45 protein-coding genes are annotated in these 55,489 nt (G+C 73.5%); 27 read left to right on the top strand and 18 right to left on the bottom strand.

Annotated elements, in window-relative coordinates; all coding sequences use genetic code 11:
• The first annotated feature begins 1,041 nt into the window (after window positions 1–1,041).
• The 4 genes from ACFV2S_RS10445 to ACFV2S_RS10430 all read left to right on the top strand — a co-directional run bounded on the left by ACFV2S_RS10445 (window position 1,042) and on the right by ACFV2S_RS10430 (window position 5,956).
• Window positions 1,042–1,842 carry a class I SAM-dependent methyltransferase gene (locus ACFV2S_RS10445; protein ID WP_385556114.1) on the top strand — a complete coding sequence of 267 codons (801 nt, stop codon included), beginning with the start codon at window positions 1,042–1,044 and terminating at the stop codon, window positions 1,840–1,842.
• A 109-nt stretch (window positions 1,843–1,951) separates the two neighbouring features.
• Window positions 1,952–2,545, top strand: coding sequence for a TetR/AcrR family transcriptional regulator (locus ACFV2S_RS10440; RefSeq protein ID WP_385556112.1), 594 nt, complete (start codon window positions 1,952–1,954; stop codon window positions 2,543–2,545).
• Window positions 2,542–4,320, top strand: a complete 1,779-nt coding sequence (locus ACFV2S_RS10435) for an alpha/beta fold hydrolase (protein WP_385556110.1) — start codon at window positions 2,542–2,544, stop codon at window positions 4,318–4,320. Before ACFV2S_RS10440 ends, ACFV2S_RS10435 begins: the two co-directional genes overlap by 4 nt.
• Before the next feature lie 157 nt (window positions 4,321–4,477).
• Window positions 4,478–5,956 (top strand): glutamate--cysteine ligase, encoded by a 1,479-nt coding sequence (locus ACFV2S_RS10430; protein WP_385556109.1) that lies wholly within the window; start codon window positions 4,478–4,480, stop codon window positions 5,954–5,956.
• 82 nt (window positions 5,957–6,038) lie between these two features.
• On the opposite strand, the gene ACFV2S_RS10425 is transcribed toward ACFV2S_RS10430, so the two are convergent.
• A complete protein-coding gene (locus ACFV2S_RS10425) occupies window positions 6,039–7,382 on the bottom strand; it encodes an ROK family protein (protein WP_385556107.1) in 1,344 nt (447 codons plus the stop codon).
• Between the two features lie 134 nt (window positions 7,383–7,516).
• On the opposite strand from ACFV2S_RS10425, the gene ACFV2S_RS10420 reads away from it, so the two are divergent.
• The 5 genes from ACFV2S_RS10420 (at window position 7,517) to ACFV2S_RS10400 (ending at window position 13,248) form a co-directional block, all read left to right on the top strand.
• Window positions 7,517–8,821, top strand: coding sequence for an ABC transporter substrate-binding protein (locus ACFV2S_RS10420; RefSeq protein WP_385556105.1), 1,305 nt, complete (start codon window positions 7,517–7,519; stop codon window positions 8,819–8,821).
• 11 nt (window positions 8,822–8,832) lie between these two features.
• Window positions 8,833–9,825, top strand: a complete 993-nt coding sequence (locus ACFV2S_RS10415) for a carbohydrate ABC transporter permease (protein ID WP_383800965.1) — start codon at window positions 8,833–8,835, stop codon at window positions 9,823–9,825.
• 34 nt (window positions 9,826–9,859) lie between these two features.
• Window positions 9,860–10,699: a carbohydrate ABC transporter permease gene (locus ACFV2S_RS10410; RefSeq protein WP_385556265.1), complete on the top strand. Its 840-nt coding sequence runs from the start codon at window positions 9,860–9,862 to the stop codon at window positions 10,697–10,699.
• Window positions 10,700–10,734: 35 nt separating this feature from the next.
• Complete coding sequence (locus tag ACFV2S_RS10405; protein WP_385556102.1) at window positions 10,735–12,126, top strand: GH1 family beta-glucosidase; 1,392 nt, start codon at window positions 10,735–10,737, stop codon at window positions 12,124–12,126.
• A gap of 90 nt (window positions 12,127–12,216) precedes the next feature.
• A complete protein-coding gene (locus ACFV2S_RS10400; RefSeq protein ID WP_385556100.1) occupies window positions 12,217–13,248 on the top strand; it encodes a phosphotransferase family protein in 1,032 nt (343 codons plus the stop codon).
• 19 nt (window positions 13,249–13,267) lie between these two features.
• Here the strand turns inward: ACFV2S_RS10400 and ACFV2S_RS10395 are convergent, their stop codons facing one another.
• Window positions 13,268–14,287 (bottom strand): LacI family DNA-binding transcriptional regulator, encoded by a 1,020-nt coding sequence (locus tag ACFV2S_RS10395; protein ID WP_385556098.1) that lies wholly within the window; start codon window positions 14,285–14,287, stop codon window positions 13,268–13,270.
• 192 nt (window positions 14,288–14,479) lie between these two features.
• Between ACFV2S_RS10395 and ACFV2S_RS10390 the strand changes: the two genes are divergently transcribed.
• From ACFV2S_RS10390 to ACFV2S_RS10375, 4 genes are all read left to right on the top strand, one after another.
• The gene (locus ACFV2S_RS10390; protein WP_385556096.1) at window positions 14,480–16,669 is read left to right on the top strand and encodes a discoidin domain-containing protein; all 2,190 of its coding nucleotides are present in this window, start codon (window positions 14,480–14,482) and stop codon (window positions 16,667–16,669) included.
• A 139-nt stretch (window positions 16,670–16,808) separates the two neighbouring features.
• Window positions 16,809–18,989: a discoidin domain-containing protein gene (locus ACFV2S_RS10385; RefSeq protein ID WP_385556094.1), complete on the top strand. Its 2,181-nt coding sequence runs from the start codon at window positions 16,809–16,811 to the stop codon at window positions 18,987–18,989.
• Window positions 18,990–19,019: 30 nt separating this feature from the next.
• Window positions 19,020–20,117: a DUF1996 domain-containing protein gene (locus tag ACFV2S_RS10380; protein WP_385556092.1), complete on the top strand. Its 1,098-nt coding sequence runs from the start codon at window positions 19,020–19,022 to the stop codon at window positions 20,115–20,117.
• A gap of 90 nt (window positions 20,118–20,207) precedes the next feature.
• Entirely contained in the window at window positions 20,208–21,608 is a 1,401-nt protein-coding gene (locus ACFV2S_RS10375; protein ID WP_385556090.1) for a GH1 family beta-glucosidase, read from the top strand.
• A 7-nt stretch (window positions 21,609–21,615) separates the two neighbouring features.
• Here ACFV2S_RS10375 and ACFV2S_RS10370 read toward each other — a convergent pair whose 3' ends face one another.
• From ACFV2S_RS10370 to ACFV2S_RS10360, 3 genes are all read right to left on the bottom strand, one after another.
• Entirely contained in the window at window positions 21,616–22,263 is a 648-nt protein-coding gene (locus ACFV2S_RS10370; protein ID WP_385556088.1) for an alpha-ketoglutarate-dependent dioxygenase AlkB, read from the bottom strand.
• Between the two features lie 68 nt (window positions 22,264–22,331).
• On the bottom strand, window positions 22,332–22,706 hold the full coding sequence (locus ACFV2S_RS10365; RefSeq protein ID WP_385556086.1) for a hypothetical protein: 375 nt from the start codon (window positions 22,704–22,706) through the stop codon (window positions 22,332–22,334).
• Window positions 22,707–22,886: 180 nt separating this feature from the next.
• Entirely contained in the window at window positions 22,887–23,510 is a 624-nt protein-coding gene (locus ACFV2S_RS10360) for a VanZ family protein (protein ID WP_385556084.1), read from the bottom strand.
• Window positions 23,511–23,691: 181 nt separating this feature from the next.
• Here ACFV2S_RS10360 and ACFV2S_RS10355 point away from each other — a divergent pair, with 181 nt between their 5' ends.
• Window positions 23,692–24,372, top strand: a complete 681-nt coding sequence (locus tag ACFV2S_RS10355; protein ID WP_385556082.1) for a DUF4230 domain-containing protein — start codon at window positions 23,692–23,694, stop codon at window positions 24,370–24,372.
• Window positions 24,373–24,473: 101 nt separating this feature from the next.
• On the opposite strand, the gene ACFV2S_RS10350 is transcribed toward ACFV2S_RS10355, so the two are convergent.
• Window positions 24,474–25,310 (bottom strand): RNA polymerase sigma factor SigF, encoded by an 837-nt coding sequence (locus ACFV2S_RS10350; protein ID WP_385556263.1) that lies wholly within the window; start codon window positions 25,308–25,310, stop codon window positions 24,474–24,476.
• Between the two features lie 281 nt (window positions 25,311–25,591).
• Between ACFV2S_RS10350 and ACFV2S_RS10345 the strand changes: the two genes are divergently transcribed.
• Window positions 25,592–26,014 (top strand): ATP-binding protein, encoded by a 423-nt coding sequence (locus ACFV2S_RS10345; RefSeq protein WP_385556080.1) that lies wholly within the window; start codon window positions 25,592–25,594, stop codon window positions 26,012–26,014.
• A 78-nt stretch (window positions 26,015–26,092) separates the two neighbouring features.
• Here ACFV2S_RS10345 and ACFV2S_RS10340 read toward each other — a convergent pair whose 3' ends face one another.
• The 4 genes from ACFV2S_RS10340 to ACFV2S_RS10325 form a co-directional block, all read right to left on the bottom strand.
• Window positions 26,093–26,518, bottom strand: coding sequence for an STAS domain-containing protein (locus ACFV2S_RS10340; protein WP_385556078.1), 426 nt, complete (start codon window positions 26,516–26,518; stop codon window positions 26,093–26,095).
• Window positions 26,515–27,663: a B12-binding domain-containing protein gene (locus ACFV2S_RS10335; protein ID WP_385556076.1), complete on the bottom strand. Its 1,149-nt coding sequence runs from the start codon at window positions 27,661–27,663 to the stop codon at window positions 26,515–26,517. The genes ACFV2S_RS10340 and ACFV2S_RS10335 overlap by 4 nt, the downstream gene beginning before the upstream one ends.
• On the bottom strand, window positions 27,660–29,384 hold the full coding sequence (locus ACFV2S_RS10330) for a SpoIIE family protein phosphatase (RefSeq protein ID WP_385556074.1): 1,725 nt from the start codon (window positions 29,382–29,384) through the stop codon (window positions 27,660–27,662). The genes ACFV2S_RS10335 and ACFV2S_RS10330 overlap by 4 nt, the downstream gene beginning before the upstream one ends.
• Window positions 29,385–29,788: 404 nt before the next feature.
• Window positions 29,789–30,253: an ATP-binding protein gene (locus tag ACFV2S_RS10325; RefSeq protein WP_385556072.1), complete on the bottom strand. Its 465-nt coding sequence runs from the start codon at window positions 30,251–30,253 to the stop codon at window positions 29,789–29,791.
• Window positions 30,254–30,456: 203 nt separating this feature from the next.
• On the opposite strand from ACFV2S_RS10325, the gene ACFV2S_RS10320 reads away from it, so the two are divergent.
• Together ACFV2S_RS10320 and ACFV2S_RS10315 are read left to right on the top strand one after the other, a co-directional pair.
• Entirely contained in the window at window positions 30,457–30,684 is a 228-nt protein-coding gene (locus ACFV2S_RS10320; protein WP_385556071.1) for a DUF5133 domain-containing protein, read from the top strand.
• Window positions 30,685–30,880: 196 nt separating this feature from the next.
• Window positions 30,881–31,165 (top strand): cupin domain-containing protein, encoded by a 285-nt coding sequence (locus ACFV2S_RS10315; protein ID WP_385556069.1) that lies wholly within the window; start codon window positions 30,881–30,883, stop codon window positions 31,163–31,165.
• A gap of 197 nt (window positions 31,166–31,362) precedes the next feature.
• Here the strand turns inward: ACFV2S_RS10315 and ACFV2S_RS10310 are convergent, their stop codons facing one another.
• From ACFV2S_RS10310 to ACFV2S_RS10300, 3 genes are all read right to left on the bottom strand, one after another.
• Window positions 31,363–31,737, bottom strand: coding sequence for a PRC-barrel domain containing protein (locus tag ACFV2S_RS10310; RefSeq protein WP_385556067.1), 375 nt, complete (start codon window positions 31,735–31,737; stop codon window positions 31,363–31,365).
• Window positions 31,738–31,808: 71 nt separating this feature from the next.
• Window positions 31,809–32,033 carry a DUF6458 family protein gene (locus ACFV2S_RS10305; RefSeq protein ID WP_385556065.1) on the bottom strand — a complete coding sequence of 75 codons (225 nt, stop codon included), beginning with the start codon at window positions 32,031–32,033 and terminating at the stop codon, window positions 31,809–31,811.
• A gap of 100 nt (window positions 32,034–32,133) precedes the next feature.
• Window positions 32,134–32,613 (bottom strand): hypothetical protein, encoded by a 480-nt coding sequence (locus tag ACFV2S_RS10300; protein ID WP_385556063.1) that lies wholly within the window; start codon window positions 32,611–32,613, stop codon window positions 32,134–32,136.
• Between the two features lie 546 nt (window positions 32,614–33,159).
• On the opposite strand from ACFV2S_RS10300, the gene ACFV2S_RS10295 reads away from it, so the two are divergent.
• Window positions 33,160–34,386, top strand: a complete 1,227-nt coding sequence (locus ACFV2S_RS10295; RefSeq protein WP_385556061.1) for a PP2C family protein-serine/threonine phosphatase — start codon at window positions 33,160–33,162, stop codon at window positions 34,384–34,386.
• Between the two features lie 126 nt (window positions 34,387–34,512).
• On the top strand, window positions 34,513–35,562 hold the full coding sequence (locus ACFV2S_RS10290) for a mechanosensitive ion channel family protein (protein WP_385556059.1): 1,050 nt from the start codon (window positions 34,513–34,515) through the stop codon (window positions 35,560–35,562).
• A gap of 11 nt (window positions 35,563–35,573) precedes the next feature.
• Here the strand turns inward: ACFV2S_RS10290 and ACFV2S_RS10285 are convergent, their stop codons facing one another.
• Entirely contained in the window at window positions 35,574–36,245 is a 672-nt protein-coding gene (locus ACFV2S_RS10285; RefSeq protein WP_385556057.1) for a DUF2238 domain-containing protein, read from the bottom strand.
• A gap of 164 nt (window positions 36,246–36,409) precedes the next feature.
• Entirely contained in the window at window positions 36,410–36,844 is a 435-nt protein-coding gene (locus tag ACFV2S_RS10280; RefSeq protein WP_385556055.1) for a MarR family winged helix-turn-helix transcriptional regulator, read from the bottom strand.
• 117 nt (window positions 36,845–36,961) lie between these two features.
• Here ACFV2S_RS10280 and ACFV2S_RS10275 point away from each other — a divergent pair, with 117 nt between their 5' ends.
• The 3 genes from ACFV2S_RS10275 to ACFV2S_RS10265 all read left to right on the top strand — a co-directional run bounded on the left by ACFV2S_RS10275 (window position 36,962) and on the right by ACFV2S_RS10265 (window position 39,202).
• Window positions 36,962–38,089, top strand: a complete 1,128-nt coding sequence (locus ACFV2S_RS10275) for an NADH:flavin oxidoreductase (RefSeq protein WP_385556053.1) — start codon at window positions 36,962–36,964, stop codon at window positions 38,087–38,089.
• Window positions 38,090–38,191: 102 nt separating this feature from the next.
• Window positions 38,192–38,614 (top strand): DUF4440 domain-containing protein, encoded by a 423-nt coding sequence (locus tag ACFV2S_RS10270; protein WP_385556051.1) that lies wholly within the window; start codon window positions 38,192–38,194, stop codon window positions 38,612–38,614.
• Between the two features lie 222 nt (window positions 38,615–38,836).
• Window positions 38,837–39,202 (top strand): STAS domain-containing protein, encoded by a 366-nt coding sequence (locus ACFV2S_RS10265; RefSeq protein ID WP_385556049.1) that lies wholly within the window; start codon window positions 38,837–38,839, stop codon window positions 39,200–39,202.
• 283 nt (window positions 39,203–39,485) lie between these two features.
• On the opposite strand, the gene ACFV2S_RS10260 is transcribed toward ACFV2S_RS10265, so the two are convergent.
• From ACFV2S_RS10260 to ACFV2S_RS10250, 3 genes are all read right to left on the bottom strand, one after another.
• Entirely contained in the window at window positions 39,486–39,833 is a 348-nt protein-coding gene (locus ACFV2S_RS10260; protein ID WP_385556047.1) for an EF-hand domain-containing protein, read from the bottom strand.
• A gap of 571 nt (window positions 39,834–40,404) precedes the next feature.
• Window positions 40,405–41,619 carry an alpha/beta hydrolase family protein gene (locus ACFV2S_RS10255; RefSeq protein ID WP_385556045.1) on the bottom strand — a complete coding sequence of 405 codons (1,215 nt, stop codon included), beginning with the start codon at window positions 41,617–41,619 and terminating at the stop codon, window positions 40,405–40,407.
• 152 nt (window positions 41,620–41,771) lie between these two features.
• Entirely contained in the window at window positions 41,772–42,317 is a 546-nt protein-coding gene (locus ACFV2S_RS10250; RefSeq protein WP_385556043.1) for an HIT family protein, read from the bottom strand.
• A 147-nt stretch (window positions 42,318–42,464) separates the two neighbouring features.
• On the opposite strand from ACFV2S_RS10250, the gene ACFV2S_RS10245 reads away from it, so the two are divergent.
• The 5 genes from ACFV2S_RS10245 (at window position 42,465) to ACFV2S_RS10225 (ending at window position 55,370) form a co-directional block, all read left to right on the top strand.
• Complete coding sequence (locus ACFV2S_RS10245; RefSeq protein ID WP_385556041.1) at window positions 42,465–43,349, top strand: DUF4132 domain-containing protein; 885 nt, start codon at window positions 42,465–42,467, stop codon at window positions 43,347–43,349.
• A 23-nt stretch (window positions 43,350–43,372) separates the two neighbouring features.
• On the top strand, window positions 43,373–48,262 hold the full coding sequence (locus ACFV2S_RS10240) for a DNA-binding protein (RefSeq protein ID WP_385556261.1): 4,890 nt from the start codon (window positions 43,373–43,375) through the stop codon (window positions 48,260–48,262).
• 348 nt (window positions 48,263–48,610) lie between these two features.
• The gene (locus ACFV2S_RS10235) at window positions 48,611–49,765 is read left to right on the top strand and encodes an AAA family ATPase (RefSeq protein WP_385556039.1); all 1,155 of its coding nucleotides are present in this window, start codon (window positions 48,611–48,613) and stop codon (window positions 49,763–49,765) included.
• A complete protein-coding gene (locus tag ACFV2S_RS10230) occupies window positions 49,762–53,460 on the top strand; it encodes a DUF5682 family protein (protein WP_385556037.1) in 3,699 nt (1,232 codons plus the stop codon). The genes ACFV2S_RS10235 and ACFV2S_RS10230 overlap by 4 nt, the downstream gene beginning before the upstream one ends.
• A complete protein-coding gene (locus ACFV2S_RS10225; protein WP_385556035.1) occupies window positions 53,457–55,370 on the top strand; it encodes a hypothetical protein in 1,914 nt (637 codons plus the stop codon). The genes ACFV2S_RS10230 and ACFV2S_RS10225 overlap by 4 nt, the downstream gene beginning before the upstream one ends.
• Window positions 55,371–55,489: the final 119 nt, after the last annotated feature.

Below are 55,489 nucleotides of genomic sequence, written 5' to 3'. Positions count from 1 at the left end.
ATTTGCAAATCACTGGGTGCGGCGTCCTGGCGCCCGCATGGTCGCGGTGTCACTTTCTCGGGCGGCGGGGGGGGGTGGGCCCCGCGGCCCCGCGCCCCCCCCTAGCGGGCCGCGGGGCACGGGAGGGGAGCCCGGAACGCTCCGTAGCTCACCGCCCCGGCAGCTCCGCGTACAGCCGGGGTGGGAGGTGTCCCGGCCAGCCCCGACCGGCGGGTTTACCCCCACCGACCTCGCGCGCTACGGCCCTGCCGCCCGTCACCGGTCGTTCCCGCCGGCCGCGTCAGCCCTTCCTGAAGCACCGTCCGCCCACGTCCCTCCCGTGCTGACCGGATGGCACTGCCCTCTGGCACCCACCCGCCACTCGAAGGAGTGGATCGACAGCCTCACGGTTGACGCTCGCGCGGCTCTGGAGGGACGCGGTCGGCGATGACCGTCGGCTCGCGCCCGTACCCGGCTGCGCCGCCGGTTCGACGGTCACCTCGACGGCTCGTCTCCGAAGGTGAACCGCCAGGACCTCCATCTCGACGAGAGTGCCGACGAGCCCGGTCCGGGCCAGTTGCGTCGCCTGCTCTCGCGCTTCGCTCAGGGACAGGTCGCGTGCGCCACGCAGCGCCTGCAGCACGGGAACCAGGCTCGGGGCGTCTTCGGAGAGGCCCAGTCGCGACGGCCCGTGCGCTCGCAGCAGGGCCTGTCGAATGTTCTCCGGCGTGACCGGCCCGCTGTCCTCCTCGCACCAGGCGTCAGGGCAGTCCGCGCATCGGCCTTCGGTTCCCCAGCTGAGCGTGCCGTTCCAGGAGAACTGGCCGACGTCACAGATCGTCGTGCCTCCGCATGCACCGCACCGGCCTGTCACCTGCGCTCCTTGCGTGATCAGCGGGGCTCCTCCGTGTCGTTGGGGGTCGTTGGTGCTCGTCGATGCTCGTCGAGGGGATCCTGCCCGAGAAGCCGGCGTGCGTCGATCAGGTTGCGGACGAGGTGAAGCCTCGACACGCGCGGCGCGTCGAGGCGCAGGCCTCCCGTCGCGGGGCTAGCGTCCCGGGGATGACGGGAGTCGATGCCGACCGGTGGTGGTCCGAGTCCATGCCCGCCGTGTACGAGCGGTACCTCGTGCCGGCGGTCTTCCGGCCCTTCGCCGATGATCTGAGCGCCCGTGTGGTGGCGCTTCGCCCCCGCCGTGTCCTGGAACTCGCCGCCGGGACGGGTGTCCTGACGTCAGGTCTGCTCTCCGCCGCGCCGGCCGCCGAGGTGACGGCCACCGACCTGAACGAGGCGATGGTCGCCTTCGGAGCGGCCCGGGCTCCGGGCGCGGTGTGGCGGCGGGCCGACGCGCAGCGGCTGCCGTTCCCGGACGGTGTCTTCGACCTGGTGGTCTGCCAGTTCGGCGTGATGTTCTTCCCCGACCGGGTCGCGGCCTACGCCGAGGTCCGGCGGGTGCTGGCCCCGGGCGGGCGGTTCCTGTTCAACACCTGGGGCCCCCTCGCCACGCACGCTTTCGCCGCCGCGCTCCAGGCCGGGCTGGAGCGGGCCCTTCCCGGCGACCCCCCGGGGTTCCTGAGGACGATCCCGCACGGTTACGCCGATCCCGCCGCCGTGGCCGCCGACCTGGCGTCCGCCGGGTTCGCCGTCGAGGAGGAGCGGGAGGTCACGCTGGTGGGCCGGGCGCCGTCGGCCGCCGAGGTCGCCCTCGGGTTTCTCGCCGGGACGCCGGTGCGCGCGGCGGTCGAGCGGCACGGGGACGTCGCGGCCGTCCAGGACGCCGTCGCCGGGACGATGACCGCCCGGCTGGGTCCGGGGCCCGTCAGCGGCCCGATGACGGCGTACGTCTTCCTCGGCTCGGTCTGAGCAGCGGCTCGGTCTGAGCGGCGGCGCCGCCGTCGGCGCCTCTCCCGTCGCGAACAGCACGCGACTGAAAGGCACTTGTAAAATATGTAGACCGGTCTATTCTTTCCTCATGGCAGACACCAAGGGAGCCAGGACCAGCCTGCGGCTGGCGGAATCGATGCTGGAGCTGATCCAGCGTCACGGATACAGCGGTACAGGGCTCAACACGGTGGTGGAGCACTCGGGCGCCCCCAAGGGCTCCCTCTACTTCCACTTCCCCCAGGGGAAGGAAGCCCTCGGGGAGAAGGCCGTCCAGCTCGCCGCCGCGCGGTTCGGCGCACTCGTCGCCGACTCGGCGCAGAAGTCGGCGGCGCCGGCCGCCGTGGTGGGCCGTGTGATCGACGAGCTCGCCGGGATGCTCGAGGACAGCGACTTCCAGCTGGGATGCCCGGTCTCGGTGGTGACGCTGGAGATGGGAGTGCGGAGCGACCGGCTCCGGGACGCCTGCGCCCAGGCCTTCGAGTCGTGGATCTCGCCGGTGAGCGACCTGCTCGTCGCCCACGGCCGCCCCCGGGACGTCGCACGCGCCCTCGCGACCGCCGTGGTCAGCATGGTGGAGGGAGCGGTGATCGTGTCGCGTGCCCAGCGATCCACCGCACCGCTGCACTGCGCCGCCCAGGCGATCACCGTGCTCCTCGGGCCGGGAGCGGAGGCCCCGGCATGAGCCCGGAGGGCAGGCACGCGCTGGTGCTGGGCGCGAGCGGTTTCATCGGCCGCCATGTGGTTCTCGCGCTCGGCCGGGCCGGTGTGCGGGTGAGCGCGGCCTCCCGGAGCCGTGAGTCCGCCCTGCGGCTGACCCGCTGGCTGGCGGCGCGCGGGCACGACCGGGTCCCGGCCGACGTCCGGGTCGATTTCTCGACGGCGTCACTGGTCGAGGGCGCGTACGACGACGTCACCGAGATCTACAACTGCGCCGGTGCCTACCGGTTCGGGATGTCCGTGGACGAGGCGCGTCGCGCCAACGTGGACAGCGTCCGTACGGTCGTCGCGTTCGCCGCGCGGATGCCGAACCTCCGCCGCCTGGTCCAGGTGTCCGGGTACCGGGTGGGCGGGCAGGACGCCACGGCGTGGAGCGAGGAGCGCCGACGTGAGACGTACCGGGCACTCGGCCCGTACGAGGCTTCCAGGGCCGAGGCGGACGCCGTCTTCCAGGAGCTCGCGGCGCGGCTGAACGTGCCCTGGTCCATCGTCAACCCGTCGAGCGTCATCGGGGACGGTGCCACCGGGGAGTCCGACCAGTACCTGGGGCTCGCCGCCACCCTCGGGGATCTCTGGCACGGATCCCTGGCTGCGCTGCCGGGCACGGGCCGGACCTTCGTCCCCGTGGTCGCCGTCGACCACCTCGCACGGTTCATGACGCTGCTGCCGACGGACGCGTCCACGCGGGCCACCTCCTACTGGGTGCTGGACGACGACACCCCCGCGCTGCCGGACCTGCTCAAGCTCGTGGCGGACCACTACGGGGTCGCGGCACCCCGGACACGGGTGCCGGTGCCCCTGCTCAAGTGGCTTCCCCGCCGGCTCACGAAGGCCGATCCGGAGACGCTGACGTTCCTGTCGGCGGACCGCTATCCGACCGGCTCCGCCCGTGACGTCGCCGTCCGGCACCGGCTGCCCGTGCCGGACACCGCCACGACGATCTTGCGGTGGGCCGACCACCTCGCGGCCCACCGCTTCGGCGACGCCCCCGCGGGTGACAGGAGGTTCACCGCGCCGGGCGGGATCCGGACGTTCGAACTGGGCCGGGAGGACGCGGCCACGGTGGTGCTGCCCGGTCTGCCGGTCAACGCCGACACCTGGGCGCCGGTCGTCGCGGCGCTCGGGAACGCCCGCGCTGTCGACCTGCCGGGCCTGGGCATGAGCAGCGGCAGCCGGGACGACTGGCCCGCCTGGCTGACCGCGCTGGTCACCGAGACCGGCGCCCGCCATCTGGTGGGCCACTCCCTCGGCGCCGCCGCGGCCGTGGAGGCCGCGGCCGCCCACCCGGACCGGGTGGACGGGCTCACGCTCGTGGCGCCGTTCTTCCTGCAGGGCTCCCCGCCCCGTACCGCCGCGTGGACCCCCCTGACCCGCGGGCTCCTGCGCCGTACGACTCCCGCGGCGCTCTCCGTACGGCTGACCGGCACGCCGGAGCACGCGTCCGCGCTCCGAGCCGCGGTCACGGACCTGCGCCGCGGCACCACCTCGGGCACCGCCGCCCGGCTCCTGGCGGCCACCCGAAGCGCGCGGTGGCGCACGGACCTCCAGGCCGGGCTGAAGCGGTACCCGGGGCGCGTCCACGTCGTCACGGGCTCCGAGGATCCGCTGACCCCCGAGGCGCGTTCCCTGCTGGAAGGCCTTCCGCACGCGACCGTGACCGTGATCGCCGGCGCGGGGCACCACCCCCAGCTGACGCACCCGGAGGAGGTCGCCCGGGCCATCCGTGAGCGGACTCCCTGACCTGGGCGTCCCCGGAGGAGTTCTCCGCGCGCCGTCCCTCGTCCCCCGCGGCGACTCCCGCCGCCGCGGGGGCCCGCGTCCCGTTCGGTGGTCGGGTCGAGGCCGAAGTGGGACTCTGAAGGGGAAGGTCCGTGCCGACGAGTCTCGGGAGGGCCGAATGGGACGCGACGTCCCGGCGCTGGAGTTCACCCGTGACGACCGTCGCCGGTTCCGGAACAAGCTGCACAGCTGTCTCGACGTGTTCGCCCAGATGCTGCGGGAGTCACGGTTCGACTTCGAGCGGCCGCAGGTCGGTCTGGAGATCGAGCTGAACCTCGTGGACGAGGCCGCGGAGCCCGCCATGCGCAGCGTGGACGTCCTCGAGGCGCTCGCGGATCCGTCGTGGTCGACCGAGCTCGGGCGGTTCAATCTGGAGATCAACATCGACCCCCGGCAGCTCACCGCGGGGGGTCCCGGATCCTGGGAGCAGGAGATCAGGGACGCGCTCAACCACGCCGAGGAGAAGGCCGCGGCGATCGGGGCGCACCTCGTCATGATCGGGATCCTGCCGACGCTGGAGCTGAAGGACGTGGGTCCTGCGTCGCTCTCCGAGAATCCGCGCTACCGCCTGCTGAACGAGCAGATCTTCGCGGCACGCGGCGAGGACCTGCTGATCTCCGTGGACGGGGTGGAGCGGTTGCGCACCTACGCGGACACGATCACGCCGGAGGCCGCGTGCACCAGCACGCAGTTCCACCTGCAGGTGGCACCGGACGAGTTCGCGGACTACTGGAACGCGGCGCAGGCTGTCGCCGGGGTGCAGGTGGCCCTGGCGGCGAACTCCCCGTTCCTCTTCGCCAAGGAGCTGTGGCGCGAGACGCGCATTCCCCTGTTCGAGCAGACCACCGACACGCGGCCGGAAGAGATCAAGGTGCAGGGGGTCCGGCCCCGGGTGTGGTTCGGCGAGAGGTGGATCACCAGCGTCTTCGACCTCTTCGAGGAGAACGCCCAGTACTTCCCGGCGTTGCTGCCGCTCTGCGACGACGAGGATCCCCAGGAGACCCTCGACCACGGAGGGATCCCCGGTCTCTCCGAACTCACCCTGCACAACGGGACGGTCTACCGGTGGAACCGGCCCGTCTACGCCGTCGTCGACGGGGTGCCGCACCTGCGGATCGAGAACCGCGTGCTGCCCGCGGGTCCCACGGTGGCCGACGTGCTGTCGAACGGCGCGTTCTACTACGGGCTGGTCCGCGCCCTGGTCGAGGAGGACCGGCCCGTCTGGTCGCGGATGTCGTTCTCGGCCGCCGAGGACAATCTGTACGCCGCGGCCCGGCACGGGATCGACGCCCAGCTGTACTGGCCGGGGATGGGTGAAGTGCCCGTGACCGAACTGGTGCTGCGGCGCCTGCTGCCGCTCGCGGACCGCGGTCTCCAGCGGACGGGCATGGACACGGCCTGGCGGGAGCCGCTGCTCGGGATCATCGAACAGCGGTGCGTCAGCGGCCGGAACGGCGCGGTGTGGCAGTCGGAGACGTTCCACCACATCCACGACATCGGCCATGTGGACCGGCATCAGGCGCTGCGGCGGATGACGCAGCAGTACCTCGACTACATGCACATGAACGCTCCGGCGCACACCTGGCCGGTCGACTGAGGGCCCCGCGCCCGCGAAGCCCGTCCCCAGGAGCCCCGCTCCCCCGCTCCGCCGAAGCGCACTCCCGCGCGGCCCGCCCCGCTCAGGGAGAGACCCGGTCCTGGAGGGCGGACTGCCAGGCGGGCGCGGGCGTGGCGGGTGCGGTCTCGGGGCGTCGGCCGCCCTGGGCGAAGAAGTCGACCAGCGGCAGCAGGGCGGCTCCGACGGTGACCGCCTCGGGTCCCAGGGTGCCGAGACCGATGGCGGTGCGACTGACCGGGTACCGGAGCGCGTACTCCCGCGCGTACGCGGACACCGTCGCCAGGAAGCGGGTGCCCAGCTGGAGGCCCGCCCAGCCGCCGACGAGGATGCGCTCGGGCTGGAAGAGGTTGATGAGATCGGCGAAGCCCGCGCCCAGGTACTCGGCGGTCTCCTCCAGCACCGCGAGCGCCGTGACGTCCGCCTGCGCACCCGGGTCGGCGGGATACGCGGCGGCCAGCATCGCCGTCAGGGCCGTCTCCTCGTCCGCGCCCGCCGGCGGCTCCCCGCCCGCCTCGCGCCACCGGTCCAGGAGCGCCTCGGCGCCCGCGTACGCCTCCAGGCAGCCCTGGGCGCCGCAGCGGCAGCGGCGGCCCCGGACCCGTACCGTCAGATGGCCCCACTCGACGGCCCGGCCGGGCCCCATCGGGTCGGTGACCACGCAGGCGCCGACACCGGAGCCGAACAGGACGACCACCGCGCTGCGCGCGCCCCGGCCGGCGCCGAACCACATCTCCGCCTGGCCCAGGGTCTTGGCGCCGTTGTCGATCCAGTAGGGGACGTCCTCGGGCAGGTCGACGGCGGCGCGGAGGAGGCGCTCGAAGGGGACGGCGTCCCAGCCGACGGTCTGGCCGTGGACGACGGCGCCGTCCCCGGCGTCGCGGGCGACGATGCCGGGGACGCCGATCCCGACCCCGATGAGCCGCCCGGCGGGCACGGCCGCGGTGCGCAGCACCTCGGCGATGCCTTCGCGGAGGTGGGCGACGACGAGGTCCACGTCGTACCGGGCCGTACGGGGTCCCGAGCTCGCCAACGCCCGCTCGGTGCGGGCGAGTTCGGTGAGGGTGAGGTCGAAGAGCTCGATCCTGACCCGGGTCTCCCCGATGTCGACGCCGATCATGAAGCCGCTGGCGGGGCTGATCCGGACGAGGGTGCGGGGCCGTCCGCCGGCCGAGTCGACGCTGCCGGCCTCCTCCACGAGGCCCTCCGCGACGAGTTCGGCGACCACGTTGCTGACGGAGCCGGAGCTGAGACCGGTCGCCGGGCCGAGCATGAGCCGGCTCATCGGTCCGTCGAAGTACAGCCTGCGCAGAACGGCGGTGCGGTTCTCGCGCCGCAGGTCACGCACCGTACGGCCAGTTCTCGCGTGCACTTTGGTCCCCGTCTCTGGAGTCGTTCCTTGCAACATACCCGCAGTCCAAGCCTTGACGCGACCTTCTCATGGGGTTTAACTCACATCCTAAATTAAGCCGATGTTACGGCGAGGCCTCCAGCAGCTCACCGCATCGGCAACCCCCTCGTCCCCGAAAGGGCCCAGGAGCCATGCGCAGAATCAGAGCCGCTGTCACCGGTGCCGTCACGCTCTCCCTCGCCTTCACCGCCACCGCCTGCGGGGGCGGTGAAGGGAGCGAGGCGTCGCCGAAGACCCTCACCTACTGGGCCTCCAACCAGGGCTCCAGCATCGAGGTCGACAAGAAGGTCCTGCAGCCCGAGCTCGACCAGTTCGAGAAGGAGACCGGGATCAAGGTCAAGCTGGAGGTGGTGCCCTGGTCCGACCTGCTCAACCGGATCCTCACCGCCACCACGTCCGGCCAGGGCCCCGACATCCTCAACATCGGCAACACCTGGAGCGCCTCGCTGCAGTCCACCGGCGCCCTGCTGCCCTGGGACGCGAAGAACTTCGAGGCCATCGGCGGCAAGGACCGCTTCGTCGACTCCGCGCTCGGCTCCACCGGCGTCTCCGGCAAGGAGCCGGCCGCCGTCCCGCTGTACTCCATGGCGTACGCGCTGTACTACAACAAGCAGCTGTTCAAGGACGCCGGCATAACGAAGCCGCCGACCACCTGGGACGAGGTGGCCGCGGCGGGCAAGAAGCTCGGCAAGAACGGCAAGTCGGGCATCGGCGTCGAGGGCTCCAACCTGTCCAACAACATCCACCAGGTGTTCGTGCTCGGCAAGCAGCACGGTGCCGACTTCTTCACCGCCGACGGGAAGCCGGACTTCACCTCCGACGGGGCCGTCGCCGCCGTGAAGCAGTACGTCGACCTGATGGCGGCGCAGAAGATCGTCGCCCCCGGCAACGCCGAGTACGCCCAGAACCAGTCCCTCAGCGACTTCGCCAAGGGCAAGACCGGCATGGTCCTGTGGCAGACGCCGCAGCAGACCTTCGCCTCCCAGGGCATGGCCCCGGACGACTGGGGCGTGGCTCCCGCCCCGGTCCCCTCGGGCACGCCGGGCCAGGGCGCACAGACCAACTCGATGGTCGCCGGCATCAACATGGCCGTCTTCAAGAACACCAAGAACCTCGACGGCGCGCTGAAGTTCGTGAAGTTCATGACCAGCGACGAGGAGCAGATCCTCCTCAACAAGGCCTACGGCTCGGTCCCGCCGGTGAAAAGCGCCCAGAAGGACCCCGTCTTCGCCGACCCGTCGCTCACCGTCATCCGGGAGACCCTCGCCTCCAGCGCGGCGGCCCTGCCGCAGGTCCCCGAGGAGTCGCAGTTCGAGACCGTCGTCGGCACCGCGGTCAAGGAGCTGTTCGCCGACGCCGCCGCGGGCCGCCCGGTCACCACGGAGTCCGTGAAGGCCAAGCTCGAAAAGGCCCAGCAGCAGATGCCCAAGAAGTAGGCCGCCCCACCATGACCGAGACCGCCGTCACTCCCCCGAGTGAGCGGGCGGTGCGCAAGGCCACACCCGGAGAGGCGCGCGCACCACGCCGCTCCGGGCGTCGCCGCATCGCACTGCCGTACCTTCTGCTCCTGCCCGCCCTGCTCCTCGAACTGCTCGTCCACCTCGTCCCGATGCTCATGGGCATCACCATGAGCTTCAGGGAGCTCACCCAGTTCTACATCCGGAACTGGTCGGAGGCGCCCTGGTCGGGCCTGGACAACTTCAGCGTCGCGATCGACTTCGACGCCCCCGTCGGCCAGGCCCTCCTCAAGTCCTTCGTGACGACGTGCGTCTTCACCCTCGCGTCCGTGGGGCTGTGCTGGTTCCTGGGCACGGCCGCCGCGATCTTCCTCCAGGAGAACTTCCGGGGCCGCGGCTTCCTCCGCACGCTGTTCCTCGTCCCGTACGCCCTGCCCGTCTACGCGGCCGTCATCACCTGGTCCTTCATGTTCCAGCGCGACAACGGCCTCATCAACCACGTCCTCCACGACCAGCTCGGCATCGGCGACAGCCCCGCCTTCTGGCTCATCGGGGACAACAGCTTCTGGGCCCTGCTCGTCGTCTCCGTCTGGAAGGGCTGGCCCTTCGCCTTCCTCACCGTCATGGCCGGACTGCAGAACATCCCCCGGGACATGTACGAGGCGGCGGCCCTCGACGGGGCCGGCGTGTGGAAGCAGATCCGGCACATCACCCTGCCGTCGCTGCGCTCCGTCAACCAGGTCCTCGTGCTCGTCCTCTTCCTCTGGACCTTCAACGACTTCAACACGCCGTTCGTGCTCTTCGGCAAGGCGGCGCCCGAAGCGGCGGACCTGATCTCGCTCCACATCTACCAGTCGTCCTTCCAGACGTGGAACTTCGGCACCGGCTCGGCCATGTCCGTCCTGCTGCTGCTGTTCCTCCTCGTCGTCACGGGCGTCTACCTCCTGGTCACCAGCCGCGGAAGGAAGACCGCCGATGTCTGAGCACGCATCCCGGCGCACGGCACCGCGCTCCCCCATGGCGGCGCCCCGCTCCTTCCTCTGGACGCGGCGGATCTTCCTCACCCTGCTCACCGCCTTCGTGGTGCTGCCGGTGTACGTCATGGTCTCCAGCTCCCTCAAACCCCTCGAGGACGTGTCGGGGAAGTTCGAGTGGATCCCGTCCGGGCTCACGCTCCGCCCGTACTTCGACATCTGGGAGACCGTCCCGCTCGCCGACTACTTCGTGAACTCGATCGTCGTCGCGGGCGCGGCCACGGTCCTCTCCGTGGCCGTCGCGATCTTCGCCGCGTACGCCGTCAGCCGCTACACCTTCCGCGGCAAGCGCGTCTTCACCGTGACGGTGCTGTCCACGCAGATGTTCCCCGGCATCCTCTTCCTGCTACCGCTCTTCCTCATCTACGTCAACATCGGCAACGCCACCGGCATCGCCCTCTTCGGCTCGCGCGAAGGTCTGATCCTCACCTATCTGACCTTCTCCCTGCCGTTCTCCATCTGGATGCTGACCGGCTACTTCGACTCGATCCCGCGTGAACTCGACGAGGCGGCCAAGGTCGACGGCTGCGGTCCGATCAGCGCGCTGGTGCGCGTCATCGTCCCGGCCGCGTCCCCCGGCATCGTCGCCGTCGCCGTCTACGCCTTCATGACCGCCTGGGGCGAGGTCCTCTTCGCCTCCGTCATGACCAACGACACCACCCGCACCCTCGCCGTCGGTCTCCAGGGGTACGCCACCCAGAACGACGTGTACTGGAACCAGGTGATGGCCGCCTCCCTCGTGGTCAGCGTCCCCGTCGTCGCCGGCTTCCTGCTCCTCCAGCGCTACCTCGTCGCCGGCCTCACCGCAGGTGCGGTCAAGTGACGCCCCTCTCCACACCCATCACGAAGAGGTTCCCCGTGTCCGAATCCACCGACTCCCGCACCACGCTCGACCTGGAGGCCTTCCCGCCGGACTTCGCCTGGGGCACGGCGACCTCCGCCTACCAGATCGAGGGCGCCGTGGCCGAGGACGGCCGCGCCCCCTCCATCTGGGACACGTTCTCCCGCATCCCCGGCGCGATCGACAACGGCGACCACGGCGACACCGCCTGCGACCACTACCACCGCTGGCCCGAGGACATCGCCCTCATGAAGGGGCTCGGCACCGACGCCTACCGGCTCTCCGTCGCCTGGCCCCGCGTCGTCCCCGGCGGCGACGGCCCCGTCAACGCCGCGGGGCTCGACTTCTACGACCGGCTCGTCGACGGCCTCCTCGACGCCGGGATCACCCCGTCCGTCACGCTCTACCACTGGGACCTGCCCCAGGCCCTCCAGGACCGGGTGAAGGACAGCCACGGCGGCTGGACCGAGCGGGCCACCGCCGAGCACCTCGCCGCGTACGCCTCCGTCGTCGCGGAGCGCCTCGGCGACCGGGTCACCCAGTGGGCGACGCTCAACGAACCGCTCTGCTCGGGCTGGATCGGCCACCTGGAAGGACGCATGGCCCCGGGCCTGAGCGACCTCACGGCCGCCGTCCGCGCCTCGTACCACCTGCTCCTCGGCCATGGGCTCGCGACCCAGGCCATCCGTGCCGCCGCCCCCGGCGCCCAGGTCGGCCTGGTCACCAACCACTCCACCGTCACACCCGCCTCCAGCCGGCCCGAGGACGTCGCCGCCGCGGCCCGCGCGGACGGCCACACCAACCGCTGGTGGCTCGACCCGGTGTACGGCCGAGGCTTCCCCGCCGACATGCGCGAGCTGTACGGCGTCGAACTCCCCGAGCGGGCGGGCGACCTGGAGCTCATCGCCGCCCCGCTCGACTGGCACGGCCTCAACTACTACTTCCCGGTGACCGTGGCCGACGACCCCGCGGGCCCCGTCCCGTACGCCCGCGAGGTCCGTCTCCCCGACGTGCCCCGCACCGGCATGGACTGGCAGATCGACGCCGGCGGCCTGGAGGCCTTCCTGCTGCGGCTCACCGACGACTACGGCGTCCGGAAGCTGTACGTCACGGAGAACGGCTCCGCCTTCCCCGACACCACCGGCCCCGACGGCGAGGTCCACGACCCGGAGCGCACCCGCTACCTGGAGGAGCACCTCGCCGCCTGCGCCCGCGCCGTGCGCAAGGGCGCCCCGCTCGCCGGGTACTACGCCTGGTCCCTGCTCGACAACTTCGAATGGGCCTACGGCTACGACAAGCGGTTCGGCCTCGTCCACGTCGACTACGCCACCCAGCGCAGGACCGTGAAGACGAGCGGACGCCGGTACGCGGACATCGTGCGCGCCCACCGGGAGGCGACCGGCGGCTGACCGCACGCCGTCGCGCTCCTCCGGAAGGCCGCCCCGACACCACCGGGGCGGCCTTCCGGCGCCCCCTCCCCTTCTCGTACAGGAGCCTCCATGTCCGCCGGCGCCGTCCCGTCCCCTCTCCCAGGAGCCTCCCCCGCCGACGAGGTCGTCGCCGGGCGGCTGCGCCAGGCGCTCGGCCCGGCGACGATCGTCCGGGACACCGCCCTCACCGGAGGCCTGTACAACTCCGTCCGGCTGCTCGAACTCGACGACGGTCGGCGCCTGGTGCTGAAGACCGCGCCCCCGGCACAGGTCCCCGCCCTGACCCACGAGCGGGGCCTCCTCGGCACCGAGGCGCTGTTCCACCGGCTCGCCGCCGGAACCGGCGCCCGGGTGCCCGCCGTCCTCCACCACGAACCCGCCGGGCCCGGCACTCCCGCCGAGTGGCTGCTCCTCACCCACCTCGACGGCATCACCTGGGACGCGGCCCGCGACCGGCTCGCACCGGCCGATCACGCCGCACTGCGCCGTCGCCTGGGCGCGAGCCTCGCCCGGATCGCCACGGTCACCGGTGCGGTGTACGGGTACCCGCAGCCCCCGGCCGGGCTCTGCGCCCCCGACTGGCCGGCGGCGTTCACCGCCATGCTGCGCGCCGTGCTCGCCGACGCGCGCCGGTTCGACGTCGCCCTGCCCGCCCCGCCCGGGGTCCTCGCGGACCTGCCCGTACGGTTCGGCCGCCGGCTCGCCGAGGTGCGTCGTCCCGCGCTCGTCCACTTCGACGCCTGGGCGGGCAACGTCATCGTCGCCCGGACCGGGAGCGGGCCCTGGCGGCTGAGCGGCCTGATCGACGGCGAACGCGCCTTCTTCGGAGACCCGTCGGCCGAACTCGTCGGACTCGACCCGCTCGGCGGCGCCGAGGACGACGCCGACCTCATGGCCGGCTACCGCTCCGTCGACCCCGCCTTCGCCCTCGGCACCGGCGCACGCGTCCGGCTCGCCCTCTACCGCGTCTACCTCGCCCTGGTGATGCGCGTGGAATCCGTCCCCCGTGCCTACGACGGAGACTTCGCGGCCTGGCTCGACACCTGGTCGGCGGCGCGTGTCAGGGAGCAGCTCGCCCTGCTCGACGCCCTGGAGCCATGAGGGGCGGGCGCCCGGGTCGTCACGTGGACTCGCGTACGACGAGCACCGGCTCGAACACCTTGGAGCCGGGCTCGGACCGCGTTCCGTCGAGCCGTTCGACCAGGAGACCGGCCATCGCGGCCGCCATCCGCTCCACCGGCTGGCGCACGGTGGTCAGCTGCGGCCGCGCCTTGCGCGCGGCCACGGAGTCGTCGAAGCCGACGACGGCCACGGTGCCGGGGACGGCCACGCCCTGCTCGCGCAGGTACGCGCAGGCGCCCTGAGCCATGAGGTCGTTGGCGGCGAACACGGCGTCGGTCCCGGGGTGGTCCCTCAGGAGCCTGGCCATCGCGCGCCTGCCGCTGTCCACCGTGAACCGGCCCCGGACGACGGGGACCGACGTGACCCCGCGGGCCGCGAGGGCCTCCCGGAAGCCGTCGAGGCGGTCGGCCGCCGTGGGGGCGGTGACCGGCGCGGCGATGGTGGCCGGGGCCCGCCGGCCGGTCGCCCACAGGTGCTCGGCGGCCAGCCGCGCGCCGGCGGCGTTGTCCAGGTCGACGAAGCCGCAGCCCTCCCCGTCGCGGGGGCGGCCGAACAGCACCGTGGGCAGGCCCGCCGCCGTCAGCATCGCCGGGAGCGGGTCGTTCTCGTCCAGGGGTACGACCAGGGCCCCGTCCGCGCCGCCCTGTCCGAGGTACTCGACGAGCTGGGTCCTGGCCCGTTCCGACTCGGCGACCAGCAGCACCGGCTGGATCGCGCGCCGGCGCAGTACCGGCAGGACGCCGTCCACCACCCGTCCGAAGAACGGGTCGGAGAACACCCGGGCGGTGAAGGAGCGGCCCGTGGCGGAGAGTACGAGGGCGACGGTGCCGGTGCGGCGCGTCACGAGGGAGCGGGCGGCCTGGTTGGGCGTGTAGCCGATGCGGGCGATGGCCTCGCGCACGCTCCGCTGGATGTCGGGAGCCACGTTCCGCACGCCGTTGACGACGCGGGACACGGTCGCGCGCGATACGCCCGCCTCTCGTGCGACGTCTTCCAGAGTCGGTGCTCGATTCCCCACCCACGCACCTTAACGGTGTCGCCTGTCCGGTGGGAGGACGGTCCGCGGCCGGACGCCACCCGTCAAGGTCGACACTTAATGAAAGCCAAAAGAAAAGGCCTGTCGTACGCCTTGACCGTCAACTCGCCCTGCGGGCAAGGTTTCGGGAGAGCGCTCTCCCACATTTCCCCCCTGTATCCAGAGGAGACCCCCATGTCTTCCGTCGGGTCCCCGCCGGTCCTCCGGCGCCCCGCCTCGGCCGTCCGACGGGCCGCCGTCGGCGCACTCGTCTCGTCGCTGGCCGGCGGCCTGCTCGCCCTCGCCCCCGCCACGACGGCACACGCCGCCCCCACCCTGCTCTCGCAGGGCAGGCCGGCCACCGCCTCCTCCACGGAAGGGGCCGCCTTCTCGGCGGGCGCCGCCGTCGACGGCGACCTCACCGGAACCCGCTGGGCCAGCTCCTGGCAGGACGCCCAGTGGATCCAGGTCGACCTGGGCAGCAGCGCCACGCTCAGCCACGCCGTCCTCACCTGGGAAGCCGCCTACGGCAAGAGCTACGAGATCCAGGCCTCCGAGAACGGCTCCGACTGGCGGACCGTCACCACCGTCACGGGAGGCGACGGAGGCACCGACGACGTCACGCTCTCCGGCACCGGCCGCTACATCCGCATGAAGGGCCTCACCCGGGCCACCGGATACGGCTTCTCCCTCTGGGAGTTCCAGGTGTACGGCACCGCCGGCGGCACCGGCCCCACCCTGCCCGGCGGCGGCGACCTCGGCCCCAACGTGCACGTCGTCGACCCCTCCACCCCCGGCATCCAGGCCAAGCTGGACGAGGTGTTCAAGCAGCAGGAGTCGGCCCAGTTCGGCACCGGCCGGCACGCCTTCCTCCTCAAGCCCGGCACGTACAACGGCCTCAACGCGCAGATCGGCTTCTACACCCAGATCGCCGGCCTCGGACTGCGCCCCGACGACACCACCATCAACGGCGACGTGACCGTCGACGCGGGCTGGTTCAACGGCAACGCCACCCAGAACTTCTGGCGCGGCGCGGAGAACCTGGCCGTCGCCCCGGTCAACGGCACCGACCGGTGGGCGGTCTCGCAGGCCTCCTCCTTCCGCCGCATGCACGTCAAGGGCGGACTCAACCTCGCGCCGGACGGCTACGGCTGGGCCAGCGGCGGCTACATCGCCGACTCCAAGATCGACGGCCAGATCGGCAACTACTCCCAGCAGCAGTGGTACACCCGGGACAGCACGATCGGCGGCTGGTCCAACAGCGTCTGGAACCAGGTCTTCTCGGGTGTCGAGGGCGCTCCGGCCACCTCCTTCCCGGAGCCCCGCTACACCACCCTCGACACCACCCCCGTCTCCCGCGAGAAGCCGTTCCTCTACCTGGACGGCACCGAGTACAAGGTCTTCGCGCCCGCCAAGCGCGTGAACGCCCGCGGCACCAGCTGGGCCAACGGCACCCCGCAGGGCGAGTCCATCCCCCTGAGCCAGTTCTACGTGGTCAAGCCGGGCGCCACCGCCGCCACGATCAACCAGGCGCTCGCCCAAGGCCTGCACCTGCTCTTCACCCCGGGCGTGTACCACGTCGACCAGACGATCAACGTGAACCGCGCGAACACCATCGTGCTCGGCCTCGGCCTCGCCACGATCATCCCCGACAACGGCGTCACCGCGATGAAGGTCGCCGACGTCGACGGCGTCCGGCTCGCCGGATTCCTGATCGACGCGGGCCCGGTCAACTCCCCGGTCCTCCTGGAGGTCGGACCGCAGAACGCGGCCGCGGACCACGCCGCCAACCCCACCACCGTGCAGGACGTGTACGTCCGCATCGGCGGCGCCGGCGCGGGCAAGGCGACCACCAGCATCGTCGTGAACAGCGACGACGCGATCATCGACCACACCTGGGTCTGGCGCGCCGACCACGGCGAGGGCGTCGGCTGGGAGACCAACCGGGCCGACTACGGCGTCCGCGTCAACGGTGACGACGTGCTCGCCACCGGCCTGTTCGTCGAGCACTTCAACAAGTACGACGTCGAGTGGTACGGCGAGCGCGGCCGCACGATCTTCTTCCAGAACGAGAAGGCGTACGACGCCCCCAACCAGGCCGCCGTCCAGAACGGCGCGACGAAGGGGTACGCCGCCTACCGGGTCGACGACTCGGTGAACACCCACGAGGGCTGGGGCCTCGGCAGCTACTGCTACTACAACGTGGACCCGACGATCCGCCAGGACCACGGCTTCAAGGCCCCCGTCAAGCCCGGCGTGAGGTTCCACAGCCTGCTCACCGTGTCCCTCGGCGGCAACGGCCAGTTCAACCACGTCATCAACGACACCGGAGCGCCCACCGAGGGCACCGCCACGGTTCCCTCGACCGTCGTCAACTTCCCCTGACGGTCCGGCGGGGCGGCCCCCCCCCCCCCCGCGGGCCCCCCCCCCCCCCCCCCCCCCCCCCGGGGGGCGGCGCCCCCGCCCCCGCCGCGCCGCCCGGAAGGCGATCCCACCTCCTCCCACAGTCCGTCCAGGAGCCGTCATGACCGCGACCACCGCCCCACCCACCGCACGAAGGCGCGCCCGCGCCCGCGCGACGGGCTCACTCGTCTCCCTCGGTGCTCTGCTCGCCGCCTCCACCACGGTGCTCACCGCGGCGCCCGCCACCGCCGCCGAGACCCTCCTCTCCCAGGGGAAGACCGCCACCGCCTCCTCGACCGAGGGCGCCGCCTGGGCCGCCTCCGCCGCGGTCGACGGCGACCTCACCGGAACCCGCTGGGCCAGCCAGTGGAGCGACGCCCAGTGGATCCAGGTCGACCTCGGCAGCAGCGCGAACATCAGCCGCATCGTCCTGAACTGGGAGGGCGCCTACGGCAAGGCCTACGACATCCAGCTGTCCGACAACGGCAGCGACTGGCGCACCGTCAAGTCCGTGACGGCGGGCGACGGGGGCACCGACGAGCTCGCGGTCACCGGCACCGGCCGCTACGTCCGCCTCCAGGGCGTCGCCCGGGGCACCGTATACGGCTACTCCCTGTGGGAGTTCCAGGTCTACGGCGGCGGATCCACACAGCCCCAGCCCGGCGGCGCCGTCCGCGTCGGCGGCACGCAGGGCAACTGGCAGCTGACGGTGGGCGGACAACCGTATACGGTCAAGGGCGTCACCTGGGGCCCCGCGATGGCCGACGCGGCCCGCTACATGCCGGACGTCCGGTCCATGGGCGTCAACACCGTCCGCACCTGGGGGACGGACGCCGGCACCAAGCCCCTGCTCGACGCGGCGGCCGCCAACGGCGTCAAGGTGATCAACGGCTTCTGGCTCCAGCCGGGCGGTGGACCGGGCTCCGGCGGCTGCGTCGACTACGTGACGGACACGGCGTACAAGGACAACGCGCTGAGCGAGTTCGCGAAGTGGGTCGACACCTACAAGTCCCATCCGGCCACGCTCATGTGGAACGTCGGCAACGAGTCCGTCCTCGGACTGCAGAACTGCTACAGCGGCACCCAGCTGGAGGCCCAGCGCAACGCGTACACGACCTTCGTCAACGACGTCGCGAGGCGGATCCACGCGATCGACCCGGACCACCCCGTCACCTCCACGGACGCCTGGACGGGTGCCTGGCCCTACTACAAGCGCAACGCGCCGGACCTCGACCTGTACTCGATGAACGCGTACGGCGACATCTGCGGGGTCCGCGAGGACTGGGTGGAGGGCGGCTACACCAAGCCGTACATCATCACCGAGACCGGACCCGCCGGCGAGTGGGAGACCCCCAAGGACGCCAACGGCGTCCCCGACGAGCCCACCGACGTCCAGAAGGCCGACGGGTACACAAAGGCGTGGAACTGCGTGACCGGCCACCAGGGCGTCGCCCTCGGCGCGACCGTCTTCCACTACGGCATCGAGCACGACTTCGGCGGCGTCTGGTTCAACCTCCTCCCCGACGGCCTGAAGCGCCTCTCGTACTACGCCCTCAAGAAGGCGTACACCGGCTCCGTCGCGGGCGACAACACCCCGCCGGTCATCAGCGGCATGACGGTCACGCCCGCCGGATCCGCCCCGGCCGGCGGCGAGTTCACCGTCCACGCCGACGTACGTGACCCCGACGGCGACCCCGTGACCACCAAGATCTACCTGAGCGGCAACTACGCCAGCGGCGACAAGCGCCTCGTCGACGCGCAGTACCGCTCCCTCGGCAACGGCACCTTCGCCGTCACCGCGCCCGAGAAGCTCGGCGTGTGGAAGGTGTACGTGCAGGCCGAGGACGGTCGCGGGAACGCGGGCATCGAGACCAAGTCCGTGAAGGTCGTCGCCCCGCCCGTCGCCGGCACCAACATCGCCCTGGGCCGGCCCACCACCGCCTCCTCCTTCCAGGCCTCCTACGGCGACTGCCCCTGCCCGGCCGCCAACGCCACCGACGGCAACGCCACCACGCGCTGGGCCAGCGACTGGAGCGACCCGCAGTGGATCCGGGTCGACCTCGGCTCGGTCCGCTCCTTCAACCGGCTCCAGCTCGTCTGGGACCCGGCGTACGCCCGCGCCTACGAGGTCCAGGTCTCCGACGACGGCTCCACGTGGCGCACCCTCCACACCACCACCAGCGGCAACGGCGACGTCGACACCATCGAGACCGGTGCCACCGCACGGTACGTCAGGCTCCAGCTCACCGCGCGCGGCACCGGCTGGGGCTACTCGCTCCACGAGTTCGGCATCTACAGCTGACCCCTCTCCGAGGAGAACGAGGAGATCACGATGAGAATCCGCGGCAGGACCCTGTCCGCCTTACTGCTCGCCGCCGCCCTGGGCACCTCCGCCCTGACCGTCGGCGCCTACAGCGCCGCCGCCGACGGGGCGGCCCCGGCACGGGCCTCCGCCCACACCGGACACGCGACGGGCGCCGGGGCGCACGTCATGGGCGCGTCCGCCCTCCCCTCGGCGGACGACGCCGACGGGGACGGGTACATCCCGGCCGTCCCGCAGGTCACCGGTGTGACGCCGTCCGACAGGACGCCGGCCCCCGCGTACCACCGCGAGTTCCAGGCCAACTGCTCCGTCACCCACACCGCGCCGGACGACCCGATCGTCTACCCGGGCCAGCCGGGCGCGTCCCACGACCACACGTTCATGGGCAACACGTCCACGAACGCCCACTCCACCACCGCCTCCCTGAGCGGCGGGGCCACCACGTGCAGCGCGCCCGACGACTCCTCGGCGTACTGGATGCCCTCGCTGTTCAAGGGCGACCAGAAGATCCTGCCCGTCGGACCCCAGGTCATCTACTACAAGTCGGGCGTCACCGACTACACGAGCGTGCGCCCCTTCCCCAAGGGGCTGCGGTTCGTCGTCGGCAGCCCGACGCAGAGCGCCCAGGAGTTCCGGGCCCACAAGGGGTTCGTCGAGGGCTGGGAGTGCGGTGACAGCTTCTTCAACGTCGACTTCCCGGCGAGCTGCCCGAGCCGGCCCGACGTGCAGCTCAACATCCGCTTCCAGGCGCCCAGCTGCTGGAACGGCCTGTACCTCGACACCCCCGACCACAAGAGCCACATGGCGTACCCGGTGGTCAAGCCCGGCACCAACGACAACATGTGCCCGGCCTCCCACCCGGTCGCCCTGCCGATGATCGAGTTCAAGATGGCCTTCCCGGTCAACGGCGACATGTCGCAGGTGCGGCTCTCCAGCGGGCGCGGCTACTCCTTCCACTACGACTTCTTCAACGCGTGGGAGGACCGCACCCTCAAGGCGCTGGTCGACCACTGTGTCGTCGGCGGCCTCCAGTGCGACACGCGCGGCTACGACCAGAACCACCCCGAGCGAGGCGCGGTCCTGAACGCGGACCACCGCCTGCCCTGAACCTCCCCGCCCCACGGCACGGCCCGGACGCCCCCGACGGCGTCCGGGCCGTGCCCACGTCCCCTCTCCCGTCAGCCACCAGGAGCACCCATGACCGCCCGCCACGACGCGCTCATCGACCGTCTCCCCCCGCACTTCCGCTTCGGCGCCGCCACCTCCGCCTTCCAGATCGAGGGGGCCGCCGACGAGGACGGCCGCACGCCGTCCATCTGGGACACCTTCTGCCGGGTCCCCGGGGCCATCGACAACGGCGACACCGGCGATGTCGCGTGCGACCACTACCACCGCATGCCCGAGGACGTCGCGCTCCTCGCCGATCTCGGCCTCGACACCTACCGGTTCTCCGTCGCGTGGCCCCGCGTCCAGCCGGGCGGGCGGGGTCCGGTCAATCCGGCGGGGATCGGCTTCTACGACCGGCTGGTCGACGAGCTCCTCGCGCGCGGCATCACGCCCTGGCTCACCCTGTACCACTGGGACCTGCCGCAGGAGCTCCAGGACGCGGGCGGCTGGCCCGCCCGCGACACCGCCCACCGCTTCGCCGACTACGCGGAACTCGTCCACGAGCGCCTCGGGGACCGCGTCACCCACTGGACCACGCTCAACGAACCCTTCTGCTCGGCCGTGCTCGGCCACGTCGAGGGCGTCCACGCCCCCGGGGGCCGCTCCTTCGCCGACGGGGTACGCGCCGTCCACCACCTGCACCTCGCCCACGGCCTGGCCGTCCAGCGGCTGCGCTCGGCCGCCCGGCGTCCGCTCGACCTCGCCGTCACCCACCTCCTCGGCACCAGCGGGCCGGCCACCGACACGGCCGTCGACCGCGAGGCGGCCCGCCGCGCCGACGCGCTCGGGTTCCGCTTCTACCTCGACCCGATCCTGCGCGGACGGTACCCGAAGGACCTCGTGGACGACCTGGCCGTACGCGGCGTCGAGATCCCGGTCCGGGACGGCGACCTGGAGATCATCTCCAGCCCCGTCGACACGCTGGGCGTCAACTACTACCGTTCGATGCGCACCTCGGGCGTGGACGAGAACGGCGCCGCCACCGACGCGCGCGGCCTCCCCGTCACGCGGAACCTGCCGCACGGAGGCCTCCCGGTCACGGGGCTCGGCTGGGAGGTGATGCCGCACGACCTCACGGCCCTGCTGCTGCGGGTCGCGCACGACTACCCGGGCACGTCGATGGTGGTCACCGAGAGCGGAGCGGCGTACGAGGACGTTCCCGACGCCCACGGCTTCGTCGACGACGCCGACCGCACGGCCTACCTCGCGGCCCACCTCGCCGCCGTGTCCGAGGCGCGCGCGGGCGGCGCGGACGTCCGGGGCTACTTCGCCTGGTCGCTCCTGGACAACTTCGAATGGGCGTACGGCTACGACAAGCGCTTCGGCCTCGTCCGCGTGGACTACCCCACCCAGACCCGCACCCCCAAGCGCAGCGCCCTGTGGCTACGCGACACGGCCCACCGCGTCCGCGGCGGCGCGGGACACGGGTGACCAGGTCTCAGCGCACTCCGCGCGGGCGGAACTGGACGCTGATGCGGGGGCCGACGGCGCGGCTCGTCTTGGGGACGGCGTGCTCCCAGGTGCGCTGGCAGGAGCCGCCCATCACCACCAGGTCGCCGTGGCCGAGGGGCAGGCGGAGAGCCGTCGGGCCGCCGGAGCGGGGGCGGAAGGCGAGGTCACGGGGGTCGCCGAGCGAGAGGATGGCGACCATCGTGTCCTGGGTGGCGGATCGGCCGGTCCGGTCGCCGTGCCAGGCGACGCTGTCGTGGCCGTCGCGGTAGAGGCAGAGGCCGGCGGTGGCGAAGGGTTCGCCGAGCTCGGCGGCGTAGTGGGCGCCGAGGGCGTCCCGGGCCTCGGTGAGTGCCGGATGCGGGAGGAGGACACCCTCCCCGTAGTGGGCCAGGAGCCGTGGGACGGCGACGACGTTGTCGTACATCGGCCGCTCCTCGGCCCGCCAGGGCACCCGTCCGACCAGCTCGTCGAACAGCGCGTCGGCGCCCCGCAGCCAGCCCGGCAGGTGGTCGATCCAGGCACCGCCGTCGAGCCCCGTCCGCCGCAGCCCGCCCAGCGCCCCGCACCGGATGTCGTCACCCTGGTCGAACAGGGAGGCCTGGAGCCCGGGCAGGGCGGGTCGTGCTGCGGTCATGGGACCAGCGTAGACCATTAACCGAACACGTGAGCGAATTTGCTGAGCCGGCTCCGGCGCCAGGGGCCTCAGGCCTCGCCCGGCGAAGGCGCCGGGGTTCCGCAGCTCTCGGGACCGAACTGCTCGGCGATGTTGTTCCACATGAAGCCGTCCTGCCAGCCGGGCTTCGCGGCGGCCCAACCGAGCAGCGCCCCGAGGACCTTCTCCTGGGAGATCGTCTGCGTCTGGTAGTGCAGGCCAGCCACGCCGTCCCGGTATTCGAGCTGGTAGGTGTTGTTCTCGCGGAGCAGGACCTGGATGTACCAAGCGCCGGGCTTCTCCTCGTCCACTCGCTCCAGGACCAGGGAGGCGTTTCCCCGCCGGAGGTCGGCCAGCATCTTCCCTACCGTGGGCTTCGACGGTCGCTTGACCATCCGGCCGCGTTCATCGGTCGCGATCAGCATGGCCAGATCTTCCCGCGCGGGTCTGACACCGCTCACCGAGGCCGCGCGGAACCACGGGCCACCGCCCCCACCCGCGCCCCGGGACCCGTGGTCGCGCCGGGCGGGGGCCGGTGCTCCCCCGCCCGGCGTTCGGCGGTGTTTCGTTCGGCCGCGGCACGGGGCGTACCCCTTCGGGCGGTCCTACGCGGCGCTCCGGGTCCCGGCGGGGTCGCTCCGGCGCTGCCACCAGCGGGGGCGCGTCCGCGGGTGGACGGCACGCCCCAGCCGCCGCCCGACGAGCACGTAGCCGAGCAGGGCTCCCGACGTGTTGAGGAGGACGTCGTCGATGTCGAACGCGCGTCCCGTGATGAGCGCACCCTGCACCAGCTCGACGAGCAGCATCGTCGCCGCGGTGACGAGCGCCACGCGGAGGAATCCGCGCGCCTTGCGGGACAGCAGCGGAAGCAGGATTCCGAAGGGGACGCCGAGGGCGATGTTCCCGCCGAGCTGCTTGACGGTATCCACGAAGCCGGGCTGGCCGAGGTAGTTCTCGATCGACCGGCCCGGTGTGAGGTTGCTGTGGGTGAGGGGTACGGACGCGGGCGAGGCCTCCAGCGTGAGCCTGGCCAGGACCACGGCGAACGCCACCATGCCGACGAGTGCCGTGAGCGCGACCAGTACCCGCACGAACCGCCCCGGGCCGGGCCGGACCTGAGGCGCGGCCTCTTCCTTCTCCGCCGGTCGCACGTCCCGGGGCTCCGCGGGCGCCGCCGTCCCGTCACCCGTCACTCCGGCCTTTCTGCGCGAGAGTCTCCGACCGATCATGTGCCTCTGCCTCCTCTGGACGACCGCGTGCGAACGGGCCCCGCATACCCCTGACGGGCTGCCGCATGCCGTACGGATCGACGGAGACCTCACGCCCGACACACCCTCCTCACGCGACTCAACCAGGCGCATGTACAAGGGGGTTGGGAGTGGTAAGCGTCGACCGGGGCACCAGGCCACCATGGGAGAAGACACCGAGAACACCCCGTCACCGGCCCACCCGACAAGAACACGATCCAGAGGGAGATGGCGCCCCGCCGCCGTCGTCCTGCTCGTGCTCGCCGTCGCCCTCATCGTGATCGGCCAGTTCCTCAGGCTCCCCGGTCTGGACGTGTTCGGGACGCAGGTGAAGGACCGCTCCGGTCCTGCCGTCCTGAAGTCCGTCCAGGACCTGAGCCGGTACGAGGGCGCCGCGGGGACCTACCAGGTCGTGGTCGACCTGGAGAACGACGCACGCTTCCTTCCGGACTCCATCCGCGGCACCCGCACCCTCTACGTGGCGAACGGCAGCGTCGGCGCCTACGTCGAACTGGGCGGCCTCGGGGACGGCGCCGTCACCGTCGACGCGGACCGGACCGAGGCGACCCTCCGCCTGCCGCACGCCCGGCTGGCCGCCCCCGCTCTCGATCCCGAGCGCTCGTACGCCGTGTCCAAGCAGCGGGGCCTGCTCGACCGGCTCGGCGACCTCTTCTCGGACAACCCCGCGAGCGAGCAGGCCGTCAACGTCCTGGCCGCCCGGCGGATCAGCGACGCCGCCCGCGAGTCCGGCCTGACCTCCCGGGCCGAGCGGAACACGACCGAGATGCTGCAGAAACTCCTGGGCGGCCTCGGCTTCGAGCGGGTGACGGTCACCTACTCCTGACGCGCCGGAGGTACGGACAAGGGCGCCTGGCCCAGGTGAAGACCTGGACCAGGCGCCCTTGAGGCGTACCGGACGGCGCGGCGAGCGGCCGGCCCCGGGGATCAGCCGGTTTCGAGCAGCCCCGCGCGCAGGCGCTTCATGGTGCGCGAGAGCAGCCGCGAGACGTGCATCTGGGAGCAGCCGAGGCGCTCCCCTATCTGCGCCTGGGTGAGTTCCTCGACGAACCTCATGTGGATGATCCGGCGGTCGCGCTCGTCGAGCTCGGCGATGAGCGGCGCCAGGGTGTGGAAGTCCTCCACGAGCTCGATGGCGGGGTCCTCGCTGCCGATGAGGTCGGCGAGGGAGGCGTCGCCGTCCTCGTTGTCGCCGCTCAGCGCGGCGTCGAGCGACGAGGAGTTGTAGCCGTTCGAGGCCAGCCGCGCCTCGGTGACCTCTTCCTCCGTGAGGCTCATCAGCTCGGCGAGCTCCTTGACCGTCGGCGTCCGGCCCAGGCGCGAGCTCAGCTCCTCGGTCGCCTTGGCGAGCTCCACGCGGGCCTCCTGCAGCCGACGGGGCACATGCACCGCCCAGGACGTGTCCCGGAAGAACCGCTTGATCTCCCCGACGATGTACGGCACGGCGAACGTGGTGAACTCGACCTCGCGCGAGAGCTCGAAGCGGTCGATCGCCTTGATCAGTCCGATCATGCCGACCTGGACGATGTCCTCCATCTCGTCGGCGCGATGGCGGAACCGTCCGGCCGCGTAGCGGACCAGGCTGACGTTCATCTCGATGAGGGTGTTGCGCGCGTACTGGTACTCGTGCGTCCCCTCCTCCAGAACGGTGAGCTCCTGGAAGAAGATCTTCGACAGGGCCCGCGCGTCCTTCGGCGCGACTGCCAACGCGTCCGGGACCAGCGGCAGTGTTCCCGTTCCGACCTCGAGCGCCTTGGCCGTCATCGTGGTGACCGTCACACCATTCCCCTTTCACGTGTTTCCCCAGCCGGGGTGCGTGACCCCGTGGCTGCTCGCCTACCCGGAAGGTCGAAGTCCACACAAAAAAGTTTCCGAGAGATTTTCCGGGTCGTGCGAGGCCGCTCCTGAGGGGCGTTCAGCAGCTCTTCCCACCGCCCCTGTCGGGGACCGAGAGGGCCCCTCGCCCGGATTCCTCCGGCGGTGTCCGGGCAGACGGAACGTGGACGCGGCCGCCAGACGCGGTCGTTCGGAGGAGAGGAAGAGACATGGCGCGGGATCCCTCGCTGAGAGCCGTCGGGTGGGCCCGCTCCCTGCCCCTCGGGAACAACGTGAAGACGGCGCGCGACTGGACGCGCGAGCACCTGGCGACGCTCGGCTGGGACCGTACCGCACCGGACACGGTGGACTCGGTGGTGCTGGCCGTCTCCGAACTGGTCACCAACGCCCATGTCCACGCCCACAGCGACGCACAGCTCATCCTGACGTGGGACGAGGCGTGCCTGCACGTGACCGTGCACGACGCTTCGTCCCTTGTCCCCGAGCAACGCCGTCCCGACGACGACGCCTTGGGTGGCCGTGGACTCCTCCTGATCGACGCCCTCGCGGACGACGTGCGGACCCAGTCCTGCCCACGGGGCAAGGACGTCACGGCCTGCTTCCGCGTGCCCTCGCCCGAGCGGCCGGGCTGAGCCCGGAGTGAGAGCGGTGCGTCCACGGGTGGGCCCGGAGCACGTGCCCGGCCGTCAGAGCCCGGGGGGCTCCGGCCGTCAGAGTCCGGGGGCTTCCGGCCGTCGGAGTCCGGGGAGCTGAGGCCCGTCCGCCACGCCGCTCGGGGTGTCGCCGTCGGGCCCCGCCGTCTCCGGCCGGCCCGTCAGGTGCTCGTACGTGCCGGTGAGGACGAGCAACCGGTCGAGGAAGGGCGGTCTGCGGTCGAGGTGCAGACGTACTCCGGACGCCGCGGCGTGCCGGTGGAGGGCCAGCAGGGTGGAGAGGCCCATCGAGTCGCACAGGGTCAGCCGGGCGCAGTCGAGTCGCAGGTCCGAGGGGACGGGGGTGGCGTCGAGGTGGGCGCGGGCCGTGTCCAGGAGCTCGTCGGCGCTGTCCCAGGCGAGGTCGCCGGCGAGCTCCGCACGCAGGACGCCGCCCTCCTCACGGACGGGGCTCAGCTCGAAGGTGGTGTCGGACGTACTCATGCGCGACGTCCGGGGGCGGGTACGCGGGTGAGGCTGCGGCGTCCGGCGACGAGGTGCGCCCGTGCGCGGGGGAAGTCGTACTGCGCGTCGGCGAGCAGGTCGAGGGCGGCGGCGAGGGCGGCGTCCGGGACACCCCGGGCGCGCAGGATCCCGGCGGTCCAGGTCACGAAACGGGTGAACAGCTCGGCGTCGTCGGCGTAGAGGGACGCGGCGAGGAAGTCGACGATGTGAGCGATGTCCTCGGCGGTCCGCTCCCGCTGTCGTCCGGTGTACGAGGCCATGGCCGGCACCGCGGCCTCCAGGGCCGTGAGGACGTGGCGGATGAGCTGGGTCCTGCTGCGCGTGACCAGGGTGTACTCCTGGTCGGCCAGGTGCGGCAGTTCACGGGCCGGGTCCTGCGGAGCGCCCTCCGGACGCCGCAGGCCGCCGGCGAGGAGCGAGGCGGCGGCGCGGGCGTCGGGTGCCCACCCGTCCGCGCCGAGCAGGAGGGCGTACCTGCCGTCGGGGCCGAAGGCGGCTCCTCCGACGAGGACGGGGAGTCCGATGGCCTGCACGGCGGTGACGGCGGCGTGGGCCGTCGGGAGTCGGACCGGCAGGGAGGCCGAGAGGGCCACGGCGTCCGCACCGGTCTGGTGCAGGTGCGCGATCAGGTGCGGGGTGGGGACGTGCGCCCCCAGGTAGTCGACGAGGAATCCGCGGCCGCGCAGGACCTCCGCGAGGAGTCGGGCGGGCAGGGCGTGCCATTCGCCGTCGACGCAGGCGACGGTGACCCGCCGGGGTGCGGTTCCGCCCTCCCGCCGGGCGCCCGGCCCGGCGGCAGCGCTCTCCCGCGCCCCGGCCCGCGCCCCGGTGGCCGGGCCGGGGCGCGGGCCCCGGTGGGCGAGGGCCGCGATGACGCGGTCCTGGATGGCCGTCGCGGCGTGCTCCTGGGCGACGCCGATGCGGCCGGCGGCCCACTCCCCTCCGACCCTGGCCTGGACGGGCCCGATCACGTCGAGCAGGAGGTCCTCCGCCGTGGTCCCCGCGTCGTGGGCGTCGAGGACCGCCGCGGCGGCCGCCGCCTCGTCCCGGGCTTCGAGCGCCGCCCACAGCCGCTCTCGGGTTCCGGCGAGGCCGGTGGACGGGGTCGTGGTGTGCGTGGTCATGCGGTGTACCTGCCCCGGGTGTGTCCGTTCACCGCGGACAGATGGGTGGTGTGCGGTGCGGTGATCGCGACGACCGCCATGTCGTCGTGCGGACCTCGGCCCACCCAGTCCCCCGCGATCATCTGCAGGCGCTCGACGACGGCCTCGGCGGGGAGTCCGACGCATTCGGTGAGTGCCGTCCGGAGGCGGTCCTCGCCGAACATGGACGAGCCGAGCGGCCCGCCCCGGGCCTCCGTGATCCCGTCCGTGTAGAGCAGGCACGTCTCTCCGGGCGACAGGTGCACGGTCGCGGACCGGGACGTGACGTCGGGCAGGGCTCCCACGAGGGTTCCGCCGGTGTCCGCCTCCTCGACCGCTCCCGTGGCGCGAAGGATCAGCGGCGGCGGGTGGCCCGCGCTGGTCAGTCGCAGTCGCACCAGGCCGCCCGAACGTCGTACCGAGGCCAGGACCAGGGTCGCGAAACGGGTGTGGCGGGCGGTCAGGAGGGCGCCGTTGAGGAGCTTCAGGACGTTCTGGTGGTCGTCGGCGAGGGGGAGCAGCGCCTGTACGGTGCTGCGGATCCTGCCCGTGAGCACGGCGGCGTCGAGGCCCTTGCCGCACACGTCGCCCAGGACGGCGAGCGTCTCCTGTCCCTCCTCGGTCCCGGCGTGCACGTCGTAGAAGTCGCCGCCGATGCGCTCCGTGTCCTGGGAGGTGCGGTAGCCGCCGGCGAAGTCGACGCCGCGTACGTGGTGGAGTTGCGGCGGGAGGAGTTCGGCGATCAGCGCGCGGGTGACGCGCGCCTGCTCCGCGTAGAGCCGTGCGGCCGAGAGCGCGGCGCCGGCACGGGCGGCGAAGAGCCGGGCGAAGAGTTCCTCGGAGGCCTCGAAGGCCTTCCGTCCGCCGCGCCGCAGCAGGATCAGTGCGCCCGCGGGTACGCCGTGGCCGGGCAGCGGTGTGATGGCGACGGCTCCGGGGGTTCCTTCGAAGCCCTCGGGCAGGGCCCATTCCGGCAGCTCCGCCGGGTCGATCCAGCGGGCGGGCACCGGCGGGAAGCCCTGGAGTGCCTCGGCGAGGCCGGGCACCGTCGTCGGGTCCATCTTCACCTGGCCGCGGTCGCACCTTCCGCCGATCGCGGTGACCACGGCGTAGCGGTTCCTCACGGGCGGGGAGATCACGACCGCCGCGTCGCCGAGATGGGCCGCGGCGAGCAGGACCACCTTCTCCAGGCACCGGTCCGGATTCAGCGAGGCCAGGAGCTGGGTGGACGCTTCGGCGAGGATCGCCGCGCGCTCCTGTTCGGTCCGCAGGGCTTCCTCCGCGGTGGTCAGGTCGGTGTCGTCGACCAGCCACCAGGCCACGTCTCCGTGGCCGGACTCGGTGGGGTGGGCCCGCAGGAGGCGGCCGGCGTGCCTGCCCCTCAGCGGCGGGCGGCCCGCGCGGCCGGAGGGCTCCGCGGAGGGCGGCGGGGCCGGACGGGCCAGCCGCCGATGTGCGTCGGCCAGCCAGCCCGGGGCGACGTCGTCCAGCCAGGAGCCGACCCCCATGTCCGGAAAGAGGTCGGCGGCGGCGCCGTTGAACTCGACGACCCCGCCCTCGCGGTCGGCCACCACCGTGGGGTGGGGCGAGCGGAGCCAGGAGGTACCCGTACCCCCGGCCGTGGGGGGCGTCCAGGCCGGGGAGGTGCGTCCGGCCGCGGACATCGCGCCGGAGCGGCCGAACTCGTCTTCGAAAACAGTCATATGCGTGGCCTGCGTGTACTGGCCGGCCACCTTCCCGGTCGACGTCAACTCGTCCGTCCACCCTCCCTCAGGCCGCGCCACACATCAAGTGAACCCACCCCTTCCGGTACGCTTCCGGCGCTCCCTCGCCAGACCCCCACCGTCCCGGCACAGGAACTTCACGGGAGGGGCACCCCGCCATCACGGGTGGCGGCGTTTCGGTGCCGCGATCGCGGTCATCCGGATTCCCGGACCTGCTCCTCGCGCCGAAGGGATTCCGTCGTGGCGGTCGTGCTGTGCCTGGTGCTCGGTGTGGGGGTGGCGATGTCGTGGTGGAGCATCACGCCCGGCCACGGCAGTGCGCGCAGGCACCCCCGGTGACGTGAAGGCCGGGGGCCCGGCCGCGCCCCCTGACCGCGGCAGCCTCAGAGACGAACGGACGGGCCCGTGTGCACGAGGGAGAGCCGCGCCCGGACCCGCTTCCCCTCCGGGTCCGGCTCCACGCTCAGGCTCTCGCAGACGGCGACGACGATCTCGAGACCGTGCTGGCCGATGCGGCGGGGATCGTGACCCCGGGGTACGGGCGCGACGGCCACACGGTCGATCACCGAGATCTCCAGGGCGTCCCGGCGCAGCTCCAGGAGCAGCCGGCAGGGGCCGTCCGTGTGCCGGACGGCGTTGGTCACCAGTTCGCTGACCACCAACTGGGCGACCTCCACACACGCGTCGGCCACGGGTTCACTCCGTACGGAGGGGGCCGCGGCGAGGAAGGCCGCCGTGAAGGCACGGGCGGAGGCGATCGAGCCGCCGCCGGAGGCGTGGTCGTAGACGGCACTCGCGGAGAGCAGGGGTTCCGGTGACGCACACTCCGCGGTGATCGCGTCCGTCATGGCGCTGGTACTCCCCTCGTCCGATGGGTGGGCCCGATGGGCACCTCGTACCCCGCCTTTCCCGGTTCATCATTCCCACACCGCCCGCAACGGGATCACGCCGGCCGCCGAGCGGTCGGACCGGCGAGGAGTGCGACGCCGAAGTCCGGGTACGCGGAGCGTCGACCGGGGCGTCGCCGCCCTGCCGACGACAGGAGCAGTACGTGTTGATGGCCCATCCCGTGGTCCTGCGCAACCTCATCGAGCAGTACGAGACGCTCAAGGTACTCCAGGCGGAGAGCGGCGGCGCCGAGGTGCGCCGGCGCATGGACGACCTCGCCTACACGCTGTGCGTCTCCACCGGTACCCGCGACGTGGACACGGCCCTGATCGCGGCCCGCCATCGACTGCCGGGGGCGCGCCCCGAGGACGACTCGGCGCTGACGGCCTGAGCACGCGGACGAGCCCGGCACCTTCCGAACGGAGGGTGCCGGGCTTCTTCACGGGGCGGCCGCCACGCTTCACCCGGGCCGCACCGCCCGTGGCCGCCTTGTCCGGGCGTACGGCCGGCCGGGGGTTAACCTGCAGCTCAGCGCGCTGCCCGGACCGACGCAGCGCCCGGAACCGACGACGGCGAAAAGAGCGACCATGACCACCACCGCCCGCGCGACCGAGCAGCACGAGGACGACCGGGTCCGCGTCACCCGCTGGGACTTCGAGCCCGGTCAGTCCACCGGCCGGCACGTCCACGCCTACGACTACGTCGTCGTCCCCGTCACCGACGGGCGGACCCATGTGATCGCCCCCGACGGCGCGGTCACCGTCTCCGAGCTCCGGGCCGGCGAGTCCTACGCGCGCCCGGCCGGCGGCGAACACGAGGTCGTCAACGCGGGCACCACCCCGCTCGCCTTCGTCGAGATCGAGCTGAAGTAGCACCGTCGTCGAGCTGAAGCAGCACCGTCGCGGGCGGCGGGACCCTCGGTCTCCCCCTGGCCGCGCCTCCTCGCGCGCTTCCCCGGCGGTGGCGGACGGCCGACCGCCCCGCACCGGAGAGATCCCGTGCGGGGCGGTCGCAAGGCCGTCGGTCCGCGCCGGGGGTCGTCGGTGCCCCCTGCTCGGCCCGCGGCCCGTCAAAGGGCACCCGTGCCGCCCGGGAAGGGGCCGCCGGTGCGGTAGTACTGTCCGATCTCCTCTCGGTACTGCAGGTCGGCGAGGTGCTTGTCGGAGATGAACTCCGGCGCGTCCTTGACCTGTTCCTTCGCCAGGCCGAGATGGACCGTGTGCTCCACCAGGTCGATGCGGACCACCGTGCTCGCCGGGATCAGCACCTCCTTGCCGAAGATCCAGACTCCGGTGTCCACGACCAGATAGGCGTCGTCCACCTCGTCGGAGTGCTTGTCCACCTTTCCGATGTGCCCGTCGGTCGCCTCGACCCGCCATCCGGTCAGGTCGGTGCCCGCCAGGTGGCCGGAGTCGGCGTTGAAGGTCCAGACGTGGTCGATCATTGCGGTCGCTCCTCTGTCGTTGTGGGTGGTGTGCTGTGGTGGTCGGCGCGGCACCGGACCTGCCGGCCGCCTCAGAGCAGGTCGCGCCGTTCCTCGTCGGTCACCGTCGGCGCCACGGGCGGAACCACCATCCGGCGGCGACGGAGGACGCTGGTGTAGACGGCGGTTCCGAGGAAGCCGACCGCCATCAGGATCAGTCCGACCAGATCGAGGTCGATGGCGTCGAGCTTCCAGTCGGTGGCGAAGGTGAGGATGGCCCCGACGGCGATCATGATGATGAACAGTCCCAGACCCATGTGATTGCTCCCTCCCTGGCGGCTCGGACAGCGTCCGCGTACCCGGGTCCCCCCGGATCATTCCGCCTCCCCGGGGACCCGGGGCCGGTCTCGCCGGCCGTCAGGCGGACAGGAGTCGGTGGAGCAGGGCACGGTACTGGCACAGCGCGCGGCGCAGACTCTCCGTGTCCGCCTCCAGGCCCTGGCTCCACTCTCCCTCCAGGGCGTGGCGGTGCCGGGCGAAGGTGTCCGCCAGGTTCCTCATCACGTCTCCGACGAGTACGTCCGCGTCGTGGACGGCCTGGCGGGGGTCGTCGACGAACCGGGCCTGGACCTCGTGCCAGCGCGTGCGGAACGCCTCTTCGTCCGCGGCGTCGAGCAGATCGGGGACCTGCTCGACGCCCGCGGCGCCGTCGGGGCGGACGGGGTCCGGGCGGTGTTCCGCGCCGTCGGCCCGGTGCGCGTCCTGCCCCGGGTCCTGCGGGGCGGGCGCGGCATGACGGGCATGGCCGCCGTGGCCCGCCTGCCCCGCGCCGGGCGGCGCGGAGGGCCTGGGCGGGATCTGCGGCGCGGTCGGCGCTGTGGACCTCTGCGCGGGCACCGCCGGCCGGGGCGAGGAAGGACGTGGCCGGGCGTTCCGGGGCCTGGGACCCGCGGAGCCCGGACGGCCGCCTTCCCCCCATGCGTCCGGCGTGCCCGCGAGCGGGTCGGGGGCGCGTCGCGGGCTCGGCACCCGCGTCCTGCGTTCGGACGGTTCGTGGTGTCGCATGTCTCCTGCCTCCGTGTCAGGACCGGCGGCTGCCGGTCGGCTCGCCGTCGGCGAGCAGGACGATTCCGGTTCCCATCGGCTCTCATCCCTTCTCGTGCTCTCACGGGGTCGTACCTTGCGCGTCCCGGGCCTTCGGGGCCCCGGGCGTCATGGAGGTCCGCGTGCCCCGCGACTTCTCACGCAAACCGGTCGTCACCGCGTTCGACCGAGCACCGGAACCGGTCCCGCCCTCGCCACGGGCCGGTACGGGCCGGCCGGGGGACGTGGGCCCGACACCCCTGTCGCGCGCGGCGGCGCCTCGACGGATCCCGTTCCGGCGCATGATGAGGTGGTCACCGGGTCGGCCGGTGACCGGTGGCGAAAGGCAGGCGGGTACCGGTGGCGGACGACACTCTGGGCTCGGTCCTCGCCGATGTGCTCGCGGCGTCCCACCGGCTCGCGCCGCGCGCGATCCCCGATCTCGTACGGGATGCGGGGCGGCGGCTCGGGCTGGCCGGCGCCGACGCGTACGTGGCCGACCTGCAGCAGCGCAACCTGGTCGCGCTCCCCGGCTCCGAGCAGGCGCGCCGGCACGGCGCCGAGGGTGGGACCGGGGATCCGTACAGCCTGCCCGTCGACACCTCCCTCGCCGGGCGCGCCTACCGCACCGAGACCGTGCAGCTGAGCCCGCCGGACGACGGCGGCTCCGCGCGCACGGGGTGGATCCCGGTCGTGGACGGCATCGGCCGGCTGGGGGTGCTGCGGGTGACCGCGCCGGAACTCGACGCGCCCCTGCTGCACCGGTGCGAGGCCCTGGCCGGCCTGCTCGCCCTCATCCTCGCGACCAAGCAGCCGTACAGCGACCTCCTCGCCGAGACCATGCGGACCCGGCCGATGAGCCTGCAGGCCGAGCTGCTGTGGGCGTTCCTGCCGCCACGCACCATCGGCACCTCGGAGGTGACGTCCAGCGCCGTCCTGGAACCCGCGTACGAGGTGGGCGGCGACGCGTACGACCACAGCCTGTCCGGAGAGGGGCTTCACCTCACGCTTCTGGACGCGATGGGGCACGACCTCGCGTCCGGCGGCTGCAGCGCCGCGGCTCTGGCCGCCTGCCGGTACACCCGGCGTGCGGGCGGACGGCTCGACGACATCGCCGTCGAGATCGGCCACACCCTGGACCGCTGGATCCCCGAGCGGTTGCTGACCTGCGTCATCGCCGATCTGGACACCACATCCGGCCGCCTGGACTGGATCAACTGCGGCCATCCCCCACCGCTGCTGATCCGTGACGGCCACGTCGTCGCCGACGCCCTCGCCCGGACGCCCGAGCCGCCGCTCGGGCTGACCGGGTACGACATGCCGCCCCCGCGCGTCCACAGCGTCCAGTTGCAGCCGGGCGACCGGGTGCTGCTGTTCACCGACGGCGTCACGGAGGCGCGTTCCGCCGGCGGCGAGCTGTTCGGCGAGGAACGTCTGGCCGACGCCGTCGTCCGTGCCCTGACGGACGAGCTCCCCGCGCCCGAGACCCTGCGCCGGCTGATCGAGCTCATCCTCGTCCACCAAGGCCGACGTCTGCACGACGACGCCACCGTCCTGCTCGTCGAGTGGCACCCCCGGCGCCCCTGAACCACCGGGGCACGGCCGCCCGGGCCGGCCGCGGGACTGCGTCGCCCGGGCCGGCGGGTGTGTTTGCCGTGCGGCCCTGTGGTGAGGCGGGAGGGACGACCACGTCCCTTCGTCGACTGGGGAGAAATGGAAAGCGTTGTCCGACTGGCGATCGTCCTCGGTGGCTCGGTGCTCGTGGCCCTGGCCGTGGGCAGGGCGGCGGAGCTCTTCGCGCGGTACGCCGACGCACGCCACCCCGACACCCCGCTCTGGGGGTTGCTGAGGCGGTGCCGTACGCCGCTGTACGCCGTCCTGCTGTGCGCCGTGTTCCGGTGGTCGTACCGCGCGACCCACTGGCCTGTGCTCATCGACCGCGCCGCGGTTCTGGACCACGTCCTGCTGCTGTGCCTGATCGGCGGCGGGGCCTGGCTCGCCATCCGCGTCGTCTCGGCGGTCGTGGAGTCCGCGTACGCGCGGTACGCGGCCCGGACGCGTGACACGGCCCGGCTGCGCCGCGTCCGGACGCAGGTCACTCTGCTCACCCGGGTGGTGTCCGTGACCGTGGGGGTGATCGCCGCCGCCTTCGTGCTCGTCACGTTCCCCACGTTCCGGGGGCTCGGCACGTCGTTGCTCGCCTCGGCCGGGATCATCGGCATCGTGGCGGGCGTCGCGGCGCAGTCGACGCTCGGTAACCTCTTCGCGGGGTTCCAGATCGCCTTCGGCGACATGGTCCGGATCGGGGACACCGTGGTCGTCGACGGGGAGTGGGGCACCGTGGAGGAGGTGACCCTCACGTTCCTCACCGTCCGGACCTGGGACGAACGCCGGGTCACCCTGCCGGTCTCGTACTTCACCTCCCGGCCCTTCGAGAACTGGTCGCGCGGCGGCAGCGAACTGACCGGCACGGTGTTCCTGCACTGCGACCACTCCGCACCCGTCGAGCTGATGCGCAAGCACCTGCGCGGGTTCCTCGACGCCTGCCCCGGCTGGGACGGTCGGGCGTGGGGGCTCGCCGTCACCGACACCTCGCCGACCGGCATCACCGTCCGCGCCCTGGTGACCGCCAAGGACCCCGACGACCTGTGGACGACCCGCTGCGCCGTCCGGGAGGAGCTCGTCGACTGGCTCACACGGGAGCACCCCGGTGCCCTCCCCCGCATCGTCACCGCCCAGGCGGACGACGCGGCACGGCGCTGAAGCGCGCGCGGTCAGTCCCGGACGGGCCCTGTCAGGCGGTCGACGGCGCGGTCGTGGACGCGGCTGAGGAGGAGCAGGGAGCACGTGGCGCCGATCAGGGCGCAGAACATGTCCCACTGGGTGTCCCAGACGTCGCCCTGGGTCGCGAGGAACGCGTCGGCCGCCTGGCCGCCGGTGACGGCCGCCAGCCATTCCAGCATCTCGAAGACGGCGCTGAACGCGAGGCAGGCGCAGACGGTCAGCGGGGCGAGCCAGCGACTCCCGCGCAACGGAGAGGTGCGGACGAGGAGTTCGCGCACCAGGATCGCCGGGACGAAGCCCTGCATGAGGTGGCCGAGGCGGTCGTACGGGTTGCGGTCCAGGCCGAACAGGTCGCGCACCCAGTCACCGGCCGGCACCTCCGCGTAGGTGTAGTGCCCGCCCACGACGAGGACCGTGGCGTGCACAGCCAGCAGGCCGCACAGCAGACCGCTCAGCGGGAACCGCTTGCGCAGCAGGACGACCAGCGGCAGGCCCAGCATCACCCATACCGTCTCCAGCACCCAGGTGGTGGGGTCCGCCGCACCGAACGCCGACACCACCAGCGCCGCGGCCACGGCGAGCGCGAGAACGGCCGGCAGCCTGCGGCCGGGGGCCGGCCGTGCGTCCTGCGACGGGCGGAAGGTCGGGTGCGTGACGGACATCGCCGGCTCCTCGTGTCGGGGTGTGCCCTGATCCTTCCGGCCCCCGTGTGACCCGACATGAGTGCGCGTACTCAGCCTCCCCGCTCCGGTACACAGCTCCGCACGACGGCTGAGGGCCGCTCGGCGTGGCTGGCCGGGACGACCGTGTCGCGGCCGGAGCCGGGTCAGGCGCCGGACGGCGGGAGGAAGACCTGTTCGAGCAGGGTGTGCAGGGTGTCCCGGTCCTGGCTGCCGAGCCTGTCCAGGCCCTCCTGCGTGGTGCGCATCTTCGCGCGGATCGCGTCGGTGACGCGCTCGCCCTCGGGCGTGAGGATGACGTTCTTGACGCGCCGGTCGGAGGCGTCGGCCTCGCGACGCACCAGGCCGCGCTTCTCCAGCCGGTCGATGATCCCGGTCATGTTGGAGGCGTCGCAGGTCAGGGTCTCGGCCAGGGCCCGCATCGCGGCGGGGCCCCGGCGCAGCACGGTGAGGGCCTTGCCCTGGCTCGCCGTGAGGTTCTCACTCGCCGCGGCGACGGTGAAGTCGCCGTAGTAGACGCCGAGCGACACGGAGAGCAGCTCCATGAGCTGGGCGGTGTCGGCGCGGGGAGCTTCTGTCATGGGTCCACTTTAGCCAGAGATACTTGACTATCTCAAGCATTGGCCTCTACCGTCGCTTCATTGCATGAAGTTCTCAAGCATCAAGGTTGTCAAGTAGTTGCCATGAGGAGCGTACCCGTGACCGCCACCGCCTCCCCCGCCTCCCGCGCGGCCGAGATCCTTTCCCGGCCCGTCGCGCTGAACGGCCTGACCGTCCCGAACCGCATCGCGATGGCGCCGATGACGCGCATGTTCTCCCCCGGCGGTGTCCCCGGCGAGGACGTCCGGTCGTACTACGCCCGCCGTGCCGCCGCCGGCGTGGGCCTGATCGTCACGGAGGGCACCTACGTCGGTCACGAGTCGGCCGGGCAGAGCGACCGCGTGCCGCGCTTCCACGGCGAGGAGCAGCTGGCGGGCTGGGCGAAGGTCGCCGAGGCCGTGCACGCGGCGGGCGGCACGATCGTGCCCCAGTTGTGGCACATCGGCATGGTGCGGCAGCAGGGCCAGGCACCCTACGCCGACGCCCCGGCGATGGGCCCGTCGGGCATCCGCACCGACGGCACCGAGGGCACGGGCCGGGCGATGACCCGGAGCGACCTGGACGACGTCATCGGCGCCTTCGCCGAGGCCGCCGCGGCCGCCGAGCGCATCGGCTTCGACGGCGTCGAGCTGCACGGCGCCCACGGATACCTCATCGACCAGTTCCTGTGGGCGGGGACGAACCGCCGAACCGACGCCTACGGCGGCGACGCCGTGGCCCGTACGAAGTTCGCGGCCGAGATCGTGGCCGCGGTCCGCGGGTCCGTCTCGTCCGACTTCCCGGTGATCTTCCGCTACTCGCAGTGGAAGCAGGACGCCTACGACGCCCGGCTCGCCGAGACCCCGCAGGAGCTGGAGTCGATCCTGGCTCCGCTCGCGGCGGCCGGCGTCGACGCGTTCCACGCCTCCACCCGCCGCCACTGGATACCCGAGTTCGAGGGATCGGACCTGAACCTGGCGGGCTGGACCAAGAAGCTCACCGGCAGGCCCGCCATCACCGTCGGCTCGGTCGGTCTCGACGGCGACTTCATCCACGCGTTCGCGGGCGAAGGTGCCCCGGTCCAGGGCATCGACGACCTCCTCGACCGCCTGGAGCGCGACGAGTTCGACATGGTCGCCGTCGGCCGCGCGCTGCTCCAGGACCCGGAGTGGGCCGCGAAGGTCCTTTCGGGCCGGACAGACGAGCTCAAGCCGTACGACGCGGCCGCCGTGCGGACGCTGAGCTAGCCGCGCACCGCAGGAACGGTTCGCCGACAGAACCGGCGAACCGTTCCCGGTCCCCCTCCATCTGCTTGCGAACGCCCAGGTCGGCTGGGGCAGGATGCCCCCATGGACAGGAACATGGACGGGAACGCGGACGCGGGCAGGAGCGGGAACGCGGACGCGCGCAGCGGCGTGGCCGTGGCCATCGAGCGCGAGTTGCGGTTGATGAGTCCGGCCGTGAGGTCCTCGGCCCTGGCGGAGCAGCTCCTCGATCCCGAGTTCGTCGAGGTGGGAGCCTCGGGGCGCAGATGGGACCGGCAGTCGATGCTCTCGGCCCTGGCGACCATGGACGGCGCGGCCGACGACGGGCCCGTGTACGTGCCGTCCGAGATCACGGGCACCGAACTGGCGCCGGGGATCGTGCACCTGACGTTCGAAACGGTGCTCGACGGCAGGCGAGCCCGGAGGAGCTCGATCTGGCGGAAGACGGACGAGGAATCCGGTTGGCGCATGTACTACCACCAGGCCACACCCGTGCCGGACGCCTGACCGACCCCCTCCGACGCGCGCGGCCGGGCGCAGGGACGCTCGCATCTGACTCGTACGGGTGGAAACTTTCGCTCGTGCTGGGGATCGGTGCTGCTCAGATGGGGTGAAAGGGCCGCGTGCCTCGTCACCTGGCACCGTACGCGCGCCGTTGATGGGGCTGTGAGTACCTCAAGCAAAGCTCCGATACTGCCCGCCGTCCTCGCTGCCCCTGCCCTCCCCGTCGTGCACGACTCGGGCGCGGACAACGCGCCCTGCGTCATAGTCATCGCCGCCTGCACCACACTCGGCACCACCCTGGTCGTCCGCCTCGTCGGGGAGATCGACTGCCACAGCGTCGCCCCGCTGCGTGCGCTGTTGGCCTCGGCCGCGGCCGACGGCTACACCGGACTCGTCCTGGACACCGCGCGGGTCGACTTCTGCGACTCCAGCTTCCTCGCCGTCCTCGAATGGTGGCCTCGGCGCGGACGCCGCCTCACCGTCGCGAACCGCTCCCGGGCCGTGCGCCGCCTCCTGACCGCGGCCGCGGTCGACGTCCCGGGGCGGCACGCGGCCCCGGCGGGCCGGCTGATGGCGGCGGCCACGTCATGACCTTCATACTCATGACGTGCGGCCCGATACTGGCAGCGGTCCTCCTCGTCCACCGGGAACCGCGCGCCCCTCGCCACCGCCGTCCCGCCGGATCTCCCCGGCCCGCACCCCGTAGGACCCTGATCCACTGTCGCCTCGCACTCTCCATCGAGTGCTCCACGGCATAGACGGGGGCGTCGGGGCCTGCGCGAGTCCGCGGCCCCCCCCCCCCCACCCCCCGCGCCCCCGCCGGCGCGCGCCGGGGCGCCCCGGCGGGGCCCCGACGCCCGCCGGGTCGGCCCGGTCAGTACAGGGCGTTCCCCATGGGGGAATCGTCGCCCGTGACGTACGCCCGGATCGACGCCAGGTACTCCGCGCGGCCGACGCGCCCGTCGCCGTCCCCGTCCAGGGCGTCGAACGCCGCACCGGCGTTGTCCACCCGATTGCCCAGCGCCTCGCGGAGCGACGTGAACTCTGCGCGGTCCAGGGCGCCGTCCTGATCGGCGTCCGCGAGGTCGAAGAGCGCGCCCAGGGCGTACTGGCAGACGGTGTCGAACTTCTCGGCGTCCACCCAGGCGATGTACTCCTCGTACGTCATCACTCCGTCGCCGTTGGCGTCCATGGCGGCCCAGGCCCGTTCGCCGGTGGCCACGGTGACCGGAGTGGTGACGGGCCGGCGGCGTCGAGCGCACGGCGACACCCTGCGCCCCTGACCGGACCGACCGTGTGGATCACCGCAAGTCTGGGGTGCCGGGACGCCGTCCGGCCAGCCACCGCCCCGGTATTCACCCTCATGGAACACAGGGAGAGGTCACGTCGCCCGTCCCGCAGGCCGCCGGCAGTCTCCGCGCCGGCGCACGACAGCTCGCGGTGAGCTCAGGGGGGCGAGAACCTCGAAGTCGCGCCCCAGGAGGGGTACGTGCAGGGCCACGGCGTCGAGGCGCTCGCCGCCGCTGAGCACCTCGCAGCGGTCGCTCCCCCGCGCTCGCACGACGGCGGACGACCCCGGGATCTGAGCGCGCACCGTGTCGGCCGGCGCATGCACGAGGAAACGCGCCCGGTGCGGGTGGACGCGGCTCGCCACCCCTTCTCCACGTACGCCGCCGCGTCGGAGGCCTCGCGCGGGCCGAAATGCCGTCTCCGCGCGCCCACTTCGCTCATCCGGTCGCCCCGGAGGCTGCCGGGGCGCGGCCCGTACGGACCGCCGCCGGCCTTCCTGGCGCCTACGGAAGAAACGTCACGGCGGGGAAGGCCGGGGAGGGCCCGTCGAGCAGGTGACTGCGGCGGTGGCGCAGGTGTTCGTCGAAGAACGCGAGCGGATACGCCTGCTGGATCCTCACCGCCTGGTCGGGGTCCAGCGTGCCGATCACCTTCTGGAGCTGCTGCGCGCTCCATCCGTACACCTCTGCCACCTGCGGGTACAGTGCCTCGTTGTCGCCGTACGAGAGGTGGGCGGCGCCCTGGGCCTCGATGTTCAGCCGCCGGCCGCGCAGGTGGGACCAGAAGGCGGCGGCCTCGGGATCCGTGGCCCTGGTGAACTCGGCGGTCATCATCATGAACGGCCGGTCCAGGTCGCCGGTCAGGGGCGGGTTCATCTGCATCGGGCCGTCGAGGCTCAACCCGGCCCTGATGCGCGGGTCCGCGAGCATGGCGCAGGCGGTGGCCGTCCCGCCCTTCGACCAGCCGAACGCACCCGTGCGCCCGGGGTCGAGGGAGCCCAGCAGCCCGGCCGGCAGCTCCCTGCGGTCGACGTCGGGATTGTGCCCGGCGGCGAGCCGCTCGACGCAGTCGAGGACGAAGCGGAGGTCGGCGGCGAAGTCTCCGGGCCGCGTCGGGGCCTGCCGGTCGAAGACCGGAACGGCGATCCGGCCGTTGGGGAACTCCGTGTACGTGTCGTACTGATGAGCCACCGTCACCACCGCGTATCCGTGGCTGACGAGCTCCTGGACCACGCCGGTGTGGTCGGCCTGGTGGCTGTGCGCGCCGTGTGAGAAGACGACGACGGGCAGGCGACGGCCGGTTCGCCGCACCGGAGCGCCCACGTGGCCGGAGGTGAGCGGCCCCAGGGAGGCCAGTTCGCCGAACCCGGCGTCGTCGAGGAACGCCTGGAGGGCACCGGCCGGCATCCACGGCGCCACCGGGTACCGGTGCACGTCCCTTGCCGGATACCAGACGCTGGCCATCAGCTCGCGGAAGTGCCCGGGACCCGCGAGGGCGTCCGGGCGCGACCGGTCCACGAGGTGCAGCGGGACGGTGCCGACCGGGTACGGTCCGGTCGGTGCGGGGAGAGTGAGCCGCGTGACACCCGGGGCGGCCGCGGCGGCGGCCCATGCGGGGCCGGCGGCGGCAAGCGGTACCGCGGCCCCGGCGGCCAGCGCGGCTCCCAGCAGGCCGCGTCGCGTCATGCCCTTCCGGCTGCTGAACGGCGTGGTGGTCATGAAGGCCTCCCGTGGTGACGATGCGTCAACTGTGCCCCGATGGACTGTCCGTGGGCACACGAGAACGCTGTCACGGGCCCCTCCCCCGCCGCATTGACCCACCGTCTGATTCGCCCGCCGGATCATTGGCCCAGGGGTTTACACCCCAGGGCCTACGCCCCGGGGTCGCCGGTGTCGCCCGGGAGGGGGCGTGCGCCGGGGCCAGGAGGACCCGGCGGCCAGGCCGTCGGTCGCAGCCGGTCCAGCGCACTGCCGATCGCCTCACGCAGCCCGTCGTGCTGCGGGCCGAGCCGGAACCGGTCGTCGCTCCACCGTTCTCGGGGATGGAGCCACACCGGGGAACCCACCAGATCGGGCGGCTCCCATGCGAACCGCGGCCACACGTGTGCGTGCAGGTAGGGGTCCGTGTTCCCCAGGATCTCCAGGTTGACCCGCCGAAAGGCCGGGTCCAGCCGCCCGCAGGCACGCTCGACCGCTTCACCGAGCTGCTCCATGTCGGACAGGAACGACAGCCGCTTCGCCCTCGGCAGGTCCGACAGCCTCTGCACCGCCGGATCGTCCACGAGGAGGACCGAGTATCCGGGCAGGAACTGGACGTCCCCGATCACCGCGAACCCCGACGTCATCCGTCGCATGACGGTCGGGTTCTCTCCCCTGAGGGCGGCGTCGATGCGGCGCGTCCGCCAGTCACCAGTCATGGCCGCAACCTACCTCCGGGTGACGAAGCGGCCGGCCCCATTGTCAGTGGCCCTGGTTAGTCTCCCCACATACAGCAGCTCAGGGCCCTCGTTGGCCCTTGTTCGGGCTGCGCGGACATCTGACGGACTGGCGGAGGGGCACGGCTCATGGCGTGGCTGGCAGCGGGTGAGGGGTACGAGATCACCCTCGAGGACGGGCGTGTGGTCGCACGGCGCGTCGGGGGACGGCAGTTGAAGACGCTGCCGAAGGCGTTGCGCGACAGTCCCGAAGTCGACCGGCTGCGCCGGCTGACCGAGTGGCTGGACCGGCACGAGGCCTCCTGCGTCGCCCAGGTGGACGCCTGGATGGTGTCGTCGCTTCCGGTGCCGACCGAGCTGATCGCCCGGGTGTGGCCGGACGAGGCGTGGCGGGGGGCCCTGCGGGACATGGCTGTCGTGGGCGACGACCCGGACGAGGTCGGGTTCCTGCGGGACGTCACCGCCGACGGCGAACTGAAGGTGGTCGACCTCGACGGGGAGACCGTGCGGCTGTCGCCGCGCACGGTGACGCTCCCCCACCCCGTGCTCCTTCCGGACCTGGACGACGTACGGGACTTCGCGGCCGACCTCGGCATCACCCAGAAGGTGGAGCAGATCCACCGGGCCACCTGGGCGAGGCCGGACGGCACGGAGGGGACGGAGGGGACGGCTTCCGGGCATGCCGCGACCGCCACGGAGGTACGGGACTACGCCGGCGGGAAGTTCGCCTCGCGGTTCGGACTCGCCGCCCGTGCGACGAGCCTCGGCTACCGCGTGACCGGCGGCTACGCCACCTGCAAGGTGCGCGACGGGGGCCGCAGCGCGGAGGCGTCCGTGTGGATCGGCGAGCCGTACTGGGACGGGGAGTCGGAGACCGGCGGGCTGAGCTGGCACGACGAGGACGGCCGCGCGGTGCGGCTGAGCGAGGTCGGGCCGGTGGCCTGGTCCGAGGGAATGCGCATGGCCGCTGCGCTCTACGCCGGCCGCACGATCGAAGAGGGTGGGGACGCGTGACCGGCACCGGCGAGAACGACACCATGGAGCTGCTCGCGGCAGGGGCGGTCCTCCCGGCCGACGCGCGGGGAGCGGGACCCTCGGCGGTCACGCTGACCGCCCGGTCCTACGGCCACGCGGTGCTCGGCGAGGACCGGGTCGTCGTACGGCTGGCCGCGGCCGAACTCGGCCCGGCCGAGGACCTCGCGGCCGGTTTCCTCGGCCTCGAGCCGCAGGGCGAGCCGGCCGTGGTCGGTCTCGGCCGGCGGCAGGAGCTCGGCTTCCCCGAGTGGGTGCTGGTGCACCACCCGGAGGACGGGCACCACGCCCTGGCCGTCGTGCCGGAGCTCGACCGGCTGGCCCGGCAGGCCAGGACCAAGCCCAAGGCCGCCCTGGACGCCTGCCACGAGCTGGCCGGGCGGCTCGCCTCGGCCGTCCCGCACTTCCTGCCCGTCTTCTACGAGCAGGCCGCGCGGGTCTTCCTCGGGGTCGAGAACACCACGTACGCCGGACAGTTGTTCGGCCGTGCCCGCACGAGCGAGGCGCAGCACGGGCTCACCGTCGACGAGGACCGGCTCGACGCCGTGTTCCTGGAGTTCGCCCTGGCCGGTGCGCTGCCGGTGAAGGTCCTCACCGCGTACGGCAAGGAGCTGTCGGCCCGGCTCGCGCCCGTCGAGGCCTACGAGCGGTTCCGCCGGCTGTGCGTGCGCCGGACCGCCGGGGGTCTCGCGCCGTCCGCCCAGGCCGCGGTGGAGCTGAGGCGGCTCGCCCGCGCCGCGGCCCTGTCCGGCAACGAGGCGGAGCAGGACTACCTCGCCGAGCTCCTGCCTCTGCCGGCCACCCTGCGGGCCGCCACCGGGTGGTGGAAGTCGCACCGCGGCGCGCTGGTCGCGCTGGCCCGGCGGGTTCCGTCCGTGCGCGGCACGCTGCTGTCGATGACCCCGCCGGGGGACGACGGGGACATGACCGAGCTGTGGCTCGGGCTCCTGGAGGAGTCGGGGGCCGACGCCGGTCTCACCGACGCGGACGTCCCTCGGGAGGAGCGGTGCTCCGACGGCGCGGCCGGGTGGCTGGAGCGGTTCCACGCCGCGCGGCACCGCGGCTGGGGTCCTCGCCCCACGCCGTCCGCGCTGCTGGAGCTGGTCGGGCGGGCGGCGGGCCGGCTGGGTGCCGACCTGGCGGCGCGGCCGGAGGGAGAGCGGTTCCTGCGGATCGGCGTCGAGGACCTGAATCTGCTGGACCTCCTGCTCTCGCGGGGGATCGCGGTCGCCGACCCCGAGGAGCAGCGCGCCCGGCACCGGCGCGGTGACGCCCTGAACCTGTCGGACTGGGCGCGCGGCGAGGAGCGCCGGGATCTGGTCGCGCTGGCGGCCGACCTCCGCTTCCGGCCCGCGTTCCGGCGCGGGGCGGAGGGTTACGACAGCGCGTCGTCCGGCGCGGACGTGATGCGGCGGCTCGCCGCCTCGCCCGGCGGCCGGCCGATGCTGGCCGAGTGGATGCGCGAGGTGGCGGACGCGTCGGTGGCGGCCGGGCTCCCCGGGCTGCCGCAGGCGATCGACCGGCTGTCGTGGCTCCCCGCCGAGGCCCTCGCCCTCGCACCGCGTGAGGTCGCGGCGGCGGCCGGCGCCGATCTCGGCGAGAGCGTGGCGCGGACCCTGCGCGGCGGCCTGTGGGAGGAGCTGCGCTGGCCGGCGTGGGAGGAGGCCCTGACGGAGCTGGCGCCCGCGCGCCACAGCACCGAGGCACCGGTCGTCTGCGAGGCCTGGCCGTACCTCGTCGTGGCCAACGCGACCCAGGCACGCGTCATCGACGCCGACTCCACGGTTCTCGTGCACGATCTGCGGGTGCCCCCCGCGTCGTCCGTACGGCGCATGGGCTTCCACTACGTGGACGGCGCGCTGCTGGTGTTCTGGAGCACGTACGGGCACGGCGAGGCGCAGGGGTACTGGCACACCGAGCCGGACACCGTCTTCGACATGGTCGGCGTCGACCACTGGACGCTGCGCTCGGCGCATCCCAGCCTGCCGCTTCCGGGAGGCGGGCGTACCACCGGCGGCGGGGTCCTGAGCTGCGGCGACACGAAGCTCCCCGCGGAGCGCGCCCTGCTGTCCGACGGCACCTCGTACTGGGTCTGGCGGAGCGGTGACGGAGAGGAGGGCAGCGACTGGTTCGAGTACGACCCCGCCGGGGGCGCGTACGGCCGGCGTTCGCAGCCCGGTTTCCTCGCGGACGCGCTGCGGCCGCACGCGCCCGGGGCCGAGCTGTCGGCCGGAGTGTCCTGGGTGCGGCCCGCCCCGGCGGTGGACGGTTCGGCGCAGGGGACGTCGGCGGACGGGCTGCTCGGCTGGCGGGTCGTGCGGCTGCCCGACGGCGGCCACCACGGCGAGGACACGACCGGACGGGTCGTCCGTCTCCCCAAGGACGCGGACGTGCCGGTCGCCGCGCTGACGTTCCCCGGGGACGACCGGCCCCGGGCGCTGACGCGGCAGTGGCGTGAGCTGTCGCTGAGCGACCCGGAGGGCGTGGTGACGGCCACGGCCTCGTGCGACCACCGCAACGAGCTGTACGGCACCGCGGGTCAGGCCCTCCCTCCCCTGCCGTACCTGCACATGCTGCGCGCGCGTGATCCGCAGGGGTCGGCGGCGCTGCGGGCCGCCGAAGCCGACGCGGCCCGTGTCCTGCTGAAGGCGGCCGCGCTGGCGGAGCGCGCGACGGATCTGCCCGAGCTGGTGAGCGCCGCCCTGCCGCAGGTCTCGGCGCCCGAGCTGATCGCCGGCGTCGTGAAGGTGCTGCGCTTCGCGGTGCGGCAGCAGAAGGCGCTCGACGCCGTGGCCGCGCGGCTCGACCCGTCCGCCGAGCCGGCCGAGGCCCGTGTCGAGGGGCCGAGCGACCAGCTGATCGGCAAGGCGCTGCGCGGCATCGTCGGTGCCGGCTACCACCGCTACGGCGCGGACAGCGATGTGACCCACCGCTACCTGGAGGCGCTGGCCGCCGTGCGGGCGGACACCGCGGCCGTCGCGCTGCCGGGCCGGCTGCACTTCGACCTGCCGCCGCTGCCCTACACCGGGCTGCCGTTCGTCTCGCTCCTGGACGACCCCGCCGCGATCGCCTACCGGGCCGTCGCGCCCGGCAGCGACCCGGCGCACCGGGCGGCCCTGTGCGATGTCCTCGACAGGGTCGACGCACTGGGGCTGGGCTCGACGGCGGCCTCGGCCGGCCACTGGCGGCGGGTCACGGTGCATCTGACGACGCCTCATCTGCACACTCCGGACGGGCAGGAGCGCAACGCCTCGCACCGCGGTGTGCTGCCCCTGGGCGGCGGTGCGGCGCTCGGCTTCACCGAGCACCATGCGGGCGTCGACGACGGGCGGGAGTTCGGCGCGCTGTTCCACGACCCGAGCGGTCGTTTCGAGGTGCCCGGCCCCTACACCCCGCGCAGTGACGCTCCGGTGGGCGACCGGGTGCGCGGGGCCGACTGGCTGACGCGCTTCCTGCGGGAGGCCCGCTCGCGTGGCGAGGCGCCTTTCCTTCCGGAGGCCGCCGACGAGTTCAGCCGCCTCACCGGTGTGTCCGGGGCGCTGGCGCGGATCGTTCTCACGGGCCTGCGCGACGTGGACAGCTGGGAGAACAACTTCCTGCCGGCCGAGCTGCGCAAGACGCTCGGTCTGAAGGTGGCCGAGGCGGGACACGCGCGCGACGAGCTGCGTGCGGTCGACGTCGAGGTGCGCCGGGCGGTGCTCGCCGCTCTCCTGCCCGACGACCCGGCACGGCTGTGGACCGAGGGCCCGGACGTGGCGTCGGCGGCGGCCGTGTGGAACGACAAGGTGGGACGGCGCCGGCAGGTGCCCGACTGGCTCGCGGCGGAGGCCGCGCGCGGTGCGCGCAGCGGCTGGCCCGTGCACCGGGCGCTCCCGGCACTGCTCGACCCGGCGTCGTCGCCGGAGCTCGGTGCCGACGTGGCGTGGCGCATCGAGGGCGACCGCCCGGCGACGGTGGCGCCGGCCGACGAGCCGTTCACCTCTGCGGTGCTGGCGGGCTCGATGAGCCTGTCGGCCTGGCTGGCCCACCGGCTGCCCGCGGGCGATCCGGTACGGGCGGCCCTGCCGGGTGCCCTCACCGCCGTGCGGGAGCGGCTTGCGGCTCCCGAACTGCTGCTCTCCGTGGGCCATTACACGAGCCTCGCGGACTTCCGGAAGGTGGCCGGAGCTCCGACGGAGACGGCACCGGACCACGAGCGGTACGGTGCGGTGCTGATGGCCACGCAGGACGGCCAGCCGCAGCCCGCCGTCCGGCCCGCCCTGCTGGACTCCACCGGGTCCGACCCCTATCTGGTGGTGCTGCGCGGCGCCGATCAGCAGCCGACGGGGGTCGAGACGGCCCTGCGGCGCGTGCACGACCCCGCGTTCGCCCGGCTGCTGGCCGACCCGGGCGCGCCCGCCGCGGGCGAGACGGACGCCGAGGGCATGTGGTGGCCGCAGGATCCTTCGCGTGCGGTGCCCGAGCTGGTGGCCGAGGTCGCCGGGACCCACGGTCTGGGCGCCGACGCGGCGACGCTGTACCTGATGCTGCTGGCCATGCCCGACCCGACGGACCGCACCACCGCGCGGTGGACGGGCTGGAAGCCGGCCCGTCTCAAGGCGGCACGGGCGGAACTGGCGGAGACCGAACTGGTGGTGTCGGCGGTACGGGCCCGGGCGGGGCGTTCCCTCTTCCTCCCCGGAGCCTGGGCCGAGCAGGCCTCACCGCTCCTGCCCGTCGAGCAGTGGAAGCTGCCGATGTACGGAGTGGCCGCGGGCACCCGGCCTGCCCTGGGCGCGCTGGTGCCCACCGAACCGGCCGCGGAGCTGTTCGCGCGGGCGTGGCGGCGGATCCTCGACGGTGACGTCCCGCGCTTCGAGGAGCTGAAGGTCCGGCGCACGAGGCGCCGCCGGTGAGGCACGTCCCCGGAGGACCTCCGGTGGGACGCCTCCCCGGAGCATCGCCGGTGGACGCCTCCGCGGAGCACTGCCGGTGAGGCACCTCCTCGGAGCACGGCCTCCGGGGCGCCCTCGGGGGGGCGCCCCGGCGGGGGGCCCGCCGCACGGGGGCTGAGGCCCCCGCCGCCGGGCGGCGCGGCGGGGGGGCGGGGGGGCGGCGCCCCCCCACCCTTCGTCTCCGGGGGCCGCCCGGTCGGCGCGTCCCCCCCCCCGCCGCGCGCCCCCCCCCCCCCGCGGCCGCCCCCCCCCCCCGCCCCACCCACCCGTACGCGCACACGCACGTCGCACCACGACGAAGGAACCCGAATGACTGTCACCGAACCGACCACCCCCGTCCGACAGGGCATGCCCGCCGAGGAGCGGCACGCGGCCGAGCTCGCCTTCCTCGCCGCCCAGGACCCCGGCCCGCGGCCCCCCGGCTGGGCCCTCACCCCGCGCGCGGTCGTCACGTTCGTCTGCGGCAGCGACGGCGTGGAGCTGGCGCTGCCCGAGCGTCACGCGGACCTGCCGTCCAGGCTCGTGATCCCGCCGAAGTTCGTCGGCGAACGCGCCCTGGTCGAACGGTGTGTGGTCACCCTCGCCGGAGAGCGCGGGCTGCTGCTCACCGGCGAGCCCGGTACGGCCAAGTCGATGCTGTCGGAGCTCCTCGCGGCCGCCGTCGGCGGAACCAGCGCCCTGACCGTGCAGGGAACGGCGGGCACCACCGAGGACGCGTTCCGCTACGGCTGGAACTACGCGCTTCTGCTCGCCCAGGGGCCCACCCCGCAGGCCCTGGTGGACTCCCCCGTCCTCGCCGCCATGCGGGCCGGGCGCGTGGTGCGGATCGAGGAGATCACCCGCTGTCTGCCCGAGGTGCAGGACGCCCTCGTCTCCCTCCTGTCGGACCGGCGGATCAGCGTGCCCGAGCTGACCGCCACCGAGGACGCGGTCGTCCGCGCCGCCCCGGGCTTCACCGTCATCGCCACGGCCAACCTGCGCGACCGGGGCGTCTCCGAGATGTCCGCCGCGCTGAAGCGCCGCTTCAACTTCGAGACCGTGGAACCGATCGCCGACGCCGACGCCGAGGCGGTCCTGATCCGCCGCCAGGCCGTCGCCGCCGTGCGGCGCGCGGGCGCGGCCTTCGCCGTCGACGACGCTGTCCTGGACGCGCTCGTCACCGTCTTCCGCGACCTGCGCTCCGGCCGCTCCACCGAGGGCTGGGACGTGGAGCGCCCGGGCACGGTCATGTCCACCGCCGAGGCCGTGCAGGTGGCGGCCTCGCTGGGGGTCTCGGCCGCCTACCTGCCGGGCGGAGACGTGCTGGACCTCCTGCCGGGGCATCTGCTGGGCGTGGTCCGCAAGGACGACCCGGCCGACCATGCGCGGCTCCTCGGCTACTGGGACGGCCCGGTGCGCCGCCGCGCCGAGGGCGGCTCGGCGATGTGGCGCCGTCTCTGGGACCTGCGCGGGAGCCTGCGGTGACACCGACCGTCGATCCCCGCGCCGCCGTGGACGCGCTGGCCGCGTCACGCGTGCCGTACCTGCTGGGAGTACGCCACCACAGCCCGGCACTCGCCGCGGTCGTGCCCGCGCTGCTGGACGACGCGCGGGCCGAGGTGGTCTGCGTCGAGCTCCCGGCCGACTTCCAGCCCTGGCTGGAGCACCTCGCGGACCCCGAGACCGTCGCCCCCGTCGCCCTGGCCGGGGCGGGCGAGGGCGGACGGCTGTCCTTCTACCCGTTCGCCGACTTCTCGCCGGAGCTCGCCGCCGTCCGCTGGGCCCGGGAGCGTGGCGTGGAGGTGGTCTGCTGCGACCTTCCCCTGGGCGACCCGGGCTGGTCGGCGGACGATCCCGCACCGGACCGCGCGCCGGACGCGGGCGACGACGTTCTCCCGGGGGCCGACGCGTCCACGGGGACACCGGGCACCGCCGATGCTCGCGGCCCCGGCCCGGACCTCCTTGCCGGTCCCGCTGACGGGGCGTCGCGGGGGCGGGGCTCGTACGCCGACGGGCTCGTCGCCGCCGGGACGGGTCGTGACGGGGACGACCTGTGGGACCGCGCGGTGGAGGTGCTGGCTCCGGGGTGCGCCCCGGACGCGGTGCGCCGGGCCGCGCTGGGCGTGGGCTGGGCCCTGCGTACGGACGCCGTCGTACCCGCCGGCGACCTGGCGCGCGAGGAGCGGATGCGTCAGGTCATCGCCCGCGCCTCCGCGGGCGGGCGCCGGGTGGCAGCCGTGATCGGCGCGTTCCACGCACCCGCGCTCCTCGGGCCCGCGCAGGCGCGAGGAGAAGGGGAGGCGCGGGTCACGGCCTCCGTCGCCGCCGGGACCGGACCGGCCGCAGCCGACGGTGACTCGGCCGTGACCTCGCTCGTCCCGTACTCCTTCGACCTGCTCGACTCCCGGTCCGGCTATCCCGCCGGCATCCGCGACCCGTTGTGGCAGCAGGCCGTGCTCACCGCGGCGGGCGACCCGGAGCGGATCCTGAAGGCAGCTGCCGACGCGGTGACCGGTCTGTGCCGGGAGTTGCGCCGTGCGGGGCACACCGCGGGCACCGGGGAGGCCGCCGAGGCACTGCGTCTGGCCTGCGACCTGGCCACCCTGCGCGGGCTGCCCGCCCCGGGGCGCGGCGAACTGCTGGAGGCCGTCACGACGGTCCTCGGCCAGGGCGAGCCCCTCGGCCGTGGCCGGGCCCTGGCCCGGGCGCTGGAGGCCGTGTTCATCGGCACCGCGCGCGGGCGGATCAGCCCGCACGCGCCCCGGTCCGGTCTGGGTCCCTCGGTCGAGGCCGAGCTCGCGGAACTGCGGCTGCCCCGTCCGGACGACCCGGAGCGGCGCGACGTGCGTCTCGACCCGCTCCGCTCGCCCCTGGACGGTCGCCGCGAGGTGCTGCTCCGGCGTCTGCTGGTGATCGGCGCGTCGTACGGCGAACCCCTCGCCGTCGCGAGCACGGGAGACGGCACCGCGCTCGGCACCAAGTGGCGTCTGACGTGGACGCCGTCCGTGCCCGCGCGCCTCGATCTCGCGGGCGTGCGCGGAGTCACCGCGGCCCAGGCCGCGGCGGGCACGCTCGCCGCGACCGCGCGACGCGAGGTCGCCGAGGGAGGACCCACCCCCGACCAGATCCTGACCGGTCTGGTCGACGCCGCACGCTGCGACCTGCCCGAACTGGTCGACGCACGCCTGCACGAGGCCTCCGCCGTGCTGCCCGACAGGGCCGGCCTGCCGGAACTCCTGCAGGCCCTGGACCTGCTGGAGGGACTGCGGCGCGGCCACTACCCCGGCACCACGCCCGACGCCCGCGCGACGGCCGGCGCGCTCACGGAGGAGCTCCTCGACGCCGCCGTCCGTTCCCTGCCCGGTCTCGCGGGGAGCGACAGCGCCGACGACGCCGGGGCACTGGTGGCGCTGGCGGACCGGACGGCCGCCCGCCACCTGGGCCTCCGACTGGACCGGGCCCTCTCCGAGTTGGCCACCGGGGGCACTCCGCTCATCCAGGGAGCCTCCCTCGCCGTGCGGGTGCTGCTCGACCTGGACGACGTGGCCGGGCTCGGCGCGCGCACGGCCGGCTGGATCGACGGGGCCACGACTCCCGACGCGCGCCGTGCGCTGTCGAAGCGTCTGGTGGGGCTGCTCACCGCAGCCGGGCCCCTCCTGCAGTCGTCACCGGACGCGCTCGCCCCGCTCATGGACCGGGTCGACGCACTGGCCGACGCGGAGTTCCTCGACCGGCTCCCGGCCCTGCGCGGCGGCTTCGACGCGCTGGCCCCGGCCGCTCGCGAGCGGCTGCTCACGGCCGTGACGGAGCGGCTCGGCGACCGGCTCGACCTGTCGCTCGAAGCCCCCTCGGAGCTGCTCGCCCTCTGGACGGCGGCGGACGCGGCCGGATCGGCCGCGCTGAAGGCCCTGGGCCTCTCGGGCACGGACGAGGCGGAAGGTCCCCTCCCCGGGACGGCCGCCGCGGACCAGGCGACCACGGCCGCGCCAGCGCCGTCCGCCGAGGCCGGCCACCCCGCACCCGCGCCGACCACCGAGGCAGCCGAGCACGGGGAGCGGCGGCTCGGGCCCACCGACCGCTGGCGGCTGCTGCTCGGCCGTCACAAGGAACGGCTCACCGGCGACGCCCGCCGCTACGCCCACGCCCTGGACGAGCTCTACGGTCGCGGGCGCGGCGAGGGCGCGCAGGACCTGGACGGCGGCGCACCCGGTCAGGGCGGTGGTCAGGACCCGTCCTTCCCCACAGCCCGCGAGTGGGCGCGGGAGCTGGAGGCGCTCTTCGGCTCCGACGTGCGCGAGGAGGTGCTCGCGGAGGCCGCCGACGCGGGACGCGTCGACGTGCTCGCGCAGCTCGATCCGGAGGCCGTACGCCCGTCGGTGGAGCTGCTCGGTTCGGTGCTGTCCCTGGCCGGTGGCATGCCCGAGGCCCAGCTCGCCCGGCTGCGTCCCCTGGTGAAGCGGCTCGTCGACGAGCTCTCCCGTGAGCTGTCCACCCGCCTGCGCCCCGCGCTCTCGGGCCTGTCCACGCCGCGCCCCACCCGGCGCCCCGGTGGGCGCCTCGACCTCGCCCGTACGCTCCGGGCCAACCTCGCCCACACCCGGCGCACCGAGGACGGCCGGCTGGTCGTCGTACCGGAGCGTCCGGTGTTCAGCACGCGGGCCAGCAAGGAGGCGGACTGGCGGCTCGTCCTCGTCGTGGACGTCTCCGGTTCCATGGAGGCCTCGGTGATCTGGTCGGCGCTGACCGCGGCGGTCCTGGGCGGGGTGCCGACCCTGTCCACGCACTTCCTTGCCTTCTCGACGCGGGTGATCGACCTGACCGACCGGGTCGAGGATCCCCTGTCGCTGCTGCTGGAGGTCCGGGTCGGCGGCGGTACGCACATCGCGGCCGGTCTCGCGCACGCTCGCTCACTGATCACCGTGCCCAGCCGCACGCTCGTCGTCGTGGTCAGCGACTTCGAGGAGGGCGCACCGCTGGCCGGGCTGCTGGGCGAGGTGCGTGCCCTGGCGTCGTCCGGCGCCCACCTGCTGGGCTGCGCGGCGCTCGACGACACCGGCACTCCGCGCTACTCGGTGCCTGTGGCACGCCAACTCGTCGCGGCCGGCATGCCGGTGGCCGCACTCAGCCCGCTCGCCCTCGCCCGCTGGGTGGGCGACCGCCTCCGTGGAGAACCCCGTTGAGCACCGGACCCCTTCCTCCCGTCGCCCCCGATGTCCTCGCCGACGCCGTCGAGCAGCTCAGCGCACGGCTGCGCAAGAAGCTCGACGCGGCCGTCGCGGGCTGCGCCGACCGGGCCGCCGCCGCGGCCGACGGGTCGGTCCGGGTCCTCTTCGGCGAGGACGCCGCGGTCACCCTGCGCCCGGGTCCGTCCGGTGCGGTCACGCACGCGGACCAGGCCGTGTGCACCTGTCTGCTGGCTCCTCGCTGCCTGCACCGGGCCGCCGTCCTGGGCGCGGCTCCGCTCGCGGACGGAGAGGGAGACACGTACGGAGCCCATGACCCGGGCACGGACGGGACCGAGGCCGCGGACGTGGGGGCGGCGCCGGCCCGGCGATCGCCGTGCGTCACGGCCGAGCGCCCGAACGCCGACGCCGGTCCGGGCCTGCCCGTCGCAGCGCCGCAGGACGATCCGCACCGTGCGGCAGGCACCTCCGGGACCGAGCCGGTCGCTCCGGCCGCCCTGACCGCCGCGCAGGTGCGCGCCGCCGAGGCGCTCTGGGCCGCCGCCGCCGAGGCCCTGGCCACCGGGGTCGCGGCGGGCGGCGCGGTGGTGCAGGCCGAACTGCTCCGTGCGGCCCACACGGCTCGGCTGGCCGGGCTCCCCCGTGCCGAGGCCGCCGCGCTGCGTGTCGTACGGGGTCTGAGGGCGGCGCGGGAGCGGAGCGAGGGCCAGCGTCTGAGCGACCTCGCGGAGGCCTTCCGCGAGCTGCTGGCCGACTCCGCGGCGCTGAGCTCGGGGTCGGCCGACGCGGGTGGGGCGGGTTCCGCGCGCCGCGCCTACGCGCAGGGCGGCAGCCTGCGGGTGTACGGCCTGTGCCGGGAACCGGTGCTGTCCGCGACCGGCTACGGCGGAGTGACGACGCATCTGGTCGGTGCGGACGGTGCCGCCTTCACGGTGTCCGACGTACGGCCCGGCGGCCTGGCCCGCGCGAAGGGCGCGGGGTCGGCGCCGGTGGCGCTCGGCGGCGCGGTCCTGGACCACGCCGGGCTGGCGCGCGGGGGTCTGCGGATCGTCGGCGCGACCGTCTCGGCGGACGGGCGGCTCGGGGCGGGGCGGGGTGTCGGTGCGACGCCGCTGCGGGGCGTGGACTGGTCCGAGGAGCCCGTCGCCGCGCTGTTCGCCCGGCCGGTGCGCGAGGCGATGGCCGCCGGCCCGGCCGACGGCGGCCCCGGGACGGCGGCGGGCCTGCTGGGCTGTGACGTCGAGGTGATCGGGGCGGCGGGTGACGGCGTCGTCGTCCGCGTCGCCGGGGAGGGACCGCTGGTGCGGCTCCGCGCCGCGCACCCTCATCCGGAGCTGCCGTACGCCGCCAACCTGCGCCGGATCGCCCGGTGTCCCGGGCTGGCGCTGCGGGTGCTCGGCCGGCCCGACCTGGACCGGGCGGCGACGCTCCGGCCGCTCGCGGTCGGGCCGGTGCCGGGGGCGGCGGCCACGCTGCGGCTGCCGGACGCGTGGAAGGGACGCGCCGACCTCGGCTACGACCGGCTCCAGGGTGAGCACTTCCCGCGCGAGGCGGCGGGCGCGGCGGCCTCCGAGCCGGTGACCGCGGGTCCCGACCCGTTGGCGGACGCACCTCTGTGGCGGGTGCGGCGCCTGCTGGAGGCGGGTGTGGCGGGAGGTCGACGTGCCGTGGCGGAAGCGGGGCGCGGCACGGACGCGGCCGCGCTGGTCGCGCGGCTGAGCCGGGCGGGACTCGGCGGGGCGGCGCACCTCGCCCAGGCCCTGACCGCGGAGGCGGGGCGCCGCCCCCGTGACGCCTTCGGCCGGCTCACCGACGCCTCGGCCGACGGGTACGCGAAGGCCTGGCTCGCCTCGGCCGTCCATCTGGCGGCGGCGGAGCGCTCGTTGGTGGCCTCGTCCTGGTCCTGAGCCGGGGGGGGGGGCGCGCCCCCCCCCCCCCGCCCCCCGGGGGGGGGCGGGGGGCGCGCCCCCCCCCCCCCCGCCCCCCCCCCGCGGGGGGGGGCTCTGTGTTTTTGTGGGGGGGCGCG

The organism is Streptomyces sp. NPDC059695 (genome assembly GCF_042733785.1).
In the GTDB taxonomy this organism is placed as follows: Bacteria; Actinomycetota; Actinomycetes; order Streptomycetales; family Streptomycetaceae; genus Streptomyces.
The sequence above is the reverse complement of the archived record's forward strand: the minus strand, read 5'-3'. Positions and strand labels throughout refer to the sequence as shown.

What these genes read in the sequence shown, in the direction of transcription:
- ACFV2S_RS10350 (WP_385556263.1), bottom strand. Translation starts at nt 25,310, where the DNA reads ATGACGGCCAAGGCGCTCGAGGTCGGAACGGGAACACTGCCGCTGGTC.
- ACFV2S_RS10315 (WP_385556069.1), top strand. Translation starts at nt 30,881, where the DNA reads ATGACCACCACCGCCCGCGCGACCGAGCAGCACGAGGACGACCGGGTC.
- ACFV2S_RS10290 (WP_385556059.1), top strand. Translation starts at nt 34,513, where the DNA reads ATGGAAAGCGTTGTCCGACTGGCGATCGTCCTCGGTGGCTCGGTGCTC.
- ACFV2S_RS10390 (WP_385556096.1), top strand. Translation starts at nt 14,480, where the DNA reads ATGTCTTCCGTCGGGTCCCCGCCGGTCCTCCGGCGCCCCGCCTCGGCC.
- ACFV2S_RS10430 (WP_385556109.1), top strand. Translation starts at nt 4,478, where the DNA reads ATGGGACGCGACGTCCCGGCGCTGGAGTTCACCCGTGACGACCGTCGC.
- ACFV2S_RS10285 (WP_385556057.1), bottom strand. Translation starts at nt 36,245, where the DNA reads ATGTCCGTCACGCACCCGACCTTCCGCCCGTCGCAGGACGCACGGCCG.
- ACFV2S_RS10330 (WP_385556074.1), bottom strand. Translation starts at nt 29,384, where the DNA reads ATGACTGTTTTCGAAGACGAGTTCGGCCGCTCCGGCGCGATGTCCGCG.
- ACFV2S_RS10365 (WP_385556086.1), bottom strand. Translation starts at nt 22,706, where the DNA reads ATGCTGATCGCGACCGATGAACGCGGCCGGATGGTCAAGCGACCGTCG.
- ACFV2S_RS10245 (WP_385556041.1), top strand. Translation starts at nt 42,465, where the DNA reads ATGGCGTGGCTGGCAGCGGGTGAGGGGTACGAGATCACCCTCGAGGAC.
- ACFV2S_RS10360 (WP_385556084.1), bottom strand. Translation starts at nt 23,510, where the DNA reads ATGATCGGTCGGAGACTCTCGCGCAGAAAGGCCGGAGTGACGGGTGAC.
- ACFV2S_RS10445 (WP_385556114.1), top strand. Translation starts at nt 1,042, where the DNA reads ATGACGGGAGTCGATGCCGACCGGTGGTGGTCCGAGTCCATGCCCGCC.
- ACFV2S_RS10325 (WP_385556072.1), bottom strand. Translation starts at nt 30,253, where the DNA reads ATGACGGACGCGATCACCGCGGAGTGTGCGTCACCGGAACCCCTGCTC.
- ACFV2S_RS10410 (WP_385556265.1), top strand. Translation starts at nt 9,860, where the DNA reads ATGGCGGCGCCCCGCTCCTTCCTCTGGACGCGGCGGATCTTCCTCACC.
- ACFV2S_RS10385 (WP_385556094.1), top strand. Translation starts at nt 16,809, where the DNA reads ATGACCGCGACCACCGCCCCACCCACCGCACGAAGGCGCGCCCGCGCC.
- ACFV2S_RS10415 (WP_383800965.1), top strand. Translation starts at nt 8,833, where the DNA reads ATGACCGAGACCGCCGTCACTCCCCCGAGTGAGCGGGCGGTGCGCAAG.
- ACFV2S_RS10355 (WP_385556082.1), top strand. Translation starts at nt 23,692, where the DNA reads ATGGGAGAAGACACCGAGAACACCCCGTCACCGGCCCACCCGACAAGA.
- ACFV2S_RS10340 (WP_385556078.1), bottom strand. Translation starts at nt 26,518, where the DNA reads ATGAGTACGTCCGACACCACCTTCGAGCTGAGCCCCGTCCGTGAGGAG.
- ACFV2S_RS10375 (WP_385556090.1), top strand. Translation starts at nt 20,208, where the DNA reads ATGACCGCCCGCCACGACGCGCTCATCGACCGTCTCCCCCCGCACTTC.
- ACFV2S_RS10240 (WP_385556261.1), top strand. Translation starts at nt 43,373, where the DNA reads ATGGAGCTGCTCGCGGCAGGGGCGGTCCTCCCGGCCGACGCGCGGGGA.
- ACFV2S_RS10425 (WP_385556107.1), bottom strand. Translation starts at nt 7,382, where the DNA reads ATGTTGCAAGGAACGACTCCAGAGACGGGGACCAAAGTGCACGCGAGA.
- ACFV2S_RS10270 (WP_385556051.1), top strand. Translation starts at nt 38,192, where the DNA reads ATGGACAGGAACATGGACGGGAACGCGGACGCGGGCAGGAGCGGGAAC.
- ACFV2S_RS10280 (WP_385556055.1), bottom strand. Translation starts at nt 36,844, where the DNA reads ATGACAGAAGCTCCCCGCGCCGACACCGCCCAGCTCATGGAGCTGCTC.
- ACFV2S_RS10310 (WP_385556067.1), bottom strand. Translation starts at nt 31,737, where the DNA reads ATGATCGACCACGTCTGGACCTTCAACGCCGACTCCGGCCACCTGGCG.
- ACFV2S_RS10335 (WP_385556076.1), bottom strand. Translation starts at nt 27,663, where the DNA reads ATGACCACGCACACCACGACCCCGTCCACCGGCCTCGCCGGAACCCGA.
- ACFV2S_RS10345 (WP_385556080.1), top strand. Translation starts at nt 25,592, where the DNA reads ATGGCGCGGGATCCCTCGCTGAGAGCCGTCGGGTGGGCCCGCTCCCTG.
- ACFV2S_RS10305 (WP_385556065.1), bottom strand. Translation starts at nt 32,033, where the DNA reads ATGGGTCTGGGACTGTTCATCATCATGATCGCCGTCGGGGCCATCCTC.
- ACFV2S_RS10440 (WP_385556112.1), top strand. Translation starts at nt 1,952, where the DNA reads ATGGCAGACACCAAGGGAGCCAGGACCAGCCTGCGGCTGGCGGAATCG.
- ACFV2S_RS10370 (WP_385556088.1), bottom strand. Translation starts at nt 22,263, where the DNA reads ATGACCGCAGCACGACCCGCCCTGCCCGGGCTCCAGGCCTCCCTGTTC.
- ACFV2S_RS10435 (WP_385556110.1), top strand. Translation starts at nt 2,542, where the DNA reads ATGAGCCCGGAGGGCAGGCACGCGCTGGTGCTGGGCGCGAGCGGTTTC.
- ACFV2S_RS10255 (WP_385556045.1), bottom strand. Translation starts at nt 41,619, where the DNA reads ATGACCACCACGCCGTTCAGCAGCCGGAAGGGCATGACGCGACGCGGC.
- ACFV2S_RS10380 (WP_385556092.1), top strand. Translation starts at nt 19,020, where the DNA reads ATGAGAATCCGCGGCAGGACCCTGTCCGCCTTACTGCTCGCCGCCGCC.
- ACFV2S_RS10420 (WP_385556105.1), top strand. Translation starts at nt 7,517, where the DNA reads ATGCGCAGAATCAGAGCCGCTGTCACCGGTGCCGTCACGCTCTCCCTC.
- ACFV2S_RS10250 (WP_385556043.1), bottom strand. Translation starts at nt 42,317, where the DNA reads ATGACTGGTGACTGGCGGACGCGCCGCATCGACGCCGCCCTCAGGGGA.
- ACFV2S_RS10235 (WP_385556039.1), top strand. Translation starts at nt 48,611, where the DNA reads ATGACTGTCACCGAACCGACCACCCCCGTCCGACAGGGCATGCCCGCC.
- ACFV2S_RS10400 (WP_385556100.1), top strand. Translation starts at nt 12,217, where the DNA reads ATGTCCGCCGGCGCCGTCCCGTCCCCTCTCCCAGGAGCCTCCCCCGCC.